Consider the following 56239-nt stretch of genomic DNA (forward strand, 5'->3'; position numbering starts at 1 on the left):
ACTCCGCAGTTCCTGCGGAACCGCTAGGGGTCCCGGCAGGGGGATGAGGGGTCTTGCAGACCTCTCAAAGTCCGGCGTCTCCACCCCTCATCCGGCGCTTCGCGCCACCTTCTCCCACAAGGGGAGAAGGCGAATAGCCCGGCGTTTGCGCTTCTAGAACAAGGATCTTCACCATGAATATCGGTTTTGTCGGACTGGGCATCATGGGTTCCCCGATGGCGGGGCACCTGATCGCGGCCGGTCACACGCTCTTCCTCACCACGCTCGGCAATGTGCCCGAGGAACTCGTCAAGGCCGGCGGCAAGGCCGAGCCGACCGCAGCCGACGTTGCCCGCAAGGCCGACATCATCATCACCATGGTGCCCGACACCCCGGACGTGGAAACCGTGCTGTTCGGCAAGAATGGCGTCGCCGAAGGCCTCTCTGCCGGCAAGCTCGTCATCGACATGAGTTCGATCTCGCCCGTTGAGACCAAGAAATTCGCCAAGCGCATCAACGAGCTCGGCTGCGACTATCTCGACGCGCCGGTCTCGGGCGGCGAGGTCGGTGCCAAGGCCGCATCCCTCACCATCATGGTCGGCGGACCGGAAGCCGCCTTCGAGCGCGCCAGGCCACTGTTCGAGACAATGGGCAAGAACATCACGCTGGTCGGCGGCAATGGCGATGGCCAGACCACCAAGGTCGCCAACCAGATCATCGTCGCCCTCAACATCGAGGCGGTCGGCGAGGCCCTGCTGTTCGCCTCCCGCGCCGGCGCCGATCCGGCCAAGGTGCGCGAGGCTCTGATGGGCGGCTTCGCCGCCTCGCGCATCCTGGAGGTGCATGGCGACCGCATGGTCAAGCGCACCTTCGACCCGGGTTTCCGCATCGCCCTGCACCAGAAGGACCTCAACCTCGCCCTCACCACGGCCCGCCAGCTCGGCCTTTCCCTGCCCAACACCGCCACGGCACAGGAACTGTTCAATGCCTGCGTCTCGCATGGCGGCGCGGCCTGGGACCATTCCGGCCTGGTCCGAGCCCTGGAGATCATGGCCAATTACGAGATCGGCGCGCCGGTCAAGGGTTGACGCCAGCACGCGCCGGCTCTCGACCGGCCGTAGCGTTGTCCCGCGCCCTGTCCCCGCTCGGAGTGGACTGGGGACAGGGTGAGGGGCGGCGCGACACACATAATAATTCGCAAAAGCTTTTCTTCCTCTGAAAGGTTCGCCATGTCGGAGCGGGCATTGTTGACATCGATGTTCGAGGCGGCAGTGGCGGCGGCGACGCCTTCTGCCTGCATGCCGGCCTTCCTGCCGCGGCCGCCGAAGGGGCGGACCATCGTCGTCGGCGCCGGCAAGGCTGCTGCCGCCATGGCCAAGGCCCTGGAAGACACCTGGGACGGGCCGCTTCAGGGCGTGGTGGTGACGCGCTACGGCCATGCCGTGCCTTGCCAGCGCATCACGGTGATCGAAGCCGCTCATCCCGTGCCGGATCTCAACGGCGTCAAGGCCGCCGCGCGCATGCTGGCCCTGGTGGAAGGGGCCGGGGAAGACGATCTCGTCATCGCCCTGATCTCGGGCGGCGGCTCGGCCCTGCTCAGCCTCCCGGCCGATGGGCTGCTGCTTTCCGACAAGCAGGCGATCAACAAGGCGCTGCTCAAATCGGGCGCACCGATCGACGAGATGAACTGCGTGCGCAAGCATCTGTCCGCCATCAAGGGCGGGCGGTTGGCCGCCGCCGCTTTTCCGGCCCGCGTCGTCAGCCTGGTGATTTCCGACGTGCCGGGCGACGATCTCGCCGCCATCGCCTCCGGCCCCACCGTGGCCGATCCCACCAGCTTTGCCGATGCCCGCGCCATCCTCGTCCGCTATGGCATAGACGGGCCAGCCCCCGTGATCGCCCATCTCGAGGCAGCACTGGAGGAGACGCCCAAGCCCGGGGATCCGCGCCTGGCGCGCTGCGAGACTCATCTGATCGCTTCGCCCCAGCAGTCGTTGCTCGCCGCGGCGGCGGTTGCCCGCAAGGCCGGTATCACGCCGATCATCCTGGGCGATTCCCTGGAGGGGGAAGCCCGCGATGTCGGCATCGTCATGGCCGGCATCGCCCGCCAGGTCGCCCAGCACGGCCAGCCCGCCGCCGCACCTTGCGTGCTGATTTCGGGCGGCGAGACCACGGTCACCGTGCGCGGCACGGGCCGGGGCGGCCGCAATGTCGAATATCTGCTCTCGCTCGCCGTCAAGCTCGGCGGACAGCGCGGCATCCATGCCCTGGCCGGCGATACCGACGGTGTCGACGGCGCCGAGGAAGTGGCCGGTGCGGTGATCGACCCCACAAGTCTTGCACGCGCCCGCGCCGCCGGACTCGATCCGATCGCCAGCCTCGACAACAACGATGCCCATACCCTGTTTCAGGCCCTTGGCGACCAGATCGTCACCGGTCCGACCTTGACCAATGTCAATGATTTCAGGGCTGTTCTCGTGTTGTCCGAGGGAATGAAGCTGTGATGAGACTAGCCCTCGCGACACCAGCTATCTCCTGTGGAGACCGTGCCATGGTCCCGCTCGACGAGCTGGCGGTCTGTTCCACCGACAAAGGTGCGCTGACGCGGCTCTATCTCATGCCGGAGCATGCCGAAGGAGCCTCCCCCGCCAGCGGGAGGCTCTTTGGATTCGTGGTGCTCTCCGTCCCGTTTCGCCGTTTTCGGCAGGGGCCGCGCCACGGTATAGCGGCCGCGGGGCGGGATTCTCTCTCGCCGATACAGGACGCAGCGCACCTGCCTTTTCCTGCGAAGTGCGGGCGTCGGCGCGCTTCCCGATAGTGCGGTGTTTCTTTTCCGCGCCGTATGCCGGAAATGGCGCGGATATCCCTTGCCGGCTTCGGCTGTCTGATCCACCCGTCTGGCAATTTCAATATGGAGCGCAGGAATCCTTCCCCGACGTCGTGGAAGCTGTCACCGCGCAGCGGCGACGGAAGGGGGAGAGTGGCGCCAACAGGTCGGAGGATGGCAAGATCGCGCCACTCGACCTCAACCTCAACTCCACCCGACCTCGCTGTGCCCGGCCACCCTCCCTGACGTCAGGGAGGGTGGCCGGCGCCCTATCCGCCCATGCTGCGGTGTGCGGCAGCCGAAGCCAGGGACGAAACCTCGCGCGCCTTTCTCGAACCACGGGACGTGGGCATGCGGCAGCCTCTGGCGAGAAAGGCGGTTTCCGCCTTTGCTCGCTCTGCTTCGATCAACCCGTCGCCGAAACGGATGGGCACGCCGACCGGGTGCTCGGCGATAGGACATTGGCCCAAGACAAAAAAAGGCCCCGCAAGCGGGGCCATCGCACATGTCGAGGGAAATAGGAGGGAAACTAACGCCGAGACGGATTCAGCGGACGGCGAGCTGGACGGCGGAACCCGTTGCTGCAGACTTGGCTTCAACTGCTTTGGTTTCGGCGGACTTGCCGGCGTCGACCGGCGTGGCCTGCGCTGCCGCCTTCTCGCTCCTGAGCACCCAATCGCGCAGCACGCGGCGTTCGTTCAGGGTCATTTCGGTCACGTTGTTGGGCGGCATGGCATGCGTCATCACCGATTGCACGAAGACTTCATGCTCGTTGCGGGCGATATTGGTGGGCGAATCCAGGAGCACGCCCTTGGGCGGCATGTTGATGCCCTGATAGACTGGCGTCTCGGCATGGCACATCGAGCAGCGGCTGGTGATGATATCGTGCACCGGCCCCGGCACGGTGGCGGCGAGCGTGGTTTCGGTTGCCGCCGGCGCCTCGATGGCGCCGAGGTCGAAGGCATCGCGGAAGGCCGGCGAGCGGAAGGCGCTGATCCAGATGGCGCCGAAGATCAGGATGGCCGCAAGCGCCCAGGTCCACCATTTGTCGCCGCGACCGGCATGGCGTTCGTTGTAGAACACGCGGATCAGAGCGCCGGCGACCAGGATCAGGCCGACCACCAGGAAGGCGTAGGGGCTGGAATAGGTAAGCGGGTAGTGGTTGGACAGCATCAGGAACAGCACGGGCAGCGTCAGGTAGTTGTTGTGCGAGGAGCGCTGCTTGGCCGCCTTGCCGAGCGCCGGATCGGGCACCTGCCCGGCCTTGAGCGCGGCGATCACCTTGTGCTGGTTGGGGATGATGATGAAGAACACATTGGCCGACATCATCGTTGCCATCAGCGCGCCGGTATGGATGAAGGCGCCGCGGGCCGAGAACATCTGCTGGAAGAACCAGGCCATGAACACCACGAACACCAGGCCGATGCCGGCGAGCAGCGTCTCGTTCTTGCCGATCGGGGATTTGCACAGGAAATCGTAGACCAGCCAGCCGGCGGCGAGGCCGCCAATGCCGACCACCAGGGCCACGGCCGGCGACAATACCCGCACGCTGGGATCGATCAGGAGCAGGCTGGATTGGGCGTAATAGACCCACAGCAACAGGCAGAAGCCGGTCAGCCAGGTCGAGTAGGACTGCCATTTGTGCCAGGTCAGGTGCTCGGGCAGGAAGTCAGGCGCCACCAGATATTTCTGCACCTGGTAGAAGCCGCCGCCATGGACTTCCCAGGCCTCGCCGCCTTGACCCGCGGGGATCTTCGGGGTGGGGCGCATGCTTGCGTCCAGATGCATGAAGTAGAACGAGGAGCCGATCCAGGCGATGCCGGTGATGACATGGGCCCAGCGCAACATCAGACTGCCCCATTCGTACAGGGTCATCAGCATAGGTTATTTCCTCCCATTTCCGTCCCTGCCTGGAAAGCGGCACTTTACGACCGGCTTACACAAGGCATGATTATTTCCTACAGTCACGGCAAGAACCGCCGGCCCGAAGGGCTGACAAGCAAGAGTCTCGCCAGTTTGAGTGTCCTCGATCCGCATTCTATTCATCGAATGAGGTCGAGAACGAAGAGTCGGCTCCGGCCGCAGGCAGAACGAGGGGGAGCATGATCAAGCACAAGCAGTCTTTGGCCGGGCGCTGCATCCGTTTCGATCAACGAACAGCAGTCGCCGCCGATCTGTCCTACGGAACCGCCCGCCATGCTTGAAAATTTCCGTTCCTTCGCCCGCGCCGTCGAAGCAGGCAGCTTCTCCGAAGCCGGCCGCCGCATGCGGGTTTCCGCCAATGTGATCAGCCAGCGCATCCAGGCGCTGGAAAACCACCTCGGCTGCCGGCTGTTCAATCGCACGACCCGCAATATGGGCCTGACCGAACAGGGCCGGATCTTCTACGACCATGTCATCGACGCCCTGCACACCATCGACATGGCCGAGGCCAATATCGGCGAACTCGGCGCCATGCCGCTGGGTTCGATCCGGGTCGCCGCGCCGCTCGGCCTGGGTCGGCGCCTCGTCGGCCCGACCGCCGCGGCCTATCGCGACACCCATCCCCAGATCGACGTGCAATTGCGCCTGTCCGAGCGCCGCCTCGACATCATCGCCGAATCCTGCGACCTCGCTTTGCAATTCGTCACCTATGCCGACGGCTCGATGATCATGCGCAAGATCGCCGATGCCGAGCGTGTCCTGTGTGCCTCCCCCGCCTATATCGAGCGCGCCGGCATGCCGATGACGCCGGCCGATCTGGCGCGCCACCAATGCCTGCTCCTGCGCTTTCCCGGCTCGCGTGAGTTCCGCTGGTCCCTCAGCCAGGATGGCGACGAAATCAGCGTTCCGATCAAGGGCTCGCTCGACGCCGACGACGGCGACGTGCTCACCGCCTGGGCGCTTGACGGGCGCGGCATCGTGCTCAAGCCGGTCTACGAAATTGCCGATGCGCTTGCCCAAGGTCGTCTGGTTCCTGTTCTGACCGCCAATCCGCCACCGCCTGCCACGCTGGCCGTGCTCTATCCGACGCGAAATCTGGTGCCCCTCAAGGTAAAGGCTTTCGCCGACCTGCTGGTCGAGCGTGGCCGACGCTATCTCGCGACCGAGCTCGCCCGGCTGGGGCCCTTGCCGTCCGGCCTGTCATCCTTGCAGGAAAATGAAGCCTGACACGCTCCATCAAGCCTCAGGACGGCCTGCAGCAGAAGAGTATTCTTTATCGAAACATCTTCACAAAATATTTGGAAATGCCGGGCGGCAAAGTCGCTATGGTCTGGGGTGCGGCCTGATGGGCCGTGCCAGCGAAAACATTTCGCGGTCCGGGCGGATCGCAAGGGTGTGCTCGAAGCCACCCAAAGACAGGATCGGGTGAGGACGACATGGGAAGGCTCTCCACGCATGTGCTCGACGTCTCCAGGGGCAAGCCCGCGCAGGGCGTGACCATCGAACTCCAGCGGCTGGATGCAGCGGGTGGGCGCGTCAGCGTGACGACCACGACGACGAACCAGGATGGCCGCACCGACCAGCCTTTGATGGTGGGCGATGCCTTCGTGCCGGGCGTCTATGAGCTCATCTTCCACATCGGTGCCTATTTCCGCGGTCTCGGCGCCATCGGGGCCGGCGAATTCCTCGATGTCGTGCCTTTGCGCGTGACGCTCGCTGACAAGGATGGCCACTACCATGTGCCGCTGGTCTGCTCGCCCTTCAGCTATTCGACCTATCGGGGCTCGTGAGTGATGACCGCAATGACGCAAGAAACCTATGATCGCGACCTCATCGGTTATGCCGGCAAGCCGCCCCACGCGGCGTGGCCCGGCAAGGCGAGGGTCTGCCTGCAATTCGTGGTGAATTACGAGGAGGGCGGCGAGAACTGCATCCTGCATGGTGATGCGGCCTCGGAGGCCTTCCTGTCCGAGATCGTGGGCGCCCAGCCCTGGCCGGGCCAGCGCCACATGAACATGGAATCGATCTACGAATATGGCTCGCGCGTCGGCTTCTGGCGCCTGCACCGGATGTTCACCGAGCGCCAGATCCCGGTCACCGTCTTCGGTATCGCCAGTGCCATGCAGCGCAATCCCGGGGCCGTGGCCGCCATGGTCGAGGCCGGTTGGGAAATCGCCAGCCACGGCCTGAAATGGATCGATTATCGCGACTACACCAAGGAAGGCGAACGCGAGCACATCGAGGAGGCCATCCGCGTCCACACCGAGGTCACCGGTTCCAGGCCGCTCGGCTTCTATCAGGGCCGCACCTCGGCCCGGACGCTGCAATTGACCATGGAGGAGGGCGGCTTTCTCTATTCGGCCGATTCCTATGCCGACGAACTGCCCTACTGGGTCGAAGGGCCGCGGGGGCCCCAGCTGATCGTGCCCTATACGCTCGACGCCAACGACATGCGCTTCGCCACGCCCCAGGGCTTCAACAGCGGCGACCAGTTCTTCGCCTATCTCAAGGACAGCTTCGACACGCTCTATGCCGAAGGCACCGAGCAGCCGGCGATGATGTCCATCGGCCTGCATTGCCGCCTGGTCGGCCGCCCCGGCCGCGCCGCTGCGCTCGCCCGCTTCCTCGATTATGCCCGCAGCCATGCCGATGTCTGGTTCGCCACCCGCCTCGACATCGCCCGTCACTGGATCCGTCAGCACCCGCCGGAAGGCGGCTATGTGCCGACGCGCCTCAACCGCGCTCTGTTCGTCGAGCGCTTCGGCGGCGTGTTCGAGCATTCGCCCTGGGTGGCGGAAGGCGCCTACGACAAGGGCCTGACGCCGGCCGAGGACACGGCCGAAGGCCTGCATGCGGCGATGATGAAGGTGCTGGTCTCGGCGTCCGACGAGGCCAAGCTCGCCTTGATCATGGCGCATCCCGACCTGGCCGGCAAACTGGCCCAGGCCAAGATGCTGACTGCCGAATCCTCCGCCGAGCAGGCTTCCGCCGGCCTCGACCGCCTCACCCCCGCCGAGCTCGAGCGGTTCACCGAGCTCAACGACGCCTACAAGGCCCGGTTCGGCTTCCTGTTCATCATGGCGATCAAGGGACGCAGCAAGGCCGAGATCGTCGCCGCCTTCGAGCGGCGCCTGCAGCATGACCGGAACCAGGAATTCGCCGAGGCCGTCAAGCAGATCGGCGAGATCGCCCGCCTGCGCCTGAAGGACATGCTGCCGGGCTGAGCGGGAGGTATGGCGGAGGACAGGTGTGCCGATCTCCAGATCGGCACACCGATTCCGCACCTCGCCCAGCAAAATCCGGATTGCCGCCTCATGCCTCCAGGAAACGGCCGATATTGTTGAGAGGCCCGACCCCATCGCAGATGATCTTGAGGATGGCGAGCATCGGAACCGCCAGGATGGCCCCTGGCGCGCCCCATAGCCAGAACCAGAAGATCAGCGCCAGGATGATCAGCACCGGGTTGAGGGTGAAGCGCTTGGCCAGCAGCATGGGCGTGACGATTTCGCCCTCGATCAGGTGGATCACCAGATAGAGGCCGGCCGGCAGGAAAGCTGTCAGCATGGTGTCGAACTGCAGCAGGCCGGCAAAGGCGAACAGGGCAACTCCGAAGAAGGGGCCTATGATCGGCACGAAATTGAGGGCGAAGGCAACGACAGCCCACAATACGGGGTCTCCGAGCCCGGTGGCCCACATGGTCAGGCCGGTCGCCAGCCCCACCAGCCCGTTCATCACGGTGATCGTCGCCAGATAGATCGAGATGTTTTCCTCGATCTGCTGCGACAGCGTCACGACCTGCCGCTTGTCGCTGAAGCGGGGCAGGATTTCGACCATCCGGCGCAGGAAGGTGTCGCCAGACACCAGCAGGAAGTACAGGATCAGGATCGTCTCGAAGAAGCCGCTGGCGAAATGCTGCGTGCCGCGGAAAGCCGCGCCGAGAATGTCGACATTAGCGCCCCCGCTGGCGCCGATCTGCTGCATGAAGCTCTGGAAGGTCTGGATCGGCTGGTTGAGGAAGGAAAGGCGCTGCTGAAGCCGCGGCAGGGCGTCCGGCAGGCGGGTGGCCCATTCGGTGGCGGGACCTGCGACCGCGGCCCCCAGCCCCACGAACAGGCCGAAGAAGACGAAGATCATCAGGAGGGCGGCGATGCTGCGCGGCAGGCGGAACCGCTCGAGCTGGCGCATGATCGGCTGGAACAGCAGTTTCAGCACGAAGGCGAGCACCAGCGGCAGGATGATGTCGGCGGCGACATAGGCGATCGTCAGGCTCGCCAGAACGAGCAGGCAGGCCTGGATGGCCGTCTGGGGCGAGACGCCGCTGGGCCCCTCGTCGAGCTCGACAGGGGCAGCGGGCGGCGCGGCGGGCTTGTCGGCGGAAAGGGAACTGGTCTGATCTTGCATACATGCCCCTGCTGGTGGCCCGGATTCGTTGTCTTCTCATCGGGAGTGCCTCGTTAGCACGCCACGGTCAGGCCCAACACAATGGGAGGCCTGAGAGTTCCGGCCTATATCAAATGGAAGGCGATCGGGCCGGGTTCCCGGCGTTGATACAGCTTGTCGAGCCTTGGGATGACTGCCGGCTGGGGCGTGTCGCGAAGCGTGCGGCACTTTTCCGACCCTGGCGCGTTTCATGTGAAACCGGATTTGCAACGAAGCCCAAATGCTTGCATCGCTCCATGTTGCAGTGCAGTGTGCCGCCGTGATGCGCGGTACCTCTCGCTGCTCTATGAGCGGGTGGTCCGCAGGACGGCCGAACGGGAGACGATGGCATGACCCAGCTCTTCGGCACGCGGATCCGTGAAGGACATCCCCACCCGCGAGGGGCGATCTGGGATGGGGCGGGCACCAATTTCGCGCTGTTTTCGGCGAATGCCACCAAGGTCGAGGTCTGCCTGTTCGATCCGAGCGGCGTCGAGGAGCTCGAGCGCATCGAATTGCCTGAGTTCACCGACGAGATCTGGCATGGTTATCTGCCCGATGTCAGCCCCGGCATGCTCTATGGCTATCGCGTGCACGGCCCTTACGAGCCCGAGGCCGGTCACCGCTTCAATCCCAACAAGCTCCTGCTCGACCCCTATGCTCGCGCCCATGTCGGCGCGTTGAAATGGGATCCGGCCTTGTTCGGCTATACGCTCGGAGAGGGCGATCTCAGCTTCGATACGCGCGACAGCGCCCCCTTCATGCCCCGCTGCATGGTGGTGGATGCGCGTTTTGACTGGCCGGGCAATCGTTCGCTGGTGCCCTGGGACCAGACCATCATCTACGAGACCCATGTGAAGGGCTTCACCAAGCGCCATCCCGGGATCGCGCCAGCCTTGCAGGGCACCTATGCCGGCCTCGCCTCGATCCAGTCCCTCGAACATATCCGCTCGCTCGGTGTCACCACCGTCGAGCTCCTGCCGGTCCATACCTTCGTCGACGACGATCACCTGCTCCAGCGTGGCCTGAGAAACTACTGGGGCTACAATTCCATCGGCTTTTTCGCGCCCGATCCGCGTTATGCCGCCGACCCCGCTGGCGTGCTGGCTGAATTCAAGCAGATGGTGGCGCGTTTCCACGATGCCGGCCTCGAGGTCATCCTCGACGTCGTCTACAACCACACCGCTGAGGGCAATGAACTCGGCCCGACCCTGTCCTTCAAGGGGATAGACAACGCCTCCTATTACCGGCTGATGCCCGATCAGCCGCGCTACTACATCAACGATACCGGCACCGGCAACACCCTCAATGTCAGCCATCCACGCGTGATCCAGATGGTGACGGACAGCCTGCGCTACTGGGTGAACGAGATGCATGTCGACGGCTTCCGCTTCGACCTCGGCACCGTGCTGGCCCGCGAGGTCGATGGCTTCAATCCCGATAGCGGCTTCCTCAAGGCTGTCAGCCAGGATCCGGTGCTGGAGAATGTCAAGCTGATCGCCGAACCCTGGGATGTCGGGCTCGGCGGCTACCAGGTCGGCGGCTTCACGCCCGGCTGGGCCGAGTGGAACGACGTCTATCGCGATACGGCGCGCGACTTCTGGCGGGGCGAGGCCCGGCCTGCGGCCCTGGCGCCGCGCCTGTGCGGCTCGCCGGACAAGTTCGACCATCGCGGTCGCAAGTCCTGGGCCTCGGTCAATTTCGTCACCGCCCATGACGGTTTCACGCTGCGCGACCTGGTTTCCTATAATGACCGCCATAACGAGGCCAATGGCGAGGATAATCGCGACGGCAGCTCCAACAACCGCTCCTGGAATTGCGGTGTCGAGGGGCCGAGCGAGGATGCTGCCGTCACAGATCTGCGCGAGCGTCAGATGCGCAATTTCCTGGCGTTGCTGCTGCTGTCCCAGGGGACGCCGATGATCGTGGCCGGCGACGAGTTCGGCCGCAGCCAGCAAGGCAACAACAATGCCTACTGCCAGGACAACGAGACCAGCTGGCTCGATTGGCAGGCGGCGGAAGAAGGCAAGGCGCTGACCGACTTCGTCCGCAGGCTGACGGCGCTCAGACGTAAATATCCCATTCTGCGGCGATCACGCTTTCTGATCGGCGAGCGCATCAACGAGGCGATCGACGTGCGCGAGGCGACCTGGATCCATCGCAGCGGCGAGGAAATGACGCGGTCGCACTGGGACGATACGGGTGAACCTGCCTGCTTCGGCCTGTTGCTGGACGGCCGGGCCCAGGCCAGCGGCATCCGCAAGCGTGGATCGGACGCCACGCTGCTCGTCCTGCTCAATGCCCATCACGAGACGATGAGCTTCACCATGCCTCCCTGCTATGACGGTTCGGCCTGGAAACGCCTGGTCGCCACCGACGATCCGGGCCTGCCCGAAGCCGACATCGCCGTCGGTGACGCCTATGCGCTTGCCGGCCGCTCGCTGGTCCTGTTCGAGCGCGTCGATTGAGCGCGCTCCTGTTTTCCCGGCCAGATCGTCTATAGTGGTTCGAGCGCCCCGGGGCGCCCATTTCAGCAGCTAGTGATTCTCAGTTCCGGAAGCGGTTTCCGGCTGCAATTTCGATTTGAGTCCGAGATCCGAAGCATGGCCGATCACGACAAGAGAACCATCCTCGTCGTCGAAGACGAGGCAGTCATCCAACTGCTCGTCGTCGATATCCTGAACGATCTCGGCTTTGCCACGCTGGAGGCCAAGGATGCCGATGCGGCCCTTCCCCTGCTGGAGGGTGCGCAGAACATCGATCTGCTGATCACGGATATCGGGCTGCCGGGCATGAACGGATGGGATCTAGCCCGGCGGGCGCGCGAGGCAAGGCCGGCGCTGAAGGTGCTCTTCCTCACCGGTTATGAAGCCGCCGAGCGGCAGGATCTCGAAATGGATGAAGGACAGGACGTCGTCGTCAAGCCCTTCGAGACCGGCGAATTCGAGGCCAAGGTCCGGTCGATGCTGCCCGAAGGTTGAGTCGGAACAAAGGCCTGCTTCGGGCGTTCGTTCCCCAGAGCAGACGAGCATTCCCGGTTGAATGCTCGTTTGCCTCAACTCGTTGTTTCGAAACGCCTTTGCGATGCCGATCCATTGCGGGACGTCCTGACGGAGCCTGAGGGGACAAGAGCCGTGAAACAGCAAGCCTTCGCCGAGCCAGCCATGCACAACGCGCCGGAACATCGCACGGGCCCACGCAAGCCGGTCCATGGCGGTCCCGGCGCCGAATCAGGAGGCGACGATGTCGACGGTGCCCCTCCGGTCACCGTGGTGCTGGTCGATGACGACAAGGATGTCAGGCTGATCACGGCCGATTTGCTCGAAGATGCCGGCTTCAGGGTGCTGCAGGCCGGTCGCGCCGAAGCTGCGCTCGACATCCTGGCCTCGAACGGGGATGCCCGGGTCTTGATCACCGATGTCCGCATGCCCGGGCCGATGAGCGGCTATGATCTTGCCTTGAAGGCCAGGGAACGCTGGCCCAGTCTGGAAATCATGTTCGTCTCCGGCTTTGGCCTGCCGGAGCGGCGTCGGCTCTATTTCGACTGCCTCCTGGTCAGCAAACCCTTCAATCCCGACGAATTCGTCCATCAGGTGCGCGGCCTGGCTGAGCGGTCGAACTGAGCGGCGTGCGCCGTCAGGCCATGTCGGGCAGGGCACGCAGCCTTGGCACGCGGGACAGCAGGATGACCAGGAGCTGGACCAGGAAGCCGATGGCGGCCGCGCCCAGGCAGGCTGCTGCGCCGGCGTGAGCGGCGATGAAGGCGCCCGCCGCCGCTCCGACCGGCCTTGCTCCGAAGGTTGCGGTCATGACCAGGGCCGAGACCCGTCCCAGCATGGCGTTGGGTGTAATCGCCTGCCGGAGCGTCGTGGTGGTGATCGTCCACAGGATCGGCCCGGCGCCGAACAGGAAATAGCTGAATGCGGCCAGGAACGGGGAGGGAAACCATACCGTCCCGAGCATGAGGAGCGCGGCGCAGAAACCCCCGAGCGGTCCGAGCACGATCATGGTGCCGAAGGAGACGCGTCGCGCCAGTGCCGGTGCGATGCCGGCGCCGGCAATCATGCCGGCCCCATAGATGCCGAGGGTGATGCCGACTTCCAAGGCCGTCAATCCGAGTACCTGCACGGCGTAGGCGACATAGACGGCCTGGATGCAGAACCAGCCAATATTGAAGAAGACGGCGGTCAGGAGAATCGGCCTCAGCAGGTCGTGGCGGATGACGAAGGCGGCTCCCTCCTTGAGATCGTGCAGGAGCCTGCGACCGGTACGGGCCGCCATCTCTTCCTTCGGCAGGCCGGTGAGCAGGAGCACCGCCCAGATCGAGAGGATGGCGGAGAGGACATAGGCGACGGGCGCCCCGGTCCAGCCGACCAGGGCGCCGCCCAGGGCCGGGCCGCCGGCATAGGCGGCGCTGCGCGCCAGTTCCAGCCAGCGATTGGCGTCGGCAAGCCGGGCGCGCGGCACCAGCGTGGGGATCAGGGCCGGGGCGGCGACGCTGTAGCACACCGTGCCGATCGCACCGATGCAGCCGAGCAGGGCCAGCAGGAACAGGCTCATCCGGCCGAGGCCGAGCAGCAGGACGGTGAGCGCAAGCGAGAGCGCACGCAACGCCTCCGATGCCGCCATCAGCCTTCGCCGCGAAGCCCGATCGGCGATCAGGCCGGCGGGGATGGAGAGCAGGAGAAAGGGCAGGGTCTGGGCCGTCTGGAGCCAGCCTGTCTCGGCGGGGCCGGCGGCGAGCAGGATCACGGCCGCGAGGGGCGCGGCGGCAAGGGCGATCTGCTCGGAGAGCTGGGCAAGGAGGTTCGACCAGCCGATGCGCCGGAAGGCCGGTGGCAGGCGGTCTGTTTCGGGCATCTTCATGACAAGCCTCGGCAAGGAAAGGATCGCCGAGACAAAAGCCGATAGCCCGGGTACCAGCCACCCGTTTCCTGTGCTTGCCGAAGAAGCCCGTGTTTATCGGGCTGCTCGTCGCGGGGCGAGGCCTCGGCCCTCGCAGGGAAGGCGATTCAGGCCGGGCGGATGCTGGCCCGTTTGTCGAAGAACAGAGCCTGGCTGATCGTGGCCTTCACGATTTCGGGCCGGAAGGGCTTGGTGATCAGGAAGGTCGGTTCCGGCTGCTGGCCGGTCAGCAGCCTTTCGGGATAGGCCGTGATGAAGATCACCGGCAGTTCCACGCTCGTCAGGATCTCGTTCACGGCCTTCAGGCCGGAGCTGCCATCGGCAAGCTGGATGTCGGCGAGGATCAGGCCAGGGGAGTGTTCCGCCACCTGGGCGAGCGCCTGGGCATGGGTACGGGCGATGCCGACGACGCTGTGCCCAAGTTCTTCCACGATCGATTGCAGGTCGAGCGCGATGATCGGCTCGTCCTCGATGATCAGGATCTCGGTGGCGATCTGGCGGGCGATCTCCTCGGTCGCCTCGACCACCAGGGTGATCACTTCCTTCTCGTCGACGCGCATGATGATGGCTGCCTCTTCCGAGGAAAAGCCTTCCATCGTGGTCAGCAGGAAGGCCTGGCGTGAGCGCGGGGCCAGGCGTTCCAGGCGTTGCTCCGGCGAAATGCCCTCGACCTGCTTGGCCGGCTCCATGTTCAAAGCCAGGGAAGACCACAGTCTCAGGAATACCTGATAGAGCGCGATGCGCGGCGGCAGGGCGCGCGGAAAGGAGCCAGGATCGGCAACCAGGGTCTCCAGCGTCTCGACCACATAGGCGTCGCCGCTGGCCTGGCTGCCGCTCAGGGCCCGGGAAAAACGCCTCAGATAAGGCAGTTGCGGCGCGATCTCGGCTGCGATCGACATTGAACATGCTCCCAGAGCAAAGCGCGTCATGGTGAAAAGCGCTTTTATTCTAACTCTTTGTTTCCAAGCCAATCCAACGGATTGGACAGTGCGTCCTTGCGATTCTCAGGTGATCCCGTCCCATCGCAAAACGCTTTGATCGGTCGCTCATGCGGCATCGGAAGAGCACCACAGACGAATAGTTCCTGACAATGAATTTATTTCTTCGACAGGATGGAACGTATTCGGCATGGGATGCGTTTCGCCGGTTGGCATTGCATTGTGTCTTCACCGACGACGGGCCTTCACCTTGCCCAGGCAGAGTTTCCCGGTGGAGCCCGTGGACGGGCTTCACCAAAAACTCTGCAAATGTTCGGTGTCGTGCAGATTCCTCCCGAGCGGGTCCATGGCCTGATCGAGAGGAATCTGCCTGGAAGCAATGGCGGTGCCAAGCCGTTTCACGGGAGTAGTAATGTCGAGGAATAAGAAGCCAGACGAGGATCTGCCCGATCAGAGCCCCCCCGATGGCGGCAAGCTCGATCCGCAGATCCGCGACTATGTCGCTCGCTCCCTGCAGGCCCATTACGAATCGATCGTCCGGGCGCCCGTGCCCGACAGGTTTTTGACACTCCTGGCCGAGCTCGAAGAGCAGGAGAAGAAGGCCGGGGAGGGCAAGGACGATGAGCGGCGATAGCTTCAAGGACGGGCTCATCGCACATATTCCCAGTCTGCGTGCCTTCGCCGCGTCCCTGTCGGGTTCGATCACCCTGGCGGACGATCTGGTGCAGGATACGCTGCTCAAGGCCTGGGCCAATGCCGATAAGTTCGAGCCGGGCACCAATATGCGAGCCTGGTTGTTCACCATCCTGCGCAACATCTACTACTCGCTCTACCGCAAGCGTTCGCGCGAGGTGCAGGATAGCGATGGGGTCTATGCCGAGCGCCTTGCCGTCCATGCCGACCAGGAAGGGCACCTGGCGATCGCTGATTTCACGGCGGCCCTCGCCAAGTTGCCCGAGGAACAGCGCGAGGCCCTGATCATGGTGGGCGCTTCGGGTATCTCCTATGAGGAGGCGGCGGAGATCTGCGGCGTTGCGCTCGGTACCATCAAGAGCCGTGTCAACCGGGCGAGGTCGCGGCTGGCCGAGATGCTCTCGACCAGCGATGCGGATGAAACGGGGCCGGATGCCAAGATGCTGGCAGCGCTACGGGCCGGCGGGCGCGAGCCTTCCTCGTGACGGCCCGCTTTCGCCAAGTCTTCAATAGGATCTTGGTTATCAATAAGATCTTGGCCTTCGATACGGTCCAGGCCAAGCTACTGACCTTCTTCCTGATGGTCGCCATACCGGTCGGCGCCATCACCAGCATCATCGCGGTGGTGACCTATCGCGACGACGTCAAGACGATCGAGACATCCCAGGCACAGACTGTCGGCAATTTCGTCGTGCGCATGGGCATCTGGTATGTCGGCGTGCTCAGGGGGCTGATGATCTCGGCTGCCGAAGTCACGACAGGCGCTTCCTGCGAGGCCGTCGGCAAGGCCAATGTCGGACAGCTCGACGGCTACCAGGCCCTGCTGATCCAGGGCGATGGCAGCCCGGCCTGCCTGTTTTCAGGTATATCCGGCCTGGACCGGTCCACGCTTGCCGCCGAATTGGCGGCACAGGCTGCCAAGCCGGTGGTTCAGCCCCGCGCCGTGTTGTCGCCCGTAGCCAGCCGCTATGATTCGGTGGTGCTCGGAGGCGAACGCCGGCTCGTCGTCTATGCCCGGCGCGAGGGCAAGCCTGATGCGCCGGGCTGGCAGGCGCTGCTGGTGGTCGCCCCGCAGGCCCTCGATCGTGTCTTCAACCTCGGTGACGGTGCGCGTGACTTCGTCGCTGCCCTGATCACCGTGCATGAGGACATCGTGTTCGCGCGGGGGCGTCCGGCGGGCGACAATGGCTGGCTGCCAGCCAAGGGGACCTTTCCCGTGACCCGTCAGCGCTGGGTTGCCGTCAGCGGCGCAGGCCAGACGCGGATCTACTATGCCATGCCGGCCGCGCCCGATCTCTATATCGTCGCCAGCTTCCGAGACATCCATCTGCGTGCCGCCCGCTCGCAATTCCTTTTCCTGCTGCTGGCTCCTCTCGCCGCGCTGCTGTTGCTGCTGGTCGTCTTTGCCCGGGTAATGAAGCGGCATCTGGTGCAATGGCTCAAAGGCATCGAGGCCGCATCGCGGGCCAGGCGCCATTCCGGCTGGGGACGTGTGCCGCTCAGTGCCCAGATGCCGTCGGACATTCGCAATGTGGTGGTGGCCTTCAACGACATGGTCGAAGAGCAGGAAGCACGCGAGCACCGCCTGCAGACGGCGCTTGCGGCCAACCATGCCCTTACCCGCGAGCTGCATCACCGGGTGAAGAACAATCTCCAGGTGGTGCAGAGCTATATCGGCCTTTCCAAGAATGCCTATGCCGGCGATGCCCGCATGGCCTTGAGCGAGGCCGAATGCAGGGTTCACGTGCTGTCGGCGGCCTATCGCGGCGCCCTGTCGGAGGGCGAGATGCATCCGGTGGCGATCGAGCCCTTCCTGCGTGATGTCACGCAGGTGATCGGCAGGCTGCTGTGCCGTCCCGGGCAGGCCATGATCTTACGCGGCCGGACCGAGATGGTGCTGCCGGTGGATCGCGCCATCCCCCTTGGCCTGCTCGTGGTCGACCATGCCTCCGCCATCCTCCACGCGGGCTCGGCACTCGTCCTCACGCTCGACATCGGGGATCTCGATGGCGGGCGGTTCGGCTTCGGATTTTCGGCCGACAGGCCGGTGGAGCCGCCACAGCCCTCGCGCATCCTGCTGGGTCTCGTGCAGCAGCTCGATGCGGCCGAGATGAAGGACCTCGCCTCGGGCGACCTGGGCGCTTGGGAGCTTGCCGCTGCCGACGATGCTGAGAAGCAGGTGGGAGATCGGGAAGCCTAACAGTTTGCCCGGCGGCTCTTTCCAATCGGCTCTTCCGCAGCGGAATAACCCTTGCCAATGGTCATGGAGTGCCTATGTTCCTTATGAGGGTACCGGCAGGCGATCATCGATTAGGCGATGTTCTCCCACCGGCGCTGCTCAGGCTAGGTGCCGCCTCATGTTCGGTCGGTGCAGGATTGTTAGGAAATTGTAACTGAACTTTGCGCCTGCTGGCGCGTTAACAATTCAGCATGATCGGACGTTTGGCCGAGTATCAGGGGTATAGAACATGATGAACACTCTGCTTGCGGTTCTCTCGACCTTGCTGGCCACGGGGCTTTGCACCCTCGCGGTAGCGTCGATGCGCCAGCCGGCCCGCGTCAAGGTCGTCGCGCGGCGCAACAGGCGGTCCCTGCCCCGGGATTGAGCCGGTTTCGTAGCAAGTAGGACGGAATGGGGGAGGAACTCGTGTTCCTCCCCCATTCCGTTTGATGGAGCAGGAACGGCCACCCTCATCCGTCGATTGCCGCCCGGATGCGGCGCGAGAGCTGGTCGATCGAATAGGGTTTGTAGAGTGGCCTGGTGTCGAGGCCTGATATCTCGACCCGGCCATTGTCGTCAGGGGCGTAGCCGGTGGTGAACAGCACCTTGATGCCGGGGGAATGGGCCCGGGCGCGGCTCGCGAGTTCGCCGCCATTCATCCCGGGCATGACGATGTCGGTGAACAGCAAGGTGATGGGCCGACCGGCCGCGACGAAACCGAGGGCTTCGCTCGGCGACGCGGCTTCGAGAATGGTGTAGCCGAGCCCGCGCAAGGCTTCCACTGCCATGGAGCGCACCCTGTCCTCATCCTCTACCACCAGCACCGTTTCGCCGGCATGGCCGTGGAAGGTGGTGGGAAGCCCGTCCCACAGAGGGGGATGTGTCTCGGCAGCTTCCGAGCGTGGTAAATAGAGCCGGATCGTGGTGCCCTGACCGAGCGTCGACTCGATCGTGACATGGCCGCCGGTCTGGCGCACGAAGCCGAAGACCTGGCTGAGGCCCATGCCGGTGCCCTTGCCCACGCCCTTGGTGGTGAAGAAGGGGTCGAAGGCCCGAGCAGCCACGTCTTCCGACATGCCGATGCCCGTATCCACCACCGCCACGCTGAGATAGGGGCCGGAGGCGATGCCGAATTCCTCGGCCTGGGTGCGGCCCAGCATGGCGTTGCTGGTTTCGATGGTGAGTTCGCCACCATCGGGCATGGCGTCGCGGGCGTTCACCGACATGTTGAGCAGGGCGTTTTCCAGCTGGCTCCTGTCGGTCTCCACCGCCCAGCCGTCCGGCGCCAGGATCGTGGTGATGTGGATATGCTCGCCCAGCGTGCGCGACAACAGGTCGGCCATGTCGGCGATCATGGCGTTGGGCGACACGGCTTCCACCGTCAGCGGCTGCTGACGGGAGAAGGCGAGCAGGCGCTTGGTCAGTGCGGCGGCGCGTTCGGCGCCGTCGAGGGCGCCGTCGATATAGCGTCCGACATTGGTCTGGCCGCGCTCCAGCTTGCGCTTGAGCAAAGTGAGGCCCCCGATGACCACGGCGAGCATGTTGTTGAAATCATGAGCGATGCCACCGGTGAGCTGCCCGAGCGCCTCGACTTTCTGCAACTGATGCAGGCTGTTCTCGGCCGTGGCCCGGGCGGCTATGGCGGCCTGGACCCGCTGTTCCAGCGTCTCGTTGAGTTCGCGGAGCCCGGCCTCCGCCTCCCTCTGCCTGGAAATGTCGGTATTGGTGCCGAACCAGCGCAGGATCCGGCCGGTATCATCCCGGACCGGGGCGACGCGGGTAAGGAAAGGGCGGAAGATGCCGTCCCTGCCGCGAAGCGGGAAGACCATCTCGAAGGCGCTGCCCTGTTCGAGCGATTCCCGCCAATGCGCGATGATATCCGGCAACTGCCTGCGGTCATGCACCGAGCGCCAGCCCCATCCCTGCATCTGCTCGAGCGACGATCCCGTGTAGTCATACCAGCGTTGATTGTACCAGTAGATGCCGCCATGCGCGGCGGCCATCCAGCACAGGATCGGGATGTTGTCCGCCAGGGTGCGGAAATTGGCCTCGCTTTCACGTAGGGCGGTTTCGGCTGCCCGGATGCGCAGCAAGGCTCGGACGGAGGCGACGAGTTCGACCGGTTCCCAGGGCTGGGCGAGGCAGGAATCGGCACCCGCTTCCAGCGCCCGCATGCGATTGTCGCCCGAAACGAAGGATGCCGAGGTCTGCAGCACCAGAGTCTCGGGGTAATCCTGCTTGATGATACGGCAAAGGTCATGGCCGCTCATGTCGGGCAGCCTCTCTTCGAGCAACACCAGGGTTGGGCGTCGCTCGCGGACGAGGACGAGGGCATCGAAGCCCGAACCTGCTTCGATCACGTCGATTTCGCTTGCCCGGCCAAGGGCCTCGGTCTTGGCGCGCCGCTCGACCACGTGGTCGTCGAGGTTGAGGACGAGATGGCGTCGAAACTCCATTGTACCCACCAAGATCACCGCCCTGTCAGGGGCTGCATTCCCATCTGCATCCTAACACGGATGCCTGAGGCGTTTTGTGATTAGACGGACGCATCAAGGATCACAAAGACGCACTCGCCAATCCGTGGATTGGCTTGGAAACAAGGAACTAGAGCAAGCAAGCGTCCAATCGTGAACGCGTTGGCTCTGAAGAACGCTCCTGCGGGATGGAAGGTTCCGGGCTCGATGCCACCGACTGTTTCGACCGTTCGGGGTGCCGTGGACACTGCCATCATACCCTGAACTTGCCATGCTCAGGCGCGCGGTCTATCGTTGTTCATTCAGTGATAAGGGCTATCAAAGCGCTTTGAGATATCGATTTTGATTGAAATCTGACTTCCTCACCCTATCTTAACCAGGTCGCGCATCCGCCTTCCGAAGGTTGCTCCGTTGAGGGGGAAGGAAATTGATCGCAGCGGGGAACCGCCGGGATCATGGCGGGTTGAGGCTATGTGCCCTCGCGCGATGCTCGCCGCGCCCGGCTTGTTCCGGGCACCTGGACGATAGGTGTTTTGAGTTCGTCCGCGGGGACCGGAAGCCGCCGGTCGCGGTAGATTCAGGTTTGAGCCTGACAAGGCCAGACAGACTCTAGGCCATGGGCGTTACTTGCCATAACCCAGACCGGGAGAGACATTGATGAGCAATGAGATAGAACAGAAGATCCGCGACAAGGCCCATGAATTATGGGTCTTGGACGGACAGCCGGAGGGGCGCGAATTGTTCCATTGGGACCTCGCACGCCAGCTGGTGCTGCAGGAGAATACGGCCGAGTTCACGTTGGTGCCGACACCGCCTTGCATCGAGGATCTGATCGACCCGCTGGCCGCGCCGGACAATCTGCGCGAGATCCCGGACCTCACCCATCTCGGGGAAGATGCGTTGGAACCCGAAATGCCGCTCAAGAAGGTCGCCGGGGGGCGGGGCTGAAACCGATCGCCGAGAGCATGGCTCTCGTCATGCGGCCGGAGCGCGAAGGTGCGTTCCGGCCTCGAGCTGTGGCTGCCCGTCCAGTGCCGATGATGGCCCTGGCTTTTCCAGGCCCAATCCTTGAAATTCGCCCTTTCGGGCGGCTGAAATCGCAAATTCCACCCCCAATGCCCGCCTGACGCTTGCCTCCGGGCGCCAAGGTGCTTACTGCGAACGCTGACCGAATTGATAGGAAGCGTCCGCATGTCTGCCTCTTTGAACCGCCTCGTCGACGAGATGTTGGCGAATGCCTTTTCAGCCTGTGGATTGCCGACCGAGACTGCCCGCGCCACCCGCTCCACCCTGCCTGATCTCGCGGACCTGCAATGCAACGGCGCGATGCCGCTCGCCAAGAGCCTCAAGCGCAATCCGCGCGAGCTTGCGGCCGAGATCGCCGAAAAGCTCCAGGGCCTGCCGGCCTTCAAGGAAGTCTCGGTGGCCGGCCCCGGCTTCCTCAATCTGCGCCTTTCCGATGCCTTCCTCTCCGAATGCGCCGCGGCCCAGGCTGCCTCGCCCGATCTCGGCATCGTGCAACTGCCGGCTGATACGGTGGTGCTCGACTATGGCGGCCCCAACGTCGCCAAGCCGTTGCATGTTGGCCATCTGCGCGCGCTGGTGATCGGCGAGAGCCTGCGGCGCATCAACGCCGCCCAGGGCCTCAACACGGTTTCCGACATCCATCTCGGCGATTGGGGCCTGCAGATGGGCCAGCTGATTTCGGAAATCCGGCTGCGCTGGCCTGATCTCGGCCCGGGCGAGGCGCCGGACCTGACCATGGACGACCTGCAGCGGCTCTATCCGGAGGCGGCGGCGGCCTGCAAGGCCGATCCCGCCCGCATGGAACTGGCCCGTGCCGCCACCGCCGCCCTGCAGGCCGGCGATCCCGACGCCACGGCGATCTGGCAGAAGCTGCGCGACATCTCGCTGACGGCCCAGCGCGTCGACATCGATCTTCTCGACACCCATTTCGATCTGTTCCTGGGCGAAAGCGACGTGCAGCCGCTGATCCCCGGCATGATCGCCGACATGCGCGCCAAGGGCGTGGCGGTGGAAAGCGACGGCGCCCTGATCGTCGACGTCGCCACCCCCGGCGACAACAAGCCGATGCCCCCGCTCTTGCTGCAGAAGAAGGACGGTGCCGCCCTCTACGCCACCACCGATCTCGCCACCATCGTGGCACGGGTGCGCGACCAGGATCCCAAGCGCATCGTCTATGTCGTCGACCAGCGCCAGGAGCTGCATTTCCGCCAGGTCTTCAAGGCAGCGGAGCGGGGGGATCTGGCGCCGGGCGTCGAGCTGATCCATGCCGGCTTCGGCACGGTGAACGGCTCGGACGGCAAGCCCTACAAGACGCGCGATGGCGGGGTGGCCCTGCTCAAGGACCTGATCGGCGAGGCGATCGAGAAAGCCGGCGAGCGGCTGGTCAATGACGATCCGACGCTCGACCGCATCGAACTCGCCAAGCTGGTGGGCATTGCCGCGCTCAAATTCGCCGATCTCTCATCCTACCGCATCTCGGGCTACATCTACGACGCGGACCGCATGGTCTCCTTCGAGGGCAAGACCGGGCCCTATGTGCAATATGCCTGCGTGCGCATCGGCTCCATCCTGGCCAATGCCGAGGCCAAGGGCTATCAGGCCGGTGCCCTGCAGGTGACGGCTCCGGCCGAGCGCGCTTTGGTGCTCGAATGCGCCAGGCTGCCTGAAGTGGTCGCCTCGGCCGGACGCAACAATGCGCCGAACGAGGTCGCCGACTACGTCTTCTCGGTGGCGCAAGCCTTCAGCCGCTTCTACACCGATTGCCCAGTGCTGGCGGCCGACACGGAAGCCGAGCGGGCCTCGCGCCTGGCCCTGTGCGGTCTCGCCCGCGCCGTACTGGCCAAGGGGCTGTGGTTGCTCGGCATCGCAGTTCCCGAGCGGATGTGATGCGCCGAGCGCGGGAGTCCCTTCCCGCGCTCGCGATTTGCTGCTACGCACGCCTCGAATTGACTGACAAATAGAGGCGACCTTCATGAGCCAGCATTCCATCGCCATCATCGGCGTCGGCAAGATCGCGGTCGACCAGCATCTGCCTGTTATCGCCAAGAATCCCGCCTTCCGGCTGGCCGCGCTGGTGAGCCAGCGCGGCATCGAGCAAGCGGGTGTGCCGACCTTCCGCACCCCGGCCGAGCTCTATGCGGCGATGCCGGATCTCGACGCTGTGGCGATCTGCACGCCGCCCTCGGTGCGCCACCAGGTGGCGCTGGAGGCGCTGAATGCCGGCATGAACGTGCTTCTGGAAAAGCCGCCGGCGCCTACCGTCAGCGAATTGGCCGACCTCGTGCGCCAGGCCGCGGCGCGGCGCTGCGTGCTGTTCGCCACCTGGCACTCGCAATACAATGCCGGCGTGGAGGAGGCGAAGAAGCGCCTTGCCGGCCGCAAGATCGCCTCCCTCGCCATCACCTGGAAGGAAGATGTGCGGCGCTGGCATCCGGGCCAGGAATGGATCTGGCAGCCCGGCGGCTTCGGTGTGTTCGATCCCGGCATCAACGCGCTGTCGATCCTCACCGAGATCGCGCCCGAGCCCTTCTTCGTCACGGCCGCGACGCTGACCTATCCTGCCAATCGCGATACGCCGATCGCGGCCAGACTCACCTTCGCCTCCGATGCCGGCCTGCCCGGCGCTGAACTGACGGCCGAGTTCGACTGGCGCCAGACCGGCGACCAGACCTGGACCATCGAGATGGTCGTCGAGGACGGCACCCGGCTCACCCTGATCGACGGCGGCTCCAAGCTCGCCGTCAACGGCAACCTGACCGTGGCCGAGCCGATGGCCGAATATGAAGGCATCTATGCCCGCTTCGCCGGCCTGCTCGATCGCGGCGAGAGCGCGGTCGATGCCGCGCCCTTCCATCTGGTCGCCGACGCCATGGTGGTGGGCAAGCGCGAGACGACCGACGCCTTCGAATGGTAATCGCCCGAAGCGGCCTCAATAAGTTGCCCGGCCGCCGGAAAGATCGAATACCGCGCCCGTGGTGAAGGAATTCTCCTTGGTGGCCAGCCAGCAGATCATGGCGGCCGCCTCGGTGAGCTCCAGCATGCGTCCGCGCGGGATCTTGGAGAGAATCATCTTCAGGAAGTCCGGATCCTGGCTCATCGCCATCGTGGTCTTGGCCACGGCCGGCGTCACGGCATTGACCGAGATGTCGTATTTGGCGAGTTCCTTCCCGAGCGACTTGGTCAGGGCGAGCACGCCGGCCTTGGTGGCGGAATAGGCGGGCGCGCCGGGATTGCCTTCCTTGCCGGCGACCGAGCTCAGATTGACGATGCGCCCGTAATTGCGGGTGATCATGTGCGGCACCACGGCATGGCAGACATGGAAGGTGCCGATCAGCCCGACATGCACCACTTCGGCGAAGGCTTCGGGTGGGTATTCCCAGGTATTGGCATTGGGGCCGACGATCGCGGCATTGTTGATGAGGACGTCGATCTGGCCGAAGCGCGCCAGGGTCTGCGTGACGCCGGCCTCCACCGAGGCGAGGTCGCCGATGTCGACATTGAGGGCCTGGATCTTGCCCTCCCGGCCATATTTGGCCTCCAGGGCCTGCAGCAGGGAAGCGTCCCGGTCCCAGATCGAGACGTTGCCGCCGCCGGCCAGGATGCGTTCGGCGACCGTAAGCCCGATGCCCTGGCCACCTCCGGTGACGATGGCGGCCTGTCCTGCGAAATCGTAACTGTTCATGGGAACGTCCGGGGAAACTGGGATAAGGGAAGGCCGGCGCGAGATGTCCCGCGCCGGATCGGAATCAGAAGTTGAACTGGTCGATATTGCCGGCGTCGAAGGTGGTCAGCTCCGCCTGGGTGTTGATGATGTGATCTGCCCCGACGGTGATCTCACCCAGGCCGGGAACCTCGAACTTGGTGCCGGGCTCGTTCTTGATGGTGCCGTTCTTGACGCCCACGGCGAAATAGGAGGTGAGCAGGCCTTCATTGTAGGGGCTCCAGAGCTGGAAGGCCTTGAGCGTACCGTCCTTGATGAAGGGGCGCATCTGGTTGGGCGTGCCGAGGCCGGTGAGCGTGATCTGCTTGGCCTTGCCCTGGGTCTGCAGCACCTGTGCCGCCGCGGCGACGCCGACGGTGGTCGGCGAGATCACGCCCTTGAGGTTGGGGTATTTCTGGATCAGCGCTTCCATCTCGGTGGTGGATTTCTGCGGATCGTCGTCGCCATAGGCCACGGCCACCAGCTTCATCTTGGCATATTTGGGATTGCTGGCGAGGCTGTCCTTCATCGCCGCGATCCAGGTGTTCTGGTCGGGCGCGTCGGTGGTGGCGGAGAGGATGGCGATTTCGCCTTCGTAATTGATCTGCGAGCCCAGGAGCTCGACCTGGCTCGGCCCGGTCTTGGTGAAGTCGACGGGCAGGATGCCGGCATCGCGATGGTCGAGATTGCCGACGAGGTCGCCATTGACCGCCAGCACCAAGATGCCGCGCGAGCGGGCGCGGTCGAGCACCTGGTTGAGGGCATCGGGGCTGTTGGGGGAAATGGCGATCACGCCGACGCCGCGCTGGGTCTGCGCGGTGATGAAGGGGATCTGCGAAGTGGCTTCGGCGGTCGCCGGGGCCTGCATGTCGAAGTCACAGCCGACCTTGGCGCAGCCGTCCTGGAAGCCTTTCACCAGCGAATCGAAATAGGGATTGCCAGTGTTCTTGGGAATATAGACGATCGAGACCTTGTCGGCTGCCTGCGCACTGACGGCGGCGGTCAGGGCGAATCCGAGCGACAGCCCGAGTAGAAGCGTTTTCCTCAGCATGGTTCCCTCCTGATGATGGTCTAAGGCCGTTCTGTGCCGGCTATCTCTGGTTGCGGGCGTAGATCGTGTTGGTGGCGATGATGGAGATGATGAGCAGGAGGCCCATCACCGTGAGCTGGTAGGTCACCGGGATGTTGGCGACCGTCATGCCGGTGGCGATGATCACCAGCAGCCAGGAGGCGATGAAGGTGCCCGCGATGGTGCCGCGGCCGCCGAAGATGTAGGTGCCGCCGAGCATGACGATCAGCACCATCTGCAGTTCGCCGCCGGTGGCGAGATCGTAGCGCACCGAGGCCAGCCGCGAGGCTGCGAGCAGGCCGCAGAGTGCGCTGGTAAGGCCCATCGCCAGGAACAGGCCGAATTTGATGCGCCGGACCTTGATGCCGGCATGGCGGGCGGCGATCTCGCTGGTGCCGATCTGGTAGATCTGCCGGCCCAGGATGGTGGCGCCGAGCACGAAGGCCAGGACCAGCGAGGCCGCGACGAAGACCAGCACCGGCACGGGTACGCCGAAAAGGGTGCGATAGTCGATGCCGACGAACCAGGCCGGGAACTTGCCGATGGACCTGTCGCCGGCCAGCACCTGGGCGAGGCCGCGATACATGATCAGCGTGCCGATGGTGACCATCAGCGAGGGCAGGCGCAGCCACAGCACCATGAAGCCGTTGAAGGCGCCCATCGCGAGGCCGGCGGCAAGGCTCGCCGCCATCGCCCAGCCGATCGGCAGGCCGGCCTGGCACACGGTGCCGAACAGGCAGGCCGTCAGCGCCATGGTGGAGGCGGGAGACAGGTCGATCTCGCCGGCGATGATCACCAGGGTCAGCACCAAAGCGATGATCGAGAATTCGGCGTAGTAGGTGGCGCTTTCCAGGATGAAGGTCAGCGAGGCGAAGAAGGGCGAGAGCAGGCAGGCGATCACGAAGGCGGCGGCCAGCAGCACCAGGGTCATGGTCTCCGGCCGCACCAGTACGCTGCGCCAGAGCGGCAGCGGCTTGGCCGCGTCCTGCGGCGAGACGGCGGTGGCGGAGGAATTGGTGCTGGTCATGCCGCATCCCTCGCCAGCAGGCCCTTGAGGCCGCCCTGCCTGACGCTGCGGTCGATCACCAAAGCGGCGAGGATCACGGCTCCGTAGATCGCCTGCTGCCAGAAGCCGGAGACGCCGAGGATCGGCAGGGCCACGCTGACGGCGCCAAGCAGGAGTACGCCGAGCACGGTGCCGGCGACCGAGCCGGAGCCGCCATTGATCGAGACCCCGCCGATCACCACGGGCGCGATCACCGTGAACTCGAAGCCGACGCCGGTGATGCCGGGATTCACATAGCCGAAGCGCGAGGCGTACATTACGCCCGCAAGCCCGGCGAGAGCCCCGGAGAGCACGAAGACCAGCACGGTGATCGGCGTGGCGCGGATGCCACGCAGCGGCGCCGCCACCGGATTGGAGCCGATGGCGTAGATCTGGCGGCCGAGCCTGGAATGACCGAGGAAGAGATAAGTGGCGAGCGCCACGGCAAAGGCGATCAGGATGATCCAGGGAATGCCGAAAACGGGCGAGGTCTGGCTGAGTTCGATCAGGCCTCGCGGAATGTATTGCGGATCGACCTGCCGGGCGCCGGAGATGAAGAAGACCAGGCCGCGATAGAGGCTGAGCGTGCCGAGCGTCACGATGATGGAGGGGAGCCTGAAGAGGGTGACCATCAGCCCGTTGAGCAGGCCCAGCGCGGCGCCCACGGCGATCGCGGCGATGACGCCGACCATGATGGGCAGCTCCGGATGGTCGCGCCAGAGCATGCCGGCCACGATGGCGGAGAAGCCGAGGATCGAGCCGATCGAGAGGTCGACATGGCGGGCGACCAGCACCATCATCTCGCCCATCGCCGCCACCATGATCAGGGGCACCGCGAGCAGCACGATGCGCAGCGTCTCGGTGGAGAGGAAGCGCGGCTGGATCAGGCCGACGATGATGGCGAAGAGCGCGATCATCACCACGATGCCGGCCTCGCGCCGGCGCAGGAGGCTGGCGATGTTCATGCGGCGTCCCGTTCATCCCGGTTCGACTTGCGGCGCGGCACGGCGGCATGCATCACGCTCTCCTCGCTGGCCTCGTCGCGGGGGAGATTGGCGGTGAGGCGCCCTTCCGACATCACCAGCACGCGGTCGCTGAGCGCCAGCAGTTCCGGCAGTTCGGAGGAAATCAGCAGCACGGCGCGGCCCGAAGCGGCCAGCTCGCCGATCATCTCGTAGAACTCGGCCTTGACCCCGATGTCGATGCCGCGCGTCGGCTCGTCGAGGATGAGGATCTCGGGATCGGTGAGGAGCCAGCGGGCCAGGATGGCCTTCTGCTGGTTGCCGCCCGAAAGCTCGCCGATGGGCTGGCGCAGGCTGGCGAGGCGGATGCGCAATTTACGGACCTGTTCGCGGGCGATCGAGCGTTCCAGGGCGCGACGGATCACGCCGCCGGGCGCGACCTTGCCGGGTACCGCCGCCGTGATGTTCTGCTCGACCGGCAGGCTGCGGAAGATGCCGGCGACGGCGCGGTCCTCCGGCACGAAGGCGAGGCCATGGGCAACGGCATCCGCCGGCTCGCGGATGGTGACGGCCCGCCCGCCAATCTCGATGCTGCCGCTGGCCGCGGGAACCACGCCGAACAAAGCGCGGGCGACATCGGTGCGGCCGGCACCGACCAGGCCGCCGAGGCCGACGATCTCGCCCTTGCGCACCTCGAAGCTGATGTCCTCGAACTTGCCGGGCAGGCTGAGGCCGCGAACCGCCAGCGCCACCGCGCCGATCTGCGATTTGTGCTGGGGAATATAGCCTTTCACCTCCCGTCCGATCATCAGGCGGATGATGTCGGCATCGGAGAGGCTGGCGGTGTCCTCGGTGGCGATCTTGCTGCCGTCCCGGAAGATGGTGACGCGGTCGCACAGCGCCCGCACTTCCTCGAGCCGGTGGCTGATGAAGATGATAGTGCGGCCTTCCTGGCGGAGCTGGCGGGCAATGCCGAACAGGGTTTCGACTTCCCTTGGCGTCAGCGGGGCCGTCGGCTCGTCCATGATGATCAGGCGGCTGTCGCTGGCCAGCGCCCGGGCGATCTCGACCATCTGCTGGTCGGCGATCGAGAGGCCGCGCATCGGCTTGCCGACATCGATGGCGATGCCGAGCCGGGCCATCAGGCTGTCAGCCTCGCGCCGAAGCTCGCCCCAGCGCACCCGCCCGAGCGCCGGGCCTTCATGGCGGCCGAGCACGAGGTTTTCTGCAACGGAAAGATCGGGAAAGGAGATCGGCTCCTGATGGATCAGGGTGATGCCGAGCTTCTGGGCGATCAGCGGCGTCGCCACCTCGACGGGCGTGCCGTTGAGGGCGAGCGAGCCGCGGCTGGGCCGATGCACGCCGGCGATGATCTTGGCGAAGGTCGACTTGCCCGCGCCATTCTCGCCGAGCAAGGCGTGGATCTCGCCGGGATGGAGATCGAGATCGACATCGCGCAACACTTCGACGCCGGCAAATTGCTTGGAGATGCCGCGGGCCGAGATCAGGATCGGCAGCGCTCTTGCAGGCTCGCCCGCATGGTTCATGGCGTGGGCGCGTCCTTGTCGATCAGGCCTTCCGCCTTGAGGTCCGACCAGAAGCCGTCGGGGATCGGGGCGTGATGCGAGGCGACGTTCTCGACGATCTCGCTCGGCTTCACCGCGCCCGGAATTTCCGAGACCACGGCGGGATGCGCCAGCACGAATTGCAGGGCCGCCGCCGGCAAGGCCACGCCGTGGGCCTTGCAGACCGCCTCGATGCCGCGCACCTTGGCCTGTACGGCTTCCGGCGCCTTGCTGTAATTGTAGTTGGCACTGCCGCCCGAGCCGGTGACCAGGATGCCCGAGGCGAAGGGCGAGCCGATGATCACGCTGACCTTGCGCCTCACGCATTCGGCCATGCCCGTATGCAGGCAGCCCTGGTCGATCAAGGTGTAGGGCATGGCCACCAGCACGAAATCGAGATCGACCAGGGGCGCCACCGTCTCCAGGGCGTCGGCGGTGTTGATGCCCATGCCGATGGCCTTGATCTCGCCGCGTCTCTTCAACTCCTCCAGCGCCTTGATGCCGGAATAGACGAGATCCTTCTTGCGATAGCCGAAATCGGGGCCCTGATAGGCGGCGTCGAGGTCGTGGATGACCAGGGCATCGATGGTATTGAGGCCAAGCCGCATCATCGACTGCTCGTAGGAGCGCATGATGCCGTCATAGGTGTAGTCGTAGCGATGCTGGAAGGGCAGGCCGCCGAGCCACATCTCCGACTTGAAGGTGGCCGGATCGAAGGGGCGTTCGAGGATACGCCCGACCTTGGTGACGAGCTGGTATTCGTTACGCGGCCGGTGCCTGAGGCCATAGCCGAGGCGATGTTCGGAGAGGCCGAGACCATACCAGGGCGCGGTGTCGAACAGGCGCACGCCCGCGTCCCAGGCGGCGTCGATGGTGGTGATGGCATCGGCTTCCGTCACCAGGCTGTAGAGCTCGCCCAGATGCGCCGCGCCATAGCCGAAAGTTGGTACGGACATCGATGTCTGGCCGACGCGGCGGTGCTCGAATTCCTTGGGCATGACGGCTCTCCCGGGCATTTCTGGATCTGCGGCTCCGGGTGGCCCGGTCGCGTTTGCAGATAAGTTGTCAGACAAAAATTAGTTTGACAAGTTTTTACTGGCTGGCTGAGAATGGCCTAAACGCGGATGCGAAGTCGCGCTCACACGCCGAGGATGCCATGCCCGATTTTCCCATCATCGACACGCATCTTCATGTCTGGGACCATTCGAAGCTGAAATACACGGCCTTCGAGGGCAGCCCCCTGTTTTCCAGGGACTATCATGTCGAGGACTACCGGCGCGACCTGGGCTCGGTCGAGGTCGAGGCCATGGTCTTCCTCGAATGCTATGCCGATTTCTGGGAGGGCGGCGGCCAATATCTCGACGAGATCCGCTTCGTCGAGGAGGAGGCCCGGCGCGACCCCGGCATCAAGGCGATCGTGCCGATGGCGCCGCTGGAATGGGGAGGCCGGGTTGAGCCGATCCTGGCGGAGATGAAGGAAAAACATCCGGCTGTGCGGGGCATCCGCCGCATCGTCGAGTTCGATGCCGATCCCCGTGCCTTGACCCTGTCGGACAGCTTCATCGAGGGCGTCAATCTTCTCGAAAAATTCGGCTACCATTTCGAGATCAACGTCCATCACCATCAGATGGACATCGTGCGGGACTTCGTGAAGCACATTCCGCATGTGCCGATGATCCTCGACCATTGCGGCAAGCCCGGCATCAAGGAAGGCGCCATTGCCCAATATCGTGACGATGTGAAGGAGCTGGCGCGCTGCTCAAACCTCTTCATCAAGCTCTCCGACCTGCCGGTGGAAGCCGACCACGCGACCTGGACCGATGCGGATCTCCGTCCCTTCATCGACGCCACCTTCGAGAGTTTCGGCGTCGATCGCACTGTCTTCGCCATGGACTGGCCGATCTGCCTGCAGGCCACCAGCATGACGCGCTGGGTCGAGACGCTCGACCGGGCCCTGGCGGGCTTCTCCCAAGGCGATCTGCGCAAGTTCTACCGGGATAACGCCAATTCCTTCTACCGCCTCCATCTGTGAAGCAGTAAGGCAGTCCAGTGAGCAAGCTGATCAAAGATCCCGATTTCAGTGATCTGGCCGCCCTGGATCCGAGCGAGGCCTTCGCCGAGCCGTTCGGCGGTGGCGCGCTGGAGCGTCGTCCGATCGCCGAGCAGGTCGCCACCCGCATCATGGGGATGATCAAGTCGGGCAATCTTCGCTCCGGCGACCGCCTGCCGACCGAGCAGCAGATGGGCATCGCCTTCGGCATTTCGCGCCCGCCTCTGCGCGAGGCGCTCAAGGCACTGACCCTGATGGGGGTGCTGGAAAGCCGCCAGGGCGGGCGCTACAGCGTCACCGACCTGTCGCCGAGCCGCCTGGTGGCGCCGTTCTCGACCATGCTGTCCTTCGCCGACTACGACGTACGCGAGCATTTCGAGGCGCGGGTGGTGGTCGAGCTCGAACTGGTGCGGCTCTGCGCCGAACGGGCGGATGATGAGGCGCGGGCGCGTATCCTCGAACTCGCCGTGGACGGGCGCGCCTTCCATGACGATCCGGTCGCCTTCCGCCTGCTCGACATCGAGTTCCACCGGGCCCTCTATGGTGGCGGTGGCAGCCGGCTGCTTGCCGCCATGGCCGAGGGGCTCTACGATGTCGGGCTCGACGTGCGCCGCGTCGCCAGCGCCTTGCCGGGTGTGATCGAGATCAGTGTCGCCCAGCATGTCGAGATCGCCGAGGCTGTGATGGCTCGCGACGCCGAGGCTGCGATGGCAGCCTATCGCCGGCACCTGGAACATGTGCGCGACACCTCCAGCGAGGCGCAGGACGTCATCGGCGGCGAGGCCGCCGCCAAGCGCTGAATCGCGGCTATCGAGCCTGCGATGAATTGCCCTCAAGGGAACGTCTCAAGGAAACACACCATGCCGGACCGCATCGCCTTTCGCATGAATCTCCATCCCGGCCAGGCTGCCGAATACGAAAAGCGCCATGACGAGATCTTTCCCGAGCTGGTGGCGCTGCTGAAAGAGGTGGGGATCTCCGACTATACGATATGGCTCGACCCGGAGGATAACCATCTCTTCGCCATCCTCACCCGCAGCGACGACCACGGCCTGGGCCGCCTGCCCGACGAGGCGGTGATGAAGCGCTGGTGGGCCTTCATGGGCGACATCATGGCCACCAATCCGGACAGTTCCCCGGTGCAGGTGCCGCTGAAGCGGGTGTTCTATTTGCCATAGAGCCGGTGAGAGACAGGCGGCACCTAAACGTTTTCCTCGCTGTCCCTTTCATAGAACAGCGCGTAGACCTCATATCCGGGCCTGGTCCGAATGGCCTCTGCGCGAATGATTTGCGCTCGGACGAAAGGCTCATCCACTCCGCCGGCCCTGAGGATCGCATCGGGTTGGATGCCCTCCAACCAGGTTGTCACGGTGGAACGCGGCTGAGACGTTGCAATGAAAATATAGCCGAGAGTCGCCCAGTCTTCTTCGTCGCCAAATCCCCAGATCTGGATGGCAACGTCTGCCACGTCATCACGACCGCGGACATCCATGAGGCGGTCGCGAAAGGCCTCTATGCCGAAGGTGAGAATGGCCCGACTGGGGACGGCGTTACGTGTGATTCCTGCTGTAAAGAAATCTTCGATGGCGACAATTGGCAGTCTGTTGGTCCCATCTCGCTTGAAGACGTGATCCTGCTCATGCACGAGCCGGCGCAAGTTCGAGCGGTTTCTTTGGACGTCCTCCGCTTTCGCCGGCATCCCCGCTCACCCGTAGCGGTGCAGCCCGGCACCATGCGACTTCAGCCAGGCCCGGGCTTCCTCGGTACGGGGACAGAGCTGGTGGCACAAGCGCCAGAAGCGGGGCGAGTGGTTCATTTCCTTCAGATGCGAAACCTCGTGCGCAGCGAGATAGTCGAGCACGAAGGGCGGCGCCAGGATCAGGCGCCAGGAGAAGGCCAGCGCCCCGGCCGAGGAGCAAGAGCCCCAGCGGCTGGTGGTGTCCTTGACGCTGATCGGGCCGTGCTTGACGCCGAGCGCCGCGGTATGGCGCGCGACAATTGCCTGCAATTCGCGCAGAGCCTGTTTCTTCAGCCAGTCGGTCATCCGGCGCGGCAAATGCTTGATATCGCCATGCACGACGAGGACAGGCGGAGAGCCAGCCTCGATCTTCACCGTGCCGCGGCCCTCGCGATGCTCGATGCGGTGCGGCACGTCGCGGAAGGGCACCATGGCGCCGTCGGCGAAGCTGACGTCCTGGGCGAGCTTGGCCAGCTTCAGGGCAATCCAGCCGGCATGCTTGTCGGCGAAGGCCTTGGCGGTGGTCAGGCTGCCGCGCGCCGGCATGGAGAGCACGATGTCGCGCTGGGCCGTACGGACCCTCAGCGTGTAGCGGCGCGCCGAAACCAGCCGCCGGACGGCGACGGGATAGGTCGTCGCCCCGATCCGCACGGTGATCTGCTCGGGTTGGGGCGTCGGATTGCGTCGAAACAGCGATATCATGCTCGAATCAGATTTGAGGCGACATCATAACCCGGATTGCGGTTTTGCCGCGGCTGGCGTAGGGGCGGAGGGAGGTTTGTAAAGCCGGTCGGTGGCGTATCGCTTCTCCGATCGGGCAAAGTAAGGCGCAACAATCCTTCCCCGGTTTCGGGGAAGGTGGGCCGGCGGAGCCGGACCGGATGGGGGCGGGTGGCACAATTCTGCGGTTCAATCGTGCCTGTAGCGCCACTCTCCCCCTTCCGTCGTTGCTCCGCAACGACACCTTCCCCGAAGCCGGGGAAGGATTCCCGCGCCATAAGAGGATTCCTTCATGTCTTCAGCCTCCACCCCCTGGTGGCAGCCATCGGCTCATCAGGATCGCCGACCCTTTCTGATCGGGCGCAACCGGTTGATGACGGCGTTGCGCGGCTTCTTCATCGCTGAGGATTTCACCGAGGTCGACACGTCAATCCTGCAGGTCTCGCCCGGCAATGAGGCGCATCTGCATGCCTTCGCCACCGACCTGATCGATGCCGATCTCAGCGTACGGCGGCTCTATCTGCACACCTCGCCGGAATTCGCTTGCAAGAAACTGCTGGCGGCCGGGGAGAAGCGCCTGTTCACCTTCGCCAAGGTCTTCCGCAACCGCGAGCGCACCGGCACCCATTCGCCCGAATTCACCATGCTGGAGTGGTATCGCAGCGGCGAGCCCTATCAGCTGCTGATGGACGATTGCACCCGCCTGCTGGCACTGGCCGCCGAAACCGGCGGCCTGAAGCGCTTCCGCTATCGCGGCGTGGAGACTGATCCCTTCGCCGAGCCCGAAAGGCTCAGCGTTGCCGAGGCCTTCGAACGCTTCGCCGGCATCGATCTCCTGGCGACGCTCGCAGGGGATGGCGCCAGCGACCGCGACGCCCTGGCTGCAGCCGCCCGCATGGCGGGCCTGCGCGTGGCCGAGGATGACACCTGGTCCGACATCTATTCCGGCGTGCTGGTGCAGAAGATCGAACCCCGTCTCGGGAATGACAGGGCCACCATCCTCCACGACTATCCGAGCGTGGAGGCGGCGCTGGCCCGCCGCACCGACCATGATCCGCGCGTATCGGAGCGCTTCGAGCTCTATGCCTGTGGCGTAGAACTCGCCAATGCCTTCGGCGAGTTGACCGATGCCGACGAGCAGCGCCGGCGCTTCCAGGCCGAGATGGATGAGAAGGAGCGCGTCTACGGCGAGCGCTACCCGATCGACGAGGATTTCCTGGCCGCCCTCGCCATCATGCCGCAGGCCAGCGGCATTGCGCTGGGCTTCGACCGGCTCGCCATGCTGGCGACGGGTGCCAGCCGCATCGACCAGGTGATCTGGACACCGGTTGCCTAGAGCGTTTTGCGATTTGGTGGAATCACCAAGAATCGCAAAGACGCGTTGAACCAAAGAGTTAGAGCAATGCAGCGTTTCCGTCTAAACGCGCTTTGCTCTAGTACCGAGTTCGCGTTTTGGGTTGTGAATAACGGGGATATGTTACGCGAGAGGCCACAATCTCGACAAAAGGAGCTGTGAGCTTCCACCCCATGCCGTTGACGCGGCACGAACTTGATCCGCGAGAGACCTCATTGCACCCGCCGGCCGCCAGGTCGGCGGTTTTTTCTTGGGAACGCGGACATCTCAGCGACATGCTTGCATGTCGCGATGTCCGCCTCTTCCTCTCCTGCAGGTACAGCGTTTCCAAGAGCGGACAAGATGTCCGCGCTCCGAAACTCGCCCTCACAAACAAAAAGGGCCGGTGCTGAGACCGGCCCTTTTCAGCATTCGTTCGTCGGCCCTTACGCAGCCGCTTCCTTGGCGCGATCGGCCTTCTTGCGCTCGTTGGGATCGAGGATGGCCTTGCGCAGGCGGATCGACTTCGGCGTGACTTCCAGGAGCTCGTCGTCCTGGATCCAGGCGATCGACTTTTCCAGCGTCATACGGATCGGCGGCGTCAGGCGCACGGCCTCGTCCTTGCCGGAGGCGCGGACGTTGGAGAGCTTCTTGCCCTTGAGCACGTTGACTTCCAGGTCGTTCTCGCGGGTGTGCTCACCCACGATCATGCCCTGATAGACCTTCCAGCCGGGCTCGATCATCATCGGGCCGCGATCTTCCAGATTCCACAGCGCATAGGCCACGGCCTCGCCGGCATCGGTGGAGATCAAGACGCCGTTGCGGCGGCCGGCCACCTCGCCCTTGAACGGGGCATAGGCATGGAACAGGCGGTTCAGCACGGCGGTGCCCTTGGTGTCGGTCAAGAGCTCGTTCTGATAGCCGATCAGGCCGCGGGTCGGAGCGTGGAAGACCAGGCGCTGGCGGTTGCCGCCGGAGGGGCGCATCTCGATCATCTCGGCCTTGCGCTCCGACATCTTCTGCACCACGGCGCCGGAGAATTCCTCGTCGACGTCGATCACCACTTCCTCGATCGGCTCGAGGATTTCGCCGGTCGCCTCGTCCTTCTGGAAGACGACGCGCGGGCGGGAGACGCCGAGCTCGAAGCCCTCGCGGCGCATCACCTCGATCAGGATTGCGAGCTGGAGTTCGCCGCGGCCGGAGACGATGAACGAATCCTTGTCGGCCGATTCCTCGATCTTCAGCGCGACATTGCCCTCGGCTTCCTTGAGCAGGCGGTCGCGGATGACGCGGCTGGTCACCTTGTCGCCCTCGGTGCCGGCGAGCGGGGAATCGTTGACGGTAAAGGTCATCGACACGGTCGGCGGATCGATCGGCTGAGCCACCAGCGGCTCGGTGACTTCGAGCGCGCAGAAGGTATCGGCCACGGTGCCCTGGGTCAGGCCGGCAATGGCGACGATGTCGCCCGCCTCGGCTTCCTCGACCGGCTGGCGTTCGATGCCGCGGAAGGCGAGCACCTTGGACACGCGTCCCTGCTCGATCACCTTGCCGTCGCGCGACATCGCCTTGATCGCCATGTTCGGCTTGAGCACGCCCGACGAGATGCGGCCGGTCAGAACGCGGCCGAGATAGGGATTGGCTTCCAGGATGGTGGCGAGCATGCGGAAGGGGCCGGGCTCGACCGTGGGCTGCGCGACATGCGTGAGCACGAGGTCGAACAGCGGGGCCATGCCGGCGCTCTGGTCGGCTTCCGGCGAATTGCCCATCCAGCCCTGCTTGCCCGAACCATAGAGGATGGGGAAGTCGAGCTGCTCATCGGTGGCGTCGAGCGCGGCGAACAGGTCGAACACCTCGTTGATCACTTCGGAGGTGCGGGCGTCGGGCTTGTCGACCTTGTTGATGGCGACGATCGGCTTGAGGCCGATCTTGAGAGCCTTGGCCACCACGAACTTGGTCTGGGGCATCGGGCCTTCGGCGGCGTCGACCAGCACGATCGCGCCATCCACCATGTTGAGAATGCGCTCGACCTCGCCGCCGAAATCGGCGTGGCCGGGCGTGTCGACGATGTTGATGCGGGTATCCTTCCACACCACCGAGGTGGCCTTGGCCAGGATGGTGATGCCGCGTTCTTTTTCGAGATCGTTCGAATCCATCACACGCTCGGCCACGCGCTGGTTGTCGCGGAAGGCGCCGGACTGCCGCAGCAGCTGGTCGACCAGCGTGGTCTTGCCGTGGTCGACGTGGGCGATGATGGCGATGTTGCGAAGTTGCATAGGTTAAACCGGGTTCCTGCGCCAGCCGGGATATTGGCCGCGTTCAAAAGGGATCGTCTGTCGGATTTTGCGCCGCAATATCACAGGAGAGGGGGGCGCGGCAATGGCGCAGCCGGCAAGTAACGGCCTCTAGCCATCCTTTTCCGGCTCGTATTCGAGGAATGTCGGCAGATCATCGGCCGTGGCGAACCAGGAAATCTGGCTGCGGGTCCAGATATGCTTGCGAGGCGGCGCCGCGGAAGGATCGTCGAGCGTGCCGGTATTGATGCTGATCTCGGTCGGATTTTCGCGCAGCCGGAAGCCGAGCGAGGCGCCGCAGGTGCCGCAAAAATGCCGTTCCCCGAAACTGGAGGAATGATAGATGCGCGGCTCGCCCTTCACATAAGCGAAAGCCCCGGCGGCAAACAGCGCCCAGGGTTGGGCCGGCGCACCGGAAATACGCTGGCAGATGCGGCAATGGCACCAGCCGGCATCGAAGGGCGCTTCCTGCGCCTCGTAGCGGATGGCCCCGCATTCGCAGCCGCCGGTTAGCAAGGCCATGGCATCCCCTCCCCGGGCCGGCGACGCGCGGCCTTCCCTCGCAGTTTACAGCTTCGCGCGACGATGGGGGAGGTGGGTTTTACGGAACGATGTTCGGATGAAGACCTGCGGTATCGGCTTTCATCGGCGATGAGGCCGATACCGCAGGGACGGGCGAGCGTCGGCTGACAGGGCGGAAAGCCTAGCGCTGCGCCACGAAGACTGCGTTGTCGAGGACGAAGGAGCCATCCGCCTCGACGGCGAAATGCTGGCGCACTTCCTCCGACATCGCTGCCTGCAGGGCACGGATGGCCTCGACGAAAACCGGCGGTGTGCGCATGCGGGCGATCCAGGAGGAAAACTCCAGGGGCTGGTGCCCGGGCGTGGTCGTCGTCACCGTGAAGCCGGCAGCGGCGAGCATCGCCTGCCATTCCCGGATCGAGTAGTCGCGCACATGCGAGGGGTCGCGCAGCATCTCGAACGCCTGCAGGAAGGTGTCGCAGACGACCCGCGCCGGCGCGACGGCATCGGCCATCACCAGCGTGCCGCCCGGCTTCAGGACCCGGAAGGCCTCGCGCAAGGCGGCCGGCACGTCGCCCCAGTGATGGGCCGAATAGCGGCTCAGCACCATGTCGAAGCTGGCGTCGGCGAAGGGCAGCCGCTCGACAGAGCCCTGGTGGGTGGCGATGTTGGCAAAGCCGCGCCTAACCGCTTCCTCGGCGACGGCCGCCAACATTTCCGAGGAGAGGTCGTAGGCGACGACCTCGGTGGCGACCGGCGCGGCCGCAAAGCTGACATGGCCGCCGCCGCAGCCCAGATCCAGCACGCGGGAGGGTTGCCGGGCCGCGATCGCCTCAGCCACCAGCCGGAGATCCTCGCCCTTGGCGTGAACAGAACTGGCGACATAGGCGGCAGCCTGGGAGCCGAATTGGCTCGTGACCAGGTTTTCCAGGGTGACCGATCGGGCCATGGCTCTTCCTCCAAAGACTGAACATGCGGCTGAAGCGTTGTAATGCGAAGATGCGATACAGGGCAGCAACTGCCCTGATTGAAGCTCGCCCGGCGCCCGAGACCACACTGGAACGTCTCTAGATTCTGATTTACACTGGTACCAGATCCTTTTTTATCCTGGTATGAAAGTTGCCATGACAACGGAGTCGGATCAGGCGCGCCGCCAGCAGCTCGGCGAATTCCTGCGGTCCCAGCGTGCCCGGCTCACACCTGACCTCTTTGGCCTGCAGGGTGGGGCGCGGCGGCGCACGCCGGGCCTGCGGCGCGAGGAAGTCGCCCAGCTCGCCGGGCTTTCGACCACATGGTACACTTGGTTGGAGCAGGGGCGGGATATTTCGCTTTCGGCCCATGCCTTGGGCCGGCTCGCCAATGTCCTGAATTTCTCGCCCGCCGAACGGGCCTATCTCTTCGACCTCGCGGGCAAGCGCGATCCGCAGGCCAACGCCGAGGCCGAGCCGGCGGCTTCGCCGGCGCTGCTCGCCGCCCTCGAGACGATTGCCGGCCCAGCTTACCTGCTCGATCATCTGTGGAATGCGCTCGGCTGGAATGCGCACGCGGCCGAACTCTTCACTGGGTGGCTCGACGGCGACCATGACCGCAATCTCCTCGCCTATATCTTCCTCAGCCCGGCGGCCCGCGACCTGATCGAGGATTGGGAGGGACGGGCCCGGCGGGTGATCGCCGAGTTCCGCATCGACTATGGCCATCATATCGAGGAGGAGGCGATGCAGGCCCTGGTCGGCAGCTTGGCGGCGCGAAGCCCCTTTTTTGCGCAGGCTTGGCCGATTCATAGCGTGATCGGTCGTGAGGGCGGGCTTCGGCGCTTCAATCATCCCACGCGCGGTGCGCTCGAATTCCAGCAGATCACGCTCAATCCGACGACGCGTCCCGACCTGAAATTCGTGATGCTGGTGTAGCCGTCCGGGCTTTGGACACGGCTCGCCTTGCCGCGGCCCTGTCGCTCGGCTAGGTTTCGGGCCGATTTCCCCAAGGGTATACCTCCATGTCCCTAGAGACCGATCTCCTGGTCGACAGGCGTGTCCTGCGCCGCAAGCTTTCCGTCTGGCGCGTGCTGGCGTTCCTGTTCCTGGCCATTGCGTTGGTGGTGGCCTATCTCGCCATTGCGGGCACCAGTGCCCTGCAGCATCGCAGCCCGCATATCGCCCGCATCAAGCTCGACGGCTTCGTCGGCGACCAGACCGCCAACCTCAAGCTGTTCGATCAGATCGCCCAGTCGCAAGCCCAGGCCGTGATCGTGCGCATCAATTCGCCCGGCGGCACGACATCGGGCGGCGAGGCACTCTATGACGGCCTGCGCAAGCTCTCGGCCAGCAAGCCGACCGTGGCCTTCATCGATGGGCTGGGGGCGTCCGCCGCCTATATGGCCGCCGTCGGCACCGACCATATCGTGGCCCGGCGTTCGTCCCTGGTCGGCTCGATCGGCGTGCTGGTGCAATATCCCAATGTCTCCAAGCTGCTCGACAGCATCGGCGTCAGCGTCGAGGCGGTGAAATCGTCGCCGCTCAAGGCTGCGCCGGACGGCTTCACGCCGACCAGCCCCGAAGCCCGCGCCGCCCTGGCGTCGGTGGTCAATGACACCTATGGCTGGTTCAAGGATCTGGTGAAGGATCGCCGCAAGTTCGACGATGCCGGCCTTGCCGCCGTCTCCGATGGGCGCGTCTTCACCGGCAAGCAGGCGCTCGACCTCAAGCTCATCGACGAAATGGGCGACGAAGCCACGGCGATCGCCTGGCTCGGCAAGGACAAGCCTCGCATGAAGGCGCTGCCGGTCGAGGATTGGGACAAGCCTTCCACCTCGTCCTCCTTCCCCTTCGCGCGCACGGGCGTGGCCTGGCTCGCCGACAGTGTCGGTCTCGCCAGCCTGGGCGATGCCATCCGCTCCGCGCCTGAAACGCCTCCGGCCGCGCTTGACGGGCTTGTTTCCGTTTGGCACCCTTGAGCCACTCGTGTCTCACGGTCTGTCCGGACCAGCGTAGGGTGTCTAACCAGGACGAAGGACGGGGGAGCCTTTGGGTTCGATCCGCATCATGCTGTAAGGGAAGCTTGGACGCGATTCGCGTCGAGCGAACGTAACTTCACAAGACCGGCGACTGACGGGAACGAAAATGATCAAATCCGAACTGGTTCTGAAGATTGCGGAAGCCAATCCGCACCTCTATCAGCGCGACATCGAGAATATCGTCAATGCCATCCTCGACGAGATCGTCCAGGCCATGGCCAAGGGCGATCGGGTCGAGCTGCGCGGCTTCGGAGCCTTTTCGGTGAAATCCCGTCCGGCCCGCATCGGGCGCAATCCGCGTACCGGCGCCCATGTGCCCGTGGACGAGAAATACGTGCCTTTCTTCAAGACCGGCAAGGACATGCGGCTGCGGCTGAACAAGTCGCCGGCCTGAGCGAGAGCAAAGCGCGCCTTGGCGAGAATGCTCGTTTGCTCTAACTCTTTGTCTGGATGCGTCTTTGCGATTCCTGCCGATGCCGGGCAATCGCAGGACGCTTTTGCGATCATGCCGGAGCGGGGCAGGCCATGAAGCGCCTATTCTATTATTTCATCCTGGTCCTGGCCTTGATCGTGATGGCGGCCTTTGCCATCGCGAACAAGCAGTGGATCGCCGAAGGCGTGGCGCTCTCCTATGATCCGAGCGCACCGGGGGCCGAAGCAAGCACGCTGCATCTGCCGATGTTCCTGATTCTGTTCGGGGTCCTGGTCATCGGCATGTTGATCGGTGGCATCACGGTCTGGTTGAAGCAGAGCCGTTTTCGCCGTGCCGCGCGGGTTGCCCAGGTCGAGGCCGAACGCCATCGCAACGAACTCGACCGGCTGCGCAGCCAGGCGACTCCCGCGGCCGAATCGCGCGACAGCCACGCCATCCTGCCCTCGAGCGTGCCGTTCTGAAGCCCGGAACCGCAGGCGAGACCTTCGCGGTCCCGCGTAGCTAATCCAAGCCCTAAGTCGGATTGCTATTGTTGCGCCAGGCGCTTCAGTTCGGCTTGCGCGAAGCGATACTCGACGAACGCCTTCGGGCAGGTGTCGATGGTCTGCTTCAGAAGGGGCGCCGCATCACTCGCCTTGTGTTGCAGCAGCAACCATTCGCCCCGATAGAAGGTGGCTTCGCAGCGCTGGTCGTCCGTGTTGGCCGCTGACATCATGGCATCCGCATCGCGCTGGCCGAGATAGAATTCCACAACCGGATAGGGCCAGCTTGTGTCCTTGATACCGTCGGTATCTCGCTTGAGCTGGCCGGTGGCATCCTCTCCCGCCCTGGATGACGACACATACCGCCAGAGCTTTTTGTAAACATGGCCGTCCCGCTTGATGGCGGCTGCAAAATCTTCGGCGGCGGCGTGAAACTTGCCCATCGAAAAAAGGACGATTGCCCTGTTCGAGTAGCCCACGGGGTCATCGGGAAATTGCGCGATTTTATCTTGGGCGGCCTTTAGAGCCCGGTCGAGGTCTCCGGTCAGGTCCAAGGCGTCCGAGCGCAAGTCGTAGACCGGCTGTAGTTTTGGATCGAGCTGGATTGCCTTGTCGAAATCCGCAATTGCCGGTGATGCATCGCCCTCACGCAGATACGCCAGACCGCGATTGGCATAGGGCAAGGCCATGTCCGGCTTAAGCTTGATCGCCGATGTACAGCTGGCGATGGCGCCAGCATAGTCCATCGTCGAAATAAGAGCGCGGCATCGCTCGCTATGCCCCACAGCACTTCCCGGTGAAAGCGTGATGGAGGTATCAAAATCGGACAAGGCATTCTTATAGTTCTGCTGCTGAGAAATTTTGTCTTGTTCTGCCGGCAGATTGTCGCCGAGCGCGAGATAGGCACTGCCGCGCTGGACGAAATTCTTGGCGGTCGATGGCGATAATTCGATCGCGCGCGTGCAGGTCTTCAGCGCCTCCGAATACTTATCCGTTCCCCGCTGCAAAGCGCAAAGATTGTCCCAAGCCAGATTTAGTTTTTGATCGATATTGATCGCTTGGCTCAGATTCATGCCCGCGCTAACCATATATCCTGCCTGCATATCGAGCGCAGCCAGATTGTTATAGGCCATTGCGAGATTAGGCTGCAGCTCGATTGCTTTCTTGTAGTTCTCGCGAGCTTGGTCTGCTTTAGCAATGTTCTGATAGGCGTAGCCACGGTTGAAATAGGCCGTCGGCAAGTCGATGGTCCGTATTTGCAGGATATTTTGCTTGGAATTTTCCGCCCTGTTGATGACCTGCGTGCAGCCGTCTATCTTTTTCGCGAAATCTTGTTCTTGCAGGCAATTTGCGGCCTCGGTAACGGATTCGCGAAAGGTCTGGTAGGCAAAATAGCCACCGAAGATAACCACCAAAGCGCCAACCGCGCAGGCTAAAGTGACATTCCGCACCCGTCCCTCGTTCCGCAAGAGGAAAGGCCTTCTCGTTCAAGATAAGCTAGCGGATTATTCTTCGGATAGCCAGAGGCTTGCTTTTTCGTTTTAGATGTTGCGCCACGCGCCTGCATCTTTTTCTGGTTCGGTCGTTGTATATTACCGGTCGAGCCTGATCCCCCGGCACATGCCTGGAACAAGCTCGGTTCTTGTGGCGGAGGCTCAAGGGGAACGTTGTGCCGCCTCAGGCGGCGTCGCTTTCCTGTTTCTGGTGCAGGTCCAGAGCTTCGCGCAGCCATTCCAGCCAGTCCTTGAGGGCCCCGGCCTGGCCGGCTTCGAGGCCGGTGGTGGCGGCGATCTGGGATGGCACGGCCCGGGCCTTCTCGCGCAGGGCCTTGCCTTCGGCCGTCAGGGAGATGCGGACCTGGCGCTCGTCATGGCTGTCGCGCCGGCGCTTCAGCAATCCCGCTGCCTCCAGCCGCTTGAGCAAGGGGGTGAGCGTGTTGGTCTCAAGGAAGAGCCGGGTGCCGATCTCGCCGACCTTGAGCCCATCCCGCTCCCACAGGCAGAGCATGACCAGATATTGCGGATAAGTCAGGCCGAGCGGGTCGAGCAGGGGTTTATAGGAGCGGCCAAAGGCATTGTTGGCGGCGTAGAGCGCAAAGCAAAGCTGGTTCTGCAGGAGCAGTGGCGTAAACTCGTTGGAAGACGGTTCCATCGGTGCCTCCTCTGGCGCAACGCATGTGACGCAACGTGTGGATGTCAGCAAATGCGTGACGCACTTTCAATCGTCGCGATGCCGGCTGCAAGACATGACCGGCGGCTGTCAGCTGCGAATCATATCGCACGCGACAGGGAGGCAGAATCATTTTCGCAGGCTTTCCCGATAAAAATCGTCTCGGTCGGCAAAATAAATATCGCGCACGATATAAATGTGTGCGATATACATCTCCGTGTTCAATCCCCGAAGGGAGTTCTGTCATGAAGGTTCTCTACACCACCGCTGCCCGTTCCGATCACAATGGCCGTGACGGTGGCCGTTCCGGTACCGTGGATGGCCATTTTTCGGTCAAGCTCGACCTGCCCAAGGAGCTGGGCGGCGCCGGGGGCCCCGGCACCAATCCCGAGCAATTGTTCGCCACCGGCTATGCCGCCTGCTTCATGGGCGCGCTGCGCTTCGTGGCCGGCAAGGAAAAGGTCGCCCTTCCCGAGGATGCCAGCGTCACCGCCACGGTCGGCATCGGCCCGCGTGACGATGGCGCCGGTTTCGGCCTCGACGTTGCTCTCGCGGTGGCCTTGCCGGGCATCGAGCACGCCCGCGCCGAGGATCTCGTCGCCAAGGCCCATATCGTCTGCCCCTATTCGGAAGCGACTCGCAAGAATCTCGACGTTCGCCTCAGCGTGGTCTGAGGCCGCGTTCGCGAGCGGCGTACGGATCGGGCGCGCGGATCCTGTGGGGGACGCGCGCCCGCCCTGCGAGCGGCATGGCTGGTGTGTTGATTCGGCGCTAAGCAGGGAACTCTGCTCGGAGCTCCTCCATGTCGCTGCCTCGCCCCTGGCGTGAAATCCTGCCGCAACTCCTGTCGACGGCTTTGATTCCGCTCACCGTAGCCGGAATCGGCTGGTACTATACGCGCTGGCAGCAGAATCTCGCCGATCTGCGCACCATGATCGACCTGATGACGGACGCCGCGCCGGAGAAGCGGAAATATGGCGTCGCCATGTTCGAATATCTCCTCAAGAACGACAAGGTGCCGGTGGAATTCATCACCGCGCAGCTCGACTACGCCAACTCCTCTTCCGATCGCGACCTGCTGCCTTTGCTGGAGAGCGCGGTGCAGAAGGCGTCCCTGGTCAACAATTCGGTGAAGTCGGCCTATGAGGAGGCCACCGCCCGGCTGCCGAGCCGCGTCTTCGTGCATGCGCTCACTGACAGCCAGCGCCCCTGCGCCGGCATTTTGCTCGACGAGATGAAGGACGGCGACAAGTCGGCCATCACCTTCCCGTCGGTGGTACTGGCCAAATGGTCGGGCGAGACGCATGAACTGCGCTATTTCAAGGTATCCGACCGCAAGCGCGCCGAGGCCTTGGCCGAGCTGTTTGCCACCGTCGGCCTGCAGCTCACCGCCAAGGACCTGTCGACGAGCTGGAGCGGAGCGCGGGATTCGCGCCCCAACACCTTCGAGATCTGGTTCGGCAATCCGGCGCTTCCGGCGAACTGCCTGCAGTCGAAGAAATAGGCGAGGTCAGGCCGCCAGAGGCGTGAGACGCGCGGCGATGCAGGCAATGTCCCGAGCAAGACGGTTGGCATGGGTGACCATCACGCCATGGGCGACGCCCTCATAGACCAGCAGATCGGCGCCTGGGATCAGGGCTGCGTAGCGCCTGCCTGTGAGGTCTAGCGGCGCCGAAGCATCGCGGTCGCCATGGATAAGTGTCACCGGCAGCGCGAGGGCGGCGGCTTCGGTGCGCAAATCCGCCTCCACGATCGCGCGCTGCAGATCGAGCAGCACGCGCCGGCAACAGCCGAATACGCCGTCGATCAGCCGGTCCAGCGCGCGTCGGTCGGCTCCGGGGGCGAAGGGCTCGATATTGGCGTCGAGCCAGGCCGGCAGATTGTGGGCGAGTTCGGCCATCAAGGCCTCGATGGCTTCCCTGGGAATGCCTTGTTCGTTGCCTGGCCCGGCGGGCAGGCATGGGCCCTGGGCTCCGACCATGACGATGCGCCCGATTCGATCGGCCCCGTGGCGGCCGACATAGCGCAGCACTTCACCGGCGGCGCAGGAATGAGCGACCACGGTGAGATCGGTGAGGTCGAGCTGGGTAATCACCGCGGCGAGGTCGTCGGCCAGCGCGTCGAAATCGACGCGGCCGGGATCGCTGGAGCGGCCATGGCCGCGGCGGTCATAGGCGATGGTGCGCAGGCCCTGGGCGTTGAGCCCGATCATGGTTTCGGCCCACACGCTGGAATCCATCGCCCAGCCGGCGAGCAGCAGTACGGGAGCGCCCTGGCCCCAGTCGCGAACGAAAAGACGGTGGCCGTCGGCAATCTCGACGAAAGGTGCGGTCATGGCGGTTTCTCCGGGTTGAGAGGCCCGATCCTGCCCGGTCATGCGGCGCTCGGCGATTACCCGGCAGGTAATCGCCTTCCTCGGCCAAGTCGCTACTGTCGGCGGTGTTGCGGCGGGAATGCCGCGGGAGGACAGTCGAATGAGCGTGACCTATCTGATCACCGGCATCGTCAAGCCTGAGCAGCGCGAGCGCTTTCTCGTCATGCTCAATGAATTGCTGGACACCATGCGCCACGAAGAGAATTTCGTGAACGCCACGCTGCATGGCGATCCCGAAGATCCCTGCCGTTTCCTGCTCCACGAAACCTGGGCCGATCACCAGGACGTGCTCGACATCCAGCTCCATCGTCCCTATCGGCAGGCCTGGCATGAGGCCCTGCCGGAGCTGCTGGCGAAGCCGCGCGAAGTCTCGATCTGGCAGCCCTTGCGCGTCGATCGGAAAGACTGAGCGTCCGCTACCACAGGTTGCAGCCGTCGATCATGGTGACCGGCACGGCGTCCAGGTCGAAATCATCGAAGAGCCGGGCATTGATGCTGATCTTGGGATTGTCGAAATCGGGCTCGCCGGTCGACCAGTCCGGCGTCTCAGTATAAGTGCCGCAGCCGCAGGTTGTGCAGAAATGGTGCTGGATGGTCTTCGAGCCCTGGAGCAAAACGCATTCACGACGGAATGCGTTTTGCTCCAGTTCTTCGTTTCGACGCGTCTTTGCGATTTGAAACGGTCCGCTCAAATTGCAAAACGCTTTAGCGATAGGTCGCAACCTGTTCGGGCGGCGAGGTCAGCCGGAATTGCTCGGGCTTGTAATAGGCCCAGAGCGAGCCGCGCTTGGAACAGAAGCTGCAGGTGCAGCGCGTCACCTCCTGCGGCTCCTCGCTCAATTCGAATGTGGTGCCTCCGCAATGACAGCTGCCTTTGAGAGCCATGGCTTGTTCCTTCCCGATCTTCGCGCTAGCTCTTGATAGACACAGCCTGCTGCCAACTTCCTGTCAGCAGCGTTTGCGCCGAAACGAGAGCTTGATGAGCGCTGCCCGCAAGATCCACACCTTGACCTTCCACCTTCTCGGCATTGCCGACGAGGAGGCGATGGATGATATCATCGATGAGATCGAAGAATTCGCCGATGGCGTGGACTGGCCGATCGAGGCGCCGGATGCCTTCAAGCACAAGGTCAGCGAGACCGATCCGGATATGGGCTGCGCGGTGGAACTGCCGGTGCGCGCCAGCCTGGCCGGAGACACCATCGCCGGCGAGAAAGCCGACTTTGCCGGCGCCATGGCGCTGATCGAGCATTTGCGCGAGCTTTCGGCCCGCCATCGTTTCGACGTCGAGATCGCCTTCGACAAGGACATCGTCGGCACCATCGACAAGGGGGCCTATAGCGAGGCCCTGCGCCAGGGTCTGGTCGAACCCTGGCAGGCCGGGTAGCTGTTTGCCCCGGCGGTCCATCTGGCGCGCCACTGTCTCGGGGCTGGCATCCGGCCTGGTGCTGCTCGGCTTGGGACAAATTGCTTCGGCCCGATCCTTCGTGAGCGATGACGGCCTCTCGGACCTGCCCCTCGTGGTTTCGGCCGCGCCGTCCGGGCAGAGCGCGCTGGTGCTGTTCCTGTCGGGCGACACTGGCTGGGGCGGGCTGGAGCGGAGCCTGGCCCGCCGCCTCGCCCGGGCTGGCATCGGCGTCGTCGGGCTCGATGCGCGCCGCTATTTCTTCACCGGGCGCTCGCCAGCCGAACTCGCCCGGGACATCGAGCGTATCCTGGCCGTCTATCGTCGGCGCTGGCATGCCAGACGCTTCGTCCTGGCCGGCTATTCCTTCGGTGCCGATGCGCTGCCTTTCGCTTGGCCCCTGCTTTCGGCCAGGACGCAACGGGAGACCAGGCTGATTGCCCTGGTCGGCCTGTTGCCGGAGGCCAATTTCCGCATTTCGCTGCTGGAAATGCTCGACCTGCCGGCTTCTGATGACAGGCCGGTCGCGCCGATGCTTAAGCATCTGCCTCTCGGCAAGGTGGTCTGTCTCTACGGCCGGGAAGAGCATAGCGCCTGCATCCTGCCTGAGCTTGCCGGCGCCGAGCGCATCGCACGGCCGGGTGGGCATGACCGTAACGGCGACGCCGGCGCCGTGGCGCAGGCGATCCTGCGCCACCTGGCCGTCAGCCCGCCAGCTCGGCCACCACCGCATCGAGCAGCGGAAAGCCCGCGCGGGTAACGCGGACGCGATCGTCCCGGCGTTCGATCATGCCGTTTTGCTGCAGGCCCGTCAGCGTCGCCTCCGCCATGGGCCGGCCGCGCAGCCGGGCGAGGCGGGTGAGATCGATGCCCTCGGCCAGGCGCAGACCCATCAGCAGCATTTCGTCGCCTTGCTGGTCCGCCGTCAGGGCCTGGTCGTCGACGAGGCCATGGCCGCGCTCGCGCACGCCGGCGAGCCATTTCTCCGGGCTGCGCTCGGTCGACAGCGCCCGGCGGACACCTTCGGCATCGATGAGGCGGCCATGGGCGCCGGGGCCGATGCCGGCATATTCGCCATAGCGCCAATACACCAGATTGTGCCGGCATTCGGCGCCGGGGCGGGCATGGTTGGAGATCTCGTAGGCCGGCAGGCCGCGCCGCTCGCAGGTCTCGCGGGTAATGTCGAACAGGACACGGGCATCCTCGTCCGGCATCGGGATGAGCTTGCCGGCGGCGACCAGGCGCTCATACATGGTGTCGGGCTCGATGGTGAGCTGATAGAGCGAGAGATGCTCGGCCGCCCGGTCGATGGCCCGGTCGAGCTCGGCTTGCCAATCTTTCGGCTGCTGGTCCGGGCGGGCATAGATCAGGTCGAAGGAATAGCGCTCGAAGGATTTGGCGGCGATCTCGACGGCCGCCATGGCCTCGGCCACCGAATGCATGCGCCCCAGGCGCTTGAGGTCGGCATCGTTCATCGCCTGCACACCGAGCGAGACGCGGTTGACCCCGGCGGCGCGGTAGCCGGCGAAGCGGGTGGCGTCGACACTGGTTGGATTGGCTTCCAGCGAGATCTCGGCGTCGGGGGCGATGGTCCAGGCCCCGCCGATGGCATCGAGAATGGCGCCGACCGTTTTCGGCTCCATCAGCGAGGGCGTGCCGCCGCCGAAGAAGATCGACTGAACCTGCCGCCCCGGCGCGATGGCGGCCATATGGGCGATTTCCTTGAGATAGGCCTCGACATAGCCAGCCTGGTCGACGCCGCCGGTGCGGACATGGCTGTTGAAGTCGCAATAGGGGCATTTGGCCAGGCAGAACGGCCAATGCACGTAAACGCCGAAGCCGGGCTCGAGGGATGTGGGGATCATTGGGCTCAAGTGGCAGTTGCTCGGGGCTACGTCAATCCCGGAGCGCGGACATCTTGTCCGCTCTTGGAAGCGCTACGCTGCATGGAAGAGGCGGACAAGATGTCCGCGCTCCGGGCGAGTTACGCCGCAAGCGCCCCGAACAGCTGCTTCAGCGCCGTATTCGCCTCGAAGCCGATCCCTTCGGCCTGCGGCAGCGAGGCGTAGCCCTCCGCGATCACGCAGTCATTCGCGAGGCCGCTGAAGGGGTGGAAGGCGAAGGGCGTGACCTCGGCGCCGCCGAGGCCCAGCGCGGCGGCGAGATGCAAGCCGAACAGGTGCCCGCCATGCGGCCAGAAGGCCTGCCGGGCCCAGCCCATCGCGGTCATCGCCTCGATGATCTGGAGATAGCCGGGCAGGCCGTAGCAATGCACGGGGTCGAACAGCAGCACGTCCCGATCCGGGCGCAGGCCGCCATGGCGGGCGAGGAGCCGAGCTTCCGCGGCCGAAAACAGAGCCTCGCCCGCGCCGATCGGCGGCGCGTAGGCCGATGCCAGGGTGGACTGGGTCGCCAAGTCGAGCGGGTCGCAAATATCCTCGAACCATCTGAGGCCCAGGGGCGAAAGCCGGGCCGCTGCCTCCAGGCTGCCAGGCCGGTCATAGGCGTTCATGGCGTCGACGGCGAGGCGGCCGGACGATCCCAGTGCGGTGGCGGCCACCTCGATGCGCCGGAAATCCTGGTCGAGGCCGGCGCTGCCGATCTTCATCTTGGCATTGACGAAGCCGAGGTCGGTGAAACGGCGCATCTCGTCGGCCAGCATGGCGAGGTCGTTGTGGGGATGAAGGTAGCCACCGCCGGCATAGACCCGGACCCTGCCGCTTCCGGCAGGGGCGCTGCCGAGCCGATCGGCCAGATGGGCATGAAGCGGCTGGCCGGTCGTCTTGGCGGCGATGTCCCACAACGCCATGTCGAGGGCACCGACTGCGATGCAGCGCTCGCCATGCCCGCCGGGTTTTTCGCCCGCCATCATCACCTGCCAGGCCCTGAAGGGATCGAGACTCCCGTCCTCCCCCAACAGGGCATCCGCCGGAGCCTGCCTGAGGCGCGGGGCGAAGCGCTCGCGGATCAGCCCACTCTGGGCATAGCGGCCGACTGAGGCGTAGCCATAGCCGGTGAGGGGCCGGCCGGCGCGGGTGATGTCTGTGAGAATGGCGACGATGCTGGTGGTCAGTCCGCCCGGCTGAGCCGGGCCGGCATAGCGGGAGATCGGGATGCTGCGTTCGCGGATGTCGAGAATACGCATGGCTGATCCCGCAAGGTGGGCCGGTTCGTGCGCTGCCGCTTCAATCCCGCTGCACGCGCGAGTCCTGGTAGCGGTGACGGGCCACTTCACTGCACAGGCCCGACCATTCGCAGCCCACACAGGCCGAGCGCGTCAGATTGGCGACGAAGGCGCCCCGGAAGCGGGCCAGCAGGGCAGGGGTCAGGGCGATGCGGGTGCCGGTGCGGACGGGCCGGCGCATCAGGGCGCCGACATCGCGGATGGCGAGTTCGTCGCGCTGGTCGATCCGCGGCTCGTGGCAATGCGAATCGGGTTCTCGTACAAGCGGGGCGCAGATGTCGTCCGGCCCCGCCACGATCACGATGTCTTCCCCCTGGCTCAGTCGCGCTGCGATGGCGTCGTAATTGGCGACGAAGCCGGAGCTGTATCCCTTGCCGACATAGGTCAGCATGCAGAGGAGATGGTGGGCGCGAAGGCGCACCGTCACCGGGCGTTGCCGGCCTTGCCACGTGCGAGAGCCGTCAGCGTGACGGCGCCGATAACCGACTTCAACAGGCCGCCGAGCAGGAAGGGGACGACGCCGAGCAGCAAGGCCTTCTCGATGCCGATCTGCGCAGCAAGCCAGGCGCCGCCGATGGCAAGGCACATGAGATTGCCGAGCGCCATGCTGGCGAAGGCGAGAACCGGGCGGTTGCCGTTCCAGCCACGCTCGGCCAGAAAGCCGCAAAGAGCGGCGACGAGCGGGAAGGAGATCAGGTAGCCGGCGGTCGGGCCGACGAACAGCAAGGTGCCGATGCTTCCCGTCGCGGTGACCGGAAGGCCCATCCAGGCTTCGGCCAGCCAGGCCAGCACGGTGATGGCGCCGAGCCGCCAGCCATAGAGCGCGCCGATCAGCGTCACGGCCAGCGTCTGCATGGTCATCGGCACGGGGAACATGGGAACCTGGATATGGGACGCCAACGCCAGTACGGCCGTGCCCGCGACCACGGCAGCCGCCTGCCAGCCGAACGAGCGCCGGGAGATGTCGAGGGGGCTGAAAGCCGGCGCCAGGGAGGAGGTGACGGTGTGCGACATGGGAGCTCCGCGCAAATTATAGATAATCTTGAATCCGATAATCTATAGAGGTCACAAAACGAGGCGATTGGCAATATCCGGGTGAAGCGCAGGAGTATTCCTGGGAGCGCGGACGTCCTCGTCCGCTCTTGCTCGCCAAGATACGCTGCGTCTCCAAGAGCGGACGAGGACGTCCGCGCTCCCAGGTTACCCGATGATGGCAAAGGCTTCGCGCGTCGCGCCGGAGGACGAGCGGACGGGCTTGAGGCCGACGCGCTGCACATGGCGGGCCAAGGTGACGGCGGCATCGTCCAGCTTGCCGGCGCGCAACGCCGAAAGGATGGCGCGGTGGTCCTGGTCGGTCGGGGTTTCCCATTCCGAGCGCCAGGCCGCGAACAGGAAGCGGGCGCTCGCGGCATGGAGGTCATCGATTGCCGCCAATAGGCGCGGCATGCGGCAGGGGGCCAGGAGCAGGCGATGGAAGCGGCGATTGGCCTCTTCCCAACTGCGCACGTCGCGCGAGCGGTCACCCGCCTTGGTGGCTTCCTCGGCTTCGTCCAGGATGGTGGCGGTGAGGTGCGGAGCGGCCTGGCGCAGGGCCAGCACCTCCAGGGCCGCGCGCATCTGCGCGACCTCCTTGACCTCTTCCAGGTCGAAAGCGGCGACGCGCACGCCGCGCCTGGGCTCGCTCACCGCCAGGCCTTGCGCCTCCAGGCGCCGGAAAGCTTCGCGCACCGGCACGTGGCTGGTGGCGAATTCCTCGGCGACGTGGTCCTGGCGCAATCGGGCGCCGGGCTCGATCGCCCCGGAGATGATGCGATCCGCCAGCACCTTGGCGATGCGGATGGCGATAGTGTCGTCCTTGGGTCCGCTCATGATTTATAGATAATTTTGGAGAGGCCGATTTGTCGAGGGATGTTGTCGGAGCGTAGGATTGGTGTGCCGATCTGGAGATCGGCACACCATGTCTCGAATGCCTTGCCGCGCGAGGTCGGCGCTCGTCGATTCGGCGCCTGGAATTTCGCTCTACCCCGCCGCCACCGGCAGGGCACGCTTGTGGGCGCTGGCGCGATAGGTCGACAAGATGCGCTGATGCGAAGCCTCGGCGATGGCCTTGCCTTCCAGGAAATCGTCGATCTCGTCATAGGTCACGCCATAGGCGTCCTCGTCGGGCTTCAATGGCACATTGGTTTCGAGATCGGCGGTCGGCACCTTGAACACCAGCTCGCGCGGGGCGCCCAGATGGGCCGCGAGGGCCCGTACCCGCCTCTTGTTGAGGCCGGCAAGCGGCAGGATGTCGGCCGCGCCGTCGCCGAATTTGGTATAGAAGCCCATCACCGCCTCGGCGGCATGGTCCGTGCCGATGACGATGCCACGTACCGCCCCGGCGAGGCCGAACTGGGCGATCATGCGCTGGCGCGCCTTGATATTGCCGTGATGGAAATCGGCGCGCGGACCCTCGATCAGGTCGCCGGCTTCGCGCATAAGCTCGGCCAGCATCGCGTCGGCGGCCGGCTTGATGTTCACGGTGACGACGCGGTCGGCCTTGATGGTCGCTAGGGATTGCTGCGCATCCTTTTCGTCCGCCTGCACGCCATAGGGCAGGCGCATGGCGAGGAACTGGGCGTCATAGCCTTCGGCCCGCAGACGTTCGACCGCGGCCTGGGCCAGCAGGCCCGAGGTAAGCGAATCGACGCCACCGGAGATGCCGAGCACATAGGCGCGCCCTCCCGAAGCCTTGAGATAATCGGCCAGGAAGGCGACGCGCCGCTCGGCTTCTACAGCGGGATCGAAGGCTTCGGGCACGATGATGTCGGGCGTGAGCGGTTGCGGCATGGTCGGCTTTCACGTGATTGAATCAGGCGACAACAGGCCATGTTCGTTCCGCAGCGTCAATATGGGCGCGGTGGCGGGTCGATCCGGAGATCGGCCACCTATCCACAAGCCTCCGGCCCCGGCCTCGTGCTCCCTTCAAGCGCATCTGCTAGCGTGCGGCCATGACCTCCTCGCCCCAAAAACTCGACACCGCCGAGGCCTCGGCGCCCGTCACGCCGATGATGGCGCAATATCTCGAGATCAAGGCCGGCCATCCCGGCGCCTTGCTGTTTTATCGCATGGGCGATTTCTACGAGCTGTTCTTCGAGGACGCCGAGATCGCCTCCAAGACGCTCGGCATCGTGCTGACCAAGCGCGGCAAGCACCAGGGCGAGGACATCGCCATGTGCGGCGTGCCGGTGGTCAGGGCGGACGAATATCTGCAGCGCCTGATCGCCCATGGCCACCGCGTCGCGGTTTGCGAGCAGATGGAGGATCCGGCAGAGGCGAAGAAGCGCGGCTCCAAATCGGTGGTCAAGCGCGGCGTGGTCCGCCTGGTCACACCCGGCACCATCACCGAGGAAACCCTGCTGGAGCCGACGCGCACCAATCTGCTGCTCGCTTTGGCGCGCCTGCGCATCTCCGACGATGAGGCCCGCTATGGCCTTGCCTTCGCCGATATCTCCACCGGCGAGTTCGGCCTGTCCGAATGCGACGAGGCGGGGCTGTCGGCCGAGCTCGCCCGTCTCGACCCGTCCGAGATCGTGATGGCCGAGACGGTGCATGAGGATGCCGACCTGGCCTCGCTCTGGCGCGAGAGCCGCGCCGCTGTCACCCCGGTCGGGCGTGATGTCTTCGACGGTTCCCAGGCCGAGCGTCGTCTCGCAGCCTTCTACGATGTCGGCACCATCGATGGCTTCGGCAGCTTCTCCCGGGCCGAGCTGGTCGCCGCTTCAGGCCTGGTCACCTATATCCTGCGCACACAGGTCGGCCAGAAGCCGGCGCTTGAGCCGCCACGCCGGGATGGCGCCAGCGCCCATATGGCGATCGACGCCGCCACGCGCGCCAATCTGGAACTGACCCGCACCCTGGGCGGCGACCGCGTCGGCTCCCTGTTCGATGCGGTCGACCGCTCGGTGACGGCGGCCGGTGGCCGCCTGCTGGCGCAGTGGCTGGCGAGCCCGCTGTTACAGCCCGAGGCCATTGCGTTGCGCCAGGATGCGGTGGCCTTCTTCGCCGAGCAGGCCCTGCTGCGCGGCCAGGTCCGTGCCCGGCTGAAATCGGCGCCGGATATCGCCCGCTCCATGGCCCGCCTTGCCCTCGATCGGGCCGGCCCGCGTGATCTCGCCGCCCTCCGGGAAGGCTTGACCGGCATTGCCACCATCGAGGCCCTGCTGCGGCAGCGCGAGACCGAATTGCCGCCGGTGCTCGCCGGCATTCTCTCGGCCTTGGCCAAGCCGGACCAGGGCCTGGCGGCGCGCCTTGCCGCGGCACTGCAGGACGATCTGCCGCTGCTCAGGCGCGATGGCGGCTTCGTGCGCGCCGGCTATGACCAGGCCCTCGACGAGACCAGGGCCCTGCGCGACGAGAGCCGGCGCGTCATCGCCGGCCTGCAGGCGCGCTATGCCGAGGAGAGCCAGGTCCGCCAGCTCAAGATCAAGCACAACAACATGATCGGCTATTTCGTCGAGGTGCCGCAGCAGGCGGGCGAAGCCTTCCTGCAGCCGGGCCTGCGCGAGACCTATGTGCACCGCCAGACCATGGCCGGCGCCATGCGTTTTTCGACCGCCGAGCTCTCGACCCTGGAATCGCGCATCGCCTCGGCGGCCGAGCGCTCGCTGGCGAGCGAGCTTGCGATCTTCTCCGATCTCGCCGCGGCCCTTCTCGGTGACGGCGCCGCCATCCGGGCCGCCACCGAGGCCCTGGCCCTGCTCGATGTCATCGTCGCGCTCGCCGTGCTGGCCGACGAGGAAA

At 64.7% G+C, this 56239-nt stretch carries 54 protein-coding genes and 1 pseudogene (1 of these 55 cut by a window edge); 29 read left to right on the top strand and 26 right to left on the bottom strand.

All coding sequences use genetic code 11. From position 1 onward, the window contains the following. Positions 1-173: 173 nt before the first annotated feature. Positions 174-1067, top strand: a complete 894-nt coding sequence (gene glxR, locus U1R88_RS11555) for a 2-hydroxy-3-oxopropionate reductase (protein ID WP_068292041.1) — start codon at positions 174-176, stop codon at positions 1065-1067. 168 nt (positions 1068-1235) lie between these two features. Beyond that, positions 1236-2483, top strand: coding sequence for a glycerate kinase type-2 family protein (locus tag U1R88_RS11560; protein ID WP_425545428.1), 1248 nt, complete (start codon positions 1236-1238; stop codon positions 2481-2483). A gap of 869 nt (positions 2484-3352) precedes the next feature. On the opposite strand, the gene U1R88_RS11565 is transcribed toward U1R88_RS11560, so the two are convergent. Beyond that, positions 3353-4687 (bottom strand): urate hydroxylase PuuD, encoded by a 1335-nt coding sequence (locus U1R88_RS11565; RefSeq protein ID WP_322431381.1) that lies wholly within the window; start codon positions 4685-4687, stop codon positions 3353-3355. A gap of 315 nt (positions 4688-5002) precedes the next feature. Between U1R88_RS11565 and U1R88_RS11570 the strand changes: the two genes are divergently transcribed. From U1R88_RS11570 to puuE, 3 genes are all read left to right on the top strand, one after another. Further along, a complete protein-coding gene (locus U1R88_RS11570) occupies positions 5003-5956 on the top strand; it encodes a LysR family transcriptional regulator (RefSeq protein ID WP_322431382.1) in 954 nt (317 codons plus the stop codon). Between the two features lie 209 nt (positions 5957-6165). Then, entirely contained in the window at positions 6166-6519 is a 354-nt protein-coding gene (gene uraH / locus U1R88_RS11575; protein WP_322431383.1) for a hydroxyisourate hydrolase, read from the top strand. Between the two features lie 12 nt (positions 6520-6531). Then, positions 6532-7953: an allantoinase PuuE gene (gene puuE, locus U1R88_RS11580; protein WP_322431384.1), complete on the top strand. Its 1422-nt coding sequence runs from the start codon at positions 6532-6534 to the stop codon at positions 7951-7953. Between the two features lie 88 nt (positions 7954-8041). Here the strand turns inward: puuE and U1R88_RS11585 are convergent, their stop codons facing one another. Beyond that, positions 8042-9130, bottom strand: a complete 1089-nt coding sequence (locus tag U1R88_RS11585; RefSeq protein ID WP_068292023.1) for an AI-2E family transporter — start codon at positions 9128-9130, stop codon at positions 8042-8044. Between the two features lie 368 nt (positions 9131-9498). Here U1R88_RS11585 and glgX point away from each other — a divergent pair, with 368 nt between their 5' ends. From glgX to U1R88_RS11600, 3 genes are all read left to right on the top strand, one after another. Further along, on the top strand, positions 9499-11616 hold the full coding sequence (glgX, locus tag U1R88_RS11590; protein ID WP_322431385.1) for a glycogen debranching protein GlgX: 2118 nt from the start codon (positions 9499-9501) through the stop codon (positions 11614-11616). A 135-nt stretch (positions 11617-11751) separates the two neighbouring features. After that, positions 11752-12129, top strand: a complete 378-nt coding sequence (locus tag U1R88_RS11595; protein ID WP_322431386.1) for a response regulator — start codon at positions 11752-11754, stop codon at positions 12127-12129. A gap of 153 nt (positions 12130-12282) precedes the next feature. Continuing rightward, positions 12283-12771, top strand: a complete 489-nt coding sequence (locus tag U1R88_RS11600; protein ID WP_322431387.1) for a response regulator — start codon at positions 12283-12285, stop codon at positions 12769-12771. A gap of 13 nt (positions 12772-12784) precedes the next feature. Here U1R88_RS11600 and U1R88_RS11605 read toward each other — a convergent pair whose 3' ends face one another. Further along, positions 12785-14014 carry an MFS transporter gene (locus U1R88_RS11605; RefSeq protein WP_322431388.1) on the bottom strand — a complete coding sequence of 410 codons (1230 nt, stop codon included), beginning with the start codon at positions 14012-14014 and terminating at the stop codon, positions 12785-12787. A gap of 146 nt (positions 14015-14160) precedes the next feature. After that, the gene (locus U1R88_RS11610) at positions 14161-14952 is read right to left on the bottom strand and encodes a response regulator (RefSeq protein WP_322431389.1); all 792 of its coding nucleotides are present in this window, start codon (positions 14950-14952) and stop codon (positions 14161-14163) included. Positions 14953-15403: 451 nt separating this feature from the next. On the opposite strand from U1R88_RS11610, the gene U1R88_RS11615 reads away from it, so the two are divergent. The 4 genes from U1R88_RS11615 to U1R88_RS11630 all read left to right on the top strand — a co-directional run bounded on the left by U1R88_RS11615 (position 15404) and on the right by U1R88_RS11630 (position 18290). Continuing rightward, entirely contained in the window at positions 15404-15625 is a 222-nt protein-coding gene (locus U1R88_RS11615; protein WP_068292011.1) for a NepR family anti-sigma factor, read from the top strand. Beyond that, positions 15612-16169 (top strand): sigma-70 family RNA polymerase sigma factor, encoded by a 558-nt coding sequence (locus U1R88_RS11620; protein ID WP_068292008.1) that lies wholly within the window; start codon positions 15612-15614, stop codon positions 16167-16169. Before U1R88_RS11615 ends, U1R88_RS11620 begins: the two co-directional genes overlap by 14 nt. A gap of 50 nt (positions 16170-16219) precedes the next feature. Then, positions 16220-17884 carry a sensor histidine kinase gene (locus tag U1R88_RS11625; RefSeq protein WP_322431390.1) on the top strand — a complete coding sequence of 555 codons (1665 nt, stop codon included), beginning with the start codon at positions 16220-16222 and terminating at the stop codon, positions 17882-17884. A gap of 268 nt (positions 17885-18152) precedes the next feature. Next, on the top strand, positions 18153-18290 hold the full coding sequence (locus U1R88_RS11630; protein ID WP_156771344.1) for a hypothetical protein: 138 nt from the start codon (positions 18153-18155) through the stop codon (positions 18288-18290). An 85-nt stretch (positions 18291-18375) separates the two neighbouring features. On the opposite strand, the gene U1R88_RS11635 is transcribed toward U1R88_RS11630, so the two are convergent. Then, positions 18376-20361 carry a response regulator gene (locus U1R88_RS11635; RefSeq protein WP_322431391.1) on the bottom strand — a complete coding sequence of 662 codons (1986 nt, stop codon included), beginning with the start codon at positions 20359-20361 and terminating at the stop codon, positions 18376-18378. A 675-nt stretch (positions 20362-21036) separates the two neighbouring features. Here U1R88_RS11635 and U1R88_RS11640 point away from each other — a divergent pair. The 3 genes from U1R88_RS11640 to U1R88_RS11650 all read left to right on the top strand — a co-directional run bounded on the left by U1R88_RS11640 (position 21037) and on the right by U1R88_RS11650 (position 24319). Then, positions 21037-21327: a DUF2934 domain-containing protein gene (locus U1R88_RS11640; RefSeq protein ID WP_322431392.1), complete on the top strand. Its 291-nt coding sequence runs from the start codon at positions 21037-21039 to the stop codon at positions 21325-21327. Positions 21328-21570: 243 nt separating this feature from the next. Further along, a complete protein-coding gene (gene argS / locus U1R88_RS11645) occupies positions 21571-23292 on the top strand; it encodes an arginine--tRNA ligase (RefSeq protein ID WP_322431393.1) in 1722 nt (573 codons plus the stop codon). Positions 23293-23377: 85 nt separating this feature from the next. Then, positions 23378-24319: a Gfo/Idh/MocA family protein gene (locus tag U1R88_RS11650; RefSeq protein WP_322431394.1), complete on the top strand. Its 942-nt coding sequence runs from the start codon at positions 23378-23380 to the stop codon at positions 24317-24319. A gap of 15 nt (positions 24320-24334) precedes the next feature. On the opposite strand, the gene U1R88_RS11655 is transcribed toward U1R88_RS11650, so the two are convergent. The 6 genes from U1R88_RS11655 to U1R88_RS11680 form a co-directional block, all read right to left on the bottom strand. Continuing rightward, complete coding sequence (locus tag U1R88_RS11655; RefSeq protein ID WP_322431395.1) at positions 24335-25087, bottom strand: SDR family NAD(P)-dependent oxidoreductase; 753 nt, start codon at positions 25085-25087, stop codon at positions 24335-24337. Positions 25088-25151: 64 nt separating this feature from the next. Next, complete coding sequence (locus U1R88_RS11660) at positions 25152-26156, bottom strand: substrate-binding domain-containing protein (protein ID WP_322431396.1); 1005 nt, start codon at positions 26154-26156, stop codon at positions 25152-25154. A 40-nt stretch (positions 26157-26196) separates the two neighbouring features. Continuing rightward, entirely contained in the window at positions 26197-27201 is a 1005-nt protein-coding gene (locus tag U1R88_RS11665; RefSeq protein WP_322431397.1) for an ABC transporter permease, read from the bottom strand. Next, positions 27198-28184, bottom strand: a complete 987-nt coding sequence (locus U1R88_RS11670; RefSeq protein WP_322431398.1) for an ABC transporter permease — start codon at positions 28182-28184, stop codon at positions 27198-27200. Before U1R88_RS11670 ends, U1R88_RS11665 begins: the two co-directional genes overlap by 4 nt. Continuing rightward, positions 28181-29728: a sugar ABC transporter ATP-binding protein gene (locus U1R88_RS11675; RefSeq protein WP_322431399.1), complete on the bottom strand. Its 1548-nt coding sequence runs from the start codon at positions 29726-29728 to the stop codon at positions 28181-28183. Before U1R88_RS11675 ends, U1R88_RS11670 begins: the two co-directional genes overlap by 4 nt. Continuing rightward, the gene (locus U1R88_RS11680) at positions 29725-30744 is read right to left on the bottom strand and encodes an aldo/keto reductase (protein WP_322431400.1); all 1020 of its coding nucleotides are present in this window, start codon (positions 30742-30744) and stop codon (positions 29725-29727) included. Before U1R88_RS11680 ends, U1R88_RS11675 begins: the two co-directional genes overlap by 4 nt. Before the next feature lie 158 nt (positions 30745-30902). Between U1R88_RS11680 and U1R88_RS11685 the strand changes: the two genes are divergently transcribed. The 3 genes from U1R88_RS11685 to rhaM are packed head-to-tail and all read left to right on the top strand — an operon-like array spanning position 30903 to position 32974. Then, the gene (locus U1R88_RS11685; RefSeq protein WP_322431401.1) at positions 30903-31778 is read left to right on the top strand and encodes an amidohydrolase family protein; all 876 of its coding nucleotides are present in this window, start codon (positions 30903-30905) and stop codon (positions 31776-31778) included. 17 nt (positions 31779-31795) lie between these two features. After that, the gene (locus U1R88_RS11690) at positions 31796-32596 is read left to right on the top strand and encodes a FadR/GntR family transcriptional regulator (protein ID WP_322431402.1); all 801 of its coding nucleotides are present in this window, start codon (positions 31796-31798) and stop codon (positions 32594-32596) included. 60 nt (positions 32597-32656) lie between these two features. Next, positions 32657-32974 (top strand): L-rhamnose mutarotase, encoded by a 318-nt coding sequence (rhaM, locus tag U1R88_RS11695; protein WP_322431403.1) that lies wholly within the window; start codon positions 32657-32659, stop codon positions 32972-32974. Between the two features lie 23 nt (positions 32975-32997). On the opposite strand, the gene U1R88_RS11700 is transcribed toward rhaM, so the two are convergent. Together U1R88_RS11700 and U1R88_RS11705 are read right to left on the bottom strand one after the other, a co-directional pair. Next, entirely contained in the window at positions 32998-33495 is a 498-nt protein-coding gene (locus U1R88_RS11700) for a hypothetical protein (RefSeq protein ID WP_322431404.1), read from the bottom strand. Between the two features lie 6 nt (positions 33496-33501). Beyond that, a complete protein-coding gene (locus U1R88_RS11705; RefSeq protein ID WP_322431405.1) occupies positions 33502-34236 on the bottom strand; it encodes a M48 family metallopeptidase in 735 nt (244 codons plus the stop codon). A 310-nt stretch (positions 34237-34546) separates the two neighbouring features. On the opposite strand from U1R88_RS11705, the gene epmA reads away from it, so the two are divergent. Then, positions 34547-35590, top strand: coding sequence for an EF-P lysine aminoacylase EpmA (gene epmA, locus U1R88_RS11710; RefSeq protein ID WP_322431406.1), 1044 nt, complete (start codon positions 34547-34549; stop codon positions 35588-35590). A gap of 443 nt (positions 35591-36033) precedes the next feature. On the opposite strand, the gene typA is transcribed toward epmA, so the two are convergent. The 3 genes from typA to U1R88_RS11725 all read right to left on the bottom strand — a co-directional run bounded on the left by typA (position 36034) and on the right by U1R88_RS11725 (position 39349). Beyond that, positions 36034-37860, bottom strand: coding sequence for a translational GTPase TypA (gene typA, locus U1R88_RS11715; RefSeq protein WP_068282427.1), 1827 nt, complete (start codon positions 37858-37860; stop codon positions 36034-36036). A 129-nt stretch (positions 37861-37989) separates the two neighbouring features. After that, positions 37990-38400 carry a GFA family protein gene (locus U1R88_RS11720; protein ID WP_322431407.1) on the bottom strand — a complete coding sequence of 137 codons (411 nt, stop codon included), beginning with the start codon at positions 38398-38400 and terminating at the stop codon, positions 37990-37992. Positions 38401-38581: 181 nt separating this feature from the next. Further along, positions 38582-39349, bottom strand: a complete 768-nt coding sequence (locus U1R88_RS11725) for a class I SAM-dependent methyltransferase (protein WP_322431408.1) — start codon at positions 39347-39349, stop codon at positions 38582-38584. A gap of 175 nt (positions 39350-39524) precedes the next feature. Between U1R88_RS11725 and U1R88_RS11730 the strand changes: the two genes are divergently transcribed. The 4 genes from U1R88_RS11730 to U1R88_RS11745 all read left to right on the top strand — a co-directional run bounded on the left by U1R88_RS11730 (position 39525) and on the right by U1R88_RS11745 (position 42304). Further along, positions 39525-40307, top strand: a complete 783-nt coding sequence (locus U1R88_RS11730) for a helix-turn-helix transcriptional regulator (RefSeq protein WP_322431409.1) — start codon at positions 39525-39527, stop codon at positions 40305-40307. Between the two features lie 86 nt (positions 40308-40393). Beyond that, a complete protein-coding gene (gene sppA, locus U1R88_RS11735) occupies positions 40394-41350 on the top strand; it encodes a signal peptide peptidase SppA (RefSeq protein ID WP_322431410.1) in 957 nt (318 codons plus the stop codon). Positions 41351-41516: 166 nt separating this feature from the next. Then, positions 41517-41804 carry an integration host factor subunit beta gene (gene ihfB, locus U1R88_RS11740; protein ID WP_068282414.1) on the top strand — a complete coding sequence of 96 codons (288 nt, stop codon included), beginning with the start codon at positions 41517-41519 and terminating at the stop codon, positions 41802-41804. 131 nt (positions 41805-41935) lie between these two features. Next, positions 41936-42304, top strand: coding sequence for a LapA family protein (locus tag U1R88_RS11745; protein WP_068282410.1), 369 nt, complete (start codon positions 41936-41938; stop codon positions 42302-42304). A gap of 65 nt (positions 42305-42369) precedes the next feature. Here U1R88_RS11745 and U1R88_RS11750 read toward each other — a convergent pair whose 3' ends face one another. Together U1R88_RS11750 and U1R88_RS11755 are read right to left on the bottom strand one after the other, a co-directional pair. Further along, positions 42370-43776, bottom strand: a complete 1407-nt coding sequence (locus U1R88_RS11750) for a tetratricopeptide repeat protein (protein WP_322431411.1) — start codon at positions 43774-43776, stop codon at positions 42370-42372. Positions 43777-44002: 226 nt separating this feature from the next. Beyond that, the gene (locus U1R88_RS11755) at positions 44003-44476 is read right to left on the bottom strand and encodes a MarR family winged helix-turn-helix transcriptional regulator (RefSeq protein WP_068282403.1); all 474 of its coding nucleotides are present in this window, start codon (positions 44474-44476) and stop codon (positions 44003-44005) included. Between the two features lie 263 nt (positions 44477-44739). Between U1R88_RS11755 and U1R88_RS11760 the strand changes: the two genes are divergently transcribed. Both U1R88_RS11760 and U1R88_RS11765 read left to right on the top strand, forming a co-directional pair. Continuing rightward, on the top strand, positions 44740-45168 hold the full coding sequence (locus tag U1R88_RS11760) for an organic hydroperoxide resistance protein (RefSeq protein WP_068282400.1): 429 nt from the start codon (positions 44740-44742) through the stop codon (positions 45166-45168). Between the two features lie 128 nt (positions 45169-45296). Then, positions 45297-45998, top strand: a complete 702-nt coding sequence (locus U1R88_RS11765; RefSeq protein ID WP_322431412.1) for a hypothetical protein — start codon at positions 45297-45299, stop codon at positions 45996-45998. A 6-nt stretch (positions 45999-46004) separates the two neighbouring features. On the opposite strand, the gene U1R88_RS11770 is transcribed toward U1R88_RS11765, so the two are convergent. Beyond that, positions 46005-46829: an alpha/beta fold hydrolase gene (locus U1R88_RS11770; RefSeq protein WP_322431413.1), complete on the bottom strand. Its 825-nt coding sequence runs from the start codon at positions 46827-46829 to the stop codon at positions 46005-46007. A 139-nt stretch (positions 46830-46968) separates the two neighbouring features. Here U1R88_RS11770 and U1R88_RS11775 point away from each other — a divergent pair, with 139 nt between their 5' ends. Then, positions 46969-47277, top strand: coding sequence for a putative quinol monooxygenase (locus U1R88_RS11775; RefSeq protein WP_322431414.1), 309 nt, complete (start codon positions 46969-46971; stop codon positions 47275-47277). A gap of 7 nt (positions 47278-47284) precedes the next feature. Here U1R88_RS11775 and U1R88_RS35825 read toward each other — a convergent pair. After that, positions 47285-47753, bottom strand: a pseudogene (locus tag U1R88_RS35825) (GFA family protein). A gap of 94 nt (positions 47754-47847) precedes the next feature. On the opposite strand from U1R88_RS35825, the gene U1R88_RS11790 reads away from it, so the two are divergent. Continuing rightward, positions 47848-48255 (top strand): hypothetical protein, encoded by a 408-nt coding sequence (locus tag U1R88_RS11790; RefSeq protein ID WP_322431416.1) that lies wholly within the window; start codon positions 47848-47850, stop codon positions 48253-48255. 4 nt (positions 48256-48259) lie between these two features. Then, entirely contained in the window at positions 48260-49033 is a 774-nt protein-coding gene (locus tag U1R88_RS11795) for an AcvB/VirJ family lysyl-phosphatidylglycerol hydrolase (protein ID WP_322431417.1), read from the top strand. Here U1R88_RS11795 and hemW read toward each other — a convergent pair. From hemW to nadE, 6 genes are all read right to left on the bottom strand, one after another. Continuing rightward, positions 48978-50138 carry a radical SAM family heme chaperone HemW gene (gene hemW / locus U1R88_RS11800; RefSeq protein WP_322431418.1) on the bottom strand — a complete coding sequence of 387 codons (1161 nt, stop codon included), beginning with the start codon at positions 50136-50138 and terminating at the stop codon, positions 48978-48980. The genes U1R88_RS11795 and hemW overlap by 56 nt on opposite strands. A 119-nt stretch (positions 50139-50257) precedes the next feature. Further along, positions 50258-51418, bottom strand: coding sequence for an enolase C-terminal domain-like protein (locus U1R88_RS11805; protein ID WP_322431419.1), 1161 nt, complete (start codon positions 51416-51418; stop codon positions 50258-50260). Positions 51419-51458: 40 nt separating this feature from the next. After that, on the bottom strand, positions 51459-51884 hold the full coding sequence (locus U1R88_RS11810) for a DUF1284 domain-containing protein (protein ID WP_322431420.1): 426 nt from the start codon (positions 51882-51884) through the stop codon (positions 51459-51461). Beyond that, a complete protein-coding gene (locus tag U1R88_RS11815; RefSeq protein WP_322431421.1) occupies positions 51881-52471 on the bottom strand; it encodes a biotin transporter BioY in 591 nt (196 codons plus the stop codon). The genes U1R88_RS11810 and U1R88_RS11815 overlap by 4 nt, the downstream gene beginning before the upstream one ends. Positions 52472-52657: 186 nt before the next feature. Next, on the bottom strand, positions 52658-53326 hold the full coding sequence (locus tag U1R88_RS11820) for a GntR family transcriptional regulator (RefSeq protein ID WP_322431422.1): 669 nt from the start codon (positions 53324-53326) through the stop codon (positions 52658-52660). Between the two features lie 150 nt (positions 53327-53476). Continuing rightward, entirely contained in the window at positions 53477-54286 is an 810-nt protein-coding gene (gene nadE / locus U1R88_RS11825; RefSeq protein ID WP_322431423.1) for an NAD(+) synthase, read from the bottom strand. Positions 54287-54447: 161 nt separating this feature from the next. Between nadE and mutS the strand changes: the two genes are divergently transcribed. Further along, positions 54448-56239: the 5' portion of a DNA mismatch repair protein MutS gene (mutS, locus tag U1R88_RS11830; protein ID WP_322431424.1), read on the top strand. Its footprint extends 938 nt past the window's final position; 1792 of the gene's 2730 nt are visible here — the first part of the coding sequence; its start codon is at positions 54448-54450; its stop codon lies off the right edge, out of view.

It is taken from the genome of Labrys sedimenti, assembly GCF_034424805.1.
Lineage (GTDB): Bacteria > Pseudomonadota > Alphaproteobacteria > Rhizobiales > Labraceae > Labrys > Labrys sedimenti.

Bases quoted from the DNA above. Each gene is read 5' to 3' on its own strand.
- glxR (WP_068292041.1), top strand. From the start codon at position 174: ATGAATATCGGTTTTGTCGGACTGGGCATCATGGGTTCCCCGATGGCG.
- U1R88_RS11560 (WP_425545428.1), top strand. From the start codon at position 1,236: ATGTTCGAGGCGGCAGTGGCGGCGGCGACGCCTTCTGCCTGCATGCCG.
- U1R88_RS11565 (WP_322431381.1), bottom strand. From the start codon at position 4,687: ATGCTGATGACCCTGTACGAATGGGGCAGTCTGATGTTGCGCTGGGCC.
- U1R88_RS11570 (WP_322431382.1), top strand. From the start codon at position 5,003: ATGCTTGAAAATTTCCGTTCCTTCGCCCGCGCCGTCGAAGCAGGCAGC.
- uraH (WP_322431383.1), top strand. From the start codon at position 6,166: ATGGGAAGGCTCTCCACGCATGTGCTCGACGTCTCCAGGGGCAAGCCC.
- puuE (WP_322431384.1), top strand. From the start codon at position 6,532: ATGACGCAAGAAACCTATGATCGCGACCTCATCGGTTATGCCGGCAAG.
- U1R88_RS11585 (WP_068292023.1), bottom strand. From the start codon at position 9,130: ATGCAAGATCAGACCAGTTCCCTTTCCGCCGACAAGCCCGCCGCGCCG.
- glgX (WP_322431385.1), top strand. From the start codon at position 9,499: ATGACCCAGCTCTTCGGCACGCGGATCCGTGAAGGACATCCCCACCCG.
- U1R88_RS11595 (WP_322431386.1), top strand. From the start codon at position 11,752: ATGGCCGATCACGACAAGAGAACCATCCTCGTCGTCGAAGACGAGGCA.
- U1R88_RS11605 (WP_322431388.1), bottom strand. From the start codon at position 14,014: ATGAAGATGCCCGAAACAGACCGCCTGCCACCGGCCTTCCGGCGCATC.
- U1R88_RS11610 (WP_322431389.1), bottom strand. From the start codon at position 14,952: ATGTCGATCGCAGCCGAGATCGCGCCGCAACTGCCTTATCTGAGGCGT.
- U1R88_RS11615 (WP_068292011.1), top strand. From the start codon at position 15,404: ATGTCGAGGAATAAGAAGCCAGACGAGGATCTGCCCGATCAGAGCCCC.
- U1R88_RS11620 (WP_068292008.1), top strand. From the start codon at position 15,612: ATGAGCGGCGATAGCTTCAAGGACGGGCTCATCGCACATATTCCCAGT.
- U1R88_RS11630 (WP_156771344.1), top strand. From the start codon at position 18,153: ATGATGAACACTCTGCTTGCGGTTCTCTCGACCTTGCTGGCCACGGGG.
- U1R88_RS11635 (WP_322431391.1), bottom strand. From the start codon at position 20,361: ATGGAGTTTCGACGCCATCTCGTCCTCAACCTCGACGACCACGTGGTC.
- U1R88_RS11640 (WP_322431392.1), top strand. From the start codon at position 21,037: ATGAGCAATGAGATAGAACAGAAGATCCGCGACAAGGCCCATGAATTA.
- argS (WP_322431393.1), top strand. From the start codon at position 21,571: ATGTCTGCCTCTTTGAACCGCCTCGTCGACGAGATGTTGGCGAATGCC.
- U1R88_RS11650 (WP_322431394.1), top strand. From the start codon at position 23,378: ATGAGCCAGCATTCCATCGCCATCATCGGCGTCGGCAAGATCGCGGTC.
- U1R88_RS11655 (WP_322431395.1), bottom strand. From the start codon at position 25,087: ATGAACAGTTACGATTTCGCAGGACAGGCCGCCATCGTCACCGGAGGT.
- U1R88_RS11660 (WP_322431396.1), bottom strand. From the start codon at position 26,156: ATGCTGAGGAAAACGCTTCTACTCGGGCTGTCGCTCGGATTCGCCCTG.
- U1R88_RS11665 (WP_322431397.1), bottom strand. From the start codon at position 27,201: ATGACCAGCACCAATTCCTCCGCCACCGCCGTCTCGCCGCAGGACGCG.
- U1R88_RS11670 (WP_322431398.1), bottom strand. From the start codon at position 28,184: ATGAACATCGCCAGCCTCCTGCGCCGGCGCGAGGCCGGCATCGTGGTG.
- U1R88_RS11675 (WP_322431399.1), bottom strand. From the start codon at position 29,728: ATGAACCATGCGGGCGAGCCTGCAAGAGCGCTGCCGATCCTGATCTCG.
- U1R88_RS11680 (WP_322431400.1), bottom strand. From the start codon at position 30,744: ATGCCCAAGGAATTCGAGCACCGCCGCGTCGGCCAGACATCGATGTCC.
- U1R88_RS11685 (WP_322431401.1), top strand. From the start codon at position 30,903: ATGCCCGATTTTCCCATCATCGACACGCATCTTCATGTCTGGGACCAT.
- rhaM (WP_322431403.1), top strand. From the start codon at position 32,657: ATGCCGGACCGCATCGCCTTTCGCATGAATCTCCATCCCGGCCAGGCT.
- U1R88_RS11700 (WP_322431404.1), bottom strand. From the start codon at position 33,495: ATGCCGGCGAAAGCGGAGGACGTCCAAAGAAACCGCTCGAACTTGCGC.
- U1R88_RS11705 (WP_322431405.1), bottom strand. From the start codon at position 34,236: ATGATATCGCTGTTTCGACGCAATCCGACGCCCCAACCCGAGCAGATC.
- epmA (WP_322431406.1), top strand. From the start codon at position 34,547: ATGTCTTCAGCCTCCACCCCCTGGTGGCAGCCATCGGCTCATCAGGAT.
- typA (WP_068282427.1), bottom strand. From the start codon at position 37,860: ATGCAACTTCGCAACATCGCCATCATCGCCCACGTCGACCACGGCAAG.
- U1R88_RS11720 (WP_322431407.1), bottom strand. From the start codon at position 38,400: ATGGCCTTGCTAACCGGCGGCTGCGAATGCGGGGCCATCCGCTACGAG.
- U1R88_RS11725 (WP_322431408.1), bottom strand. From the start codon at position 39,349: ATGGCCCGATCGGTCACCCTGGAAAACCTGGTCACGAGCCAATTCGGC.
- U1R88_RS11730 (WP_322431409.1), top strand. From the start codon at position 39,525: ATGACAACGGAGTCGGATCAGGCGCGCCGCCAGCAGCTCGGCGAATTC.
- sppA (WP_322431410.1), top strand. From the start codon at position 40,394: ATGTCCCTAGAGACCGATCTCCTGGTCGACAGGCGTGTCCTGCGCCGC.
- ihfB (WP_068282414.1), top strand. From the start codon at position 41,517: ATGATCAAATCCGAACTGGTTCTGAAGATTGCGGAAGCCAATCCGCAC.
- U1R88_RS11745 (WP_068282410.1), top strand. From the start codon at position 41,936: ATGAAGCGCCTATTCTATTATTTCATCCTGGTCCTGGCCTTGATCGTG.
- U1R88_RS11755 (WP_068282403.1), bottom strand. From the start codon at position 44,476: ATGGAACCGTCTTCCAACGAGTTTACGCCACTGCTCCTGCAGAACCAG.
- U1R88_RS11760 (WP_068282400.1), top strand. From the start codon at position 44,740: ATGAAGGTTCTCTACACCACCGCTGCCCGTTCCGATCACAATGGCCGT.
- U1R88_RS11765 (WP_322431412.1), top strand. From the start codon at position 45,297: ATGTCGCTGCCTCGCCCCTGGCGTGAAATCCTGCCGCAACTCCTGTCG.
- U1R88_RS11770 (WP_322431413.1), bottom strand. From the start codon at position 46,829: ATGACCGCACCTTTCGTCGAGATTGCCGACGGCCACCGTCTTTTCGTT.
- U1R88_RS11775 (WP_322431414.1), top strand. From the start codon at position 46,969: ATGAGCGTGACCTATCTGATCACCGGCATCGTCAAGCCTGAGCAGCGC.
- U1R88_RS11790 (WP_322431416.1), top strand. From the start codon at position 47,848: ATGAGCGCTGCCCGCAAGATCCACACCTTGACCTTCCACCTTCTCGGC.
- hemW (WP_322431418.1), bottom strand. From the start codon at position 50,138: ATGATCCCCACATCCCTCGAGCCCGGCTTCGGCGTTTACGTGCATTGG.
- U1R88_RS11805 (WP_322431419.1), bottom strand. From the start codon at position 51,418: ATGCGTATTCTCGACATCCGCGAACGCAGCATCCCGATCTCCCGCTAT.
- U1R88_RS11815 (WP_322431421.1), bottom strand. From the start codon at position 52,471: ATGTCGCACACCGTCACCTCCTCCCTGGCGCCGGCTTTCAGCCCCCTC.
- U1R88_RS11820 (WP_322431422.1), bottom strand. From the start codon at position 53,326: ATGAGCGGACCCAAGGACGACACTATCGCCATCCGCATCGCCAAGGTG.
- nadE (WP_322431423.1), bottom strand. From the start codon at position 54,286: ATGCCGCAACCGCTCACGCCCGACATCATCGTGCCCGAAGCCTTCGAT.